The sequence below is a fragment of the Companilactobacillus tucceti DSM 20183 genome (assembly GCF_001434665.1).
Lineage (GTDB): Bacteria > Bacillota > Bacilli > Lactobacillales > Lactobacillaceae > Companilactobacillus > Companilactobacillus tucceti.
Genome location: NZ_AZDG01000020.1, coordinates 1 through 46,585 on the forward strand (window position 1 = coordinate 1; position 46,585 = coordinate 46,585).

At 33.8% G+C, this 46,585-nt stretch carries 52 protein-coding genes; 30 read left to right on the forward strand and 22 right to left on the reverse strand.

All coding sequences use genetic code 11. The features are described from left to right. Positions 1 to 103: 103 nt before the first annotated feature. Entirely contained in the window at positions 104 to 1,009 is a 906-nt protein-coding gene (locus FC72_RS08525) for a proline-specific peptidase family protein (protein ID WP_057766773.1), read from the reverse strand. Positions 1,010 to 1,394: 385 nt separating this feature from the next. Between FC72_RS08525 and FC72_RS08530 the strand changes: the two genes are divergently transcribed. The 7 genes from FC72_RS08530 to FC72_RS08560 all read left to right on the forward strand — a co-directional run bounded on the left by FC72_RS08530 (position 1,395) and on the right by FC72_RS08560 (position 7,487). After that, entirely contained in the window at positions 1,395 to 1,664 is a 270-nt protein-coding gene (locus tag FC72_RS08530; RefSeq protein WP_057766775.1) for an AbrB/MazE/SpoVT family DNA-binding domain-containing protein, read from the forward strand. Beyond that, positions 1,651 to 1,992 carry a type II toxin-antitoxin system PemK/MazF family toxin gene (locus FC72_RS08535; protein WP_057766776.1) on the forward strand — a complete coding sequence of 114 codons (342 nt, stop codon included), beginning with the start codon at positions 1,651 to 1,653 and terminating at the stop codon, positions 1,990 to 1,992. The genes FC72_RS08530 and FC72_RS08535 overlap by 14 nt, the downstream gene beginning before the upstream one ends. Before the next feature lie 164 nt (positions 1,993 to 2,156). Next, positions 2,157 to 4,055, forward strand: a complete 1,899-nt coding sequence (locus FC72_RS08540) for a heavy metal translocating P-type ATPase (RefSeq protein ID WP_057766779.1) — start codon at positions 2,157 to 2,159, stop codon at positions 4,053 to 4,055. Between the two features lie 56 nt (positions 4,056 to 4,111). Beyond that, the gene (locus tag FC72_RS08545) at positions 4,112 to 4,342 is read left to right on the forward strand and encodes a heavy-metal-associated domain-containing protein (RefSeq protein ID WP_057766781.1); all 231 of its coding nucleotides are present in this window, start codon (positions 4,112 to 4,114) and stop codon (positions 4,340 to 4,342) included. Next, entirely contained in the window at positions 4,342 to 4,890 is a 549-nt protein-coding gene (locus FC72_RS08550; RefSeq protein WP_057766783.1) for a ferritin-like domain-containing protein, read from the forward strand. Before FC72_RS08545 ends, FC72_RS08550 begins: the two co-directional genes overlap by 1 nt. A 157-nt stretch (positions 4,891 to 5,047) precedes the next feature. Next, positions 5,048 to 5,743, forward strand: a complete 696-nt coding sequence (locus FC72_RS08555; RefSeq protein WP_057766785.1) for a Crp/Fnr family transcriptional regulator — start codon at positions 5,048 to 5,050, stop codon at positions 5,741 to 5,743. A gap of 244 nt (positions 5,744 to 5,987) precedes the next feature. Continuing rightward, positions 5,988 to 7,487 carry a cytosine permease gene (locus FC72_RS08560; protein WP_057766788.1) on the forward strand — a complete coding sequence of 500 codons (1,500 nt, stop codon included), beginning with the start codon at positions 5,988 to 5,990 and terminating at the stop codon, positions 7,485 to 7,487. A 170-nt stretch (positions 7,488 to 7,657) separates the two neighbouring features. Here the strand turns inward: FC72_RS08560 and FC72_RS08565 are convergent, their stop codons facing one another. Further along, complete coding sequence (locus tag FC72_RS08565; RefSeq protein WP_057766790.1) at positions 7,658 to 8,617, reverse strand: ornithine cyclodeaminase family protein; 960 nt, start codon at positions 8,615 to 8,617, stop codon at positions 7,658 to 7,660. Between the two features lie 172 nt (positions 8,618 to 8,789). On the opposite strand from FC72_RS08565, the gene FC72_RS08570 reads away from it, so the two are divergent. Beyond that, entirely contained in the window at positions 8,790 to 9,500 is a 711-nt protein-coding gene (locus tag FC72_RS08570) for a TetR/AcrR family transcriptional regulator (protein ID WP_057766792.1), read from the forward strand. A 34-nt stretch (positions 9,501 to 9,534) separates the two neighbouring features. On the opposite strand, the gene FC72_RS08575 is transcribed toward FC72_RS08570, so the two are convergent. From FC72_RS08575 to FC72_RS08585, 3 genes are all read right to left on the reverse strand, one after another. Next, the gene (locus FC72_RS08575) at positions 9,535 to 9,966 is read right to left on the reverse strand and encodes a GNAT family N-acetyltransferase (RefSeq protein WP_057766794.1); all 432 of its coding nucleotides are present in this window, start codon (positions 9,964 to 9,966) and stop codon (positions 9,535 to 9,537) included. 2 nt (positions 9,967 to 9,968) lie between these two features. Further along, positions 9,969 to 10,412 carry a MarR family winged helix-turn-helix transcriptional regulator gene (locus tag FC72_RS08580; protein ID WP_057766796.1) on the reverse strand — a complete coding sequence of 148 codons (444 nt, stop codon included), beginning with the start codon at positions 10,410 to 10,412 and terminating at the stop codon, positions 9,969 to 9,971. Positions 10,413 to 10,644: 232 nt separating this feature from the next. Beyond that, positions 10,645 to 11,106 carry a VOC family protein gene (locus tag FC72_RS08585; protein WP_057766798.1) on the reverse strand — a complete coding sequence of 154 codons (462 nt, stop codon included), beginning with the start codon at positions 11,104 to 11,106 and terminating at the stop codon, positions 10,645 to 10,647. A 194-nt stretch (positions 11,107 to 11,300) separates the two neighbouring features. On the opposite strand from FC72_RS08585, the gene helD reads away from it, so the two are divergent. Next, on the forward strand, positions 11,301 to 13,607 hold the full coding sequence (gene helD, locus FC72_RS08590; RefSeq protein ID WP_057766800.1) for an RNA polymerase recycling motor HelD: 2,307 nt from the start codon (positions 11,301 to 11,303) through the stop codon (positions 13,605 to 13,607). Between the two features lie 13 nt (positions 13,608 to 13,620). Here helD and FC72_RS08595 read toward each other — a convergent pair whose 3' ends face one another. From FC72_RS08595 to FC72_RS08605, 3 genes are all read right to left on the reverse strand, one after another. Then, the gene (locus tag FC72_RS08595) at positions 13,621 to 14,007 is read right to left on the reverse strand and encodes a hypothetical protein (protein ID WP_057766802.1); all 387 of its coding nucleotides are present in this window, start codon (positions 14,005 to 14,007) and stop codon (positions 13,621 to 13,623) included. 87 nt (positions 14,008 to 14,094) lie between these two features. Further along, positions 14,095 to 14,730 (reverse strand): GPP34 family phosphoprotein, encoded by a 636-nt coding sequence (locus FC72_RS08600; RefSeq protein WP_057766804.1) that lies wholly within the window; start codon positions 14,728 to 14,730, stop codon positions 14,095 to 14,097. 10 nt (positions 14,731 to 14,740) lie between these two features. Next, the gene (locus tag FC72_RS08605; protein ID WP_057766806.1) at positions 14,741 to 15,325 is read right to left on the reverse strand and encodes an SGNH/GDSL hydrolase family protein; all 585 of its coding nucleotides are present in this window, start codon (positions 15,323 to 15,325) and stop codon (positions 14,741 to 14,743) included. A 94-nt stretch (positions 15,326 to 15,419) separates the two neighbouring features. Here FC72_RS08605 and coaA point away from each other — a divergent pair, with 94 nt between their 5' ends. The 5 genes from coaA (at position 15,420) to FC72_RS08630 (ending at position 21,067) form a co-directional block, all read left to right on the forward strand. Next, positions 15,420 to 16,346 (forward strand): type I pantothenate kinase, encoded by a 927-nt coding sequence (gene coaA / locus FC72_RS08610; RefSeq protein WP_057766808.1) that lies wholly within the window; start codon positions 15,420 to 15,422, stop codon positions 16,344 to 16,346. 65 nt (positions 16,347 to 16,411) lie between these two features. After that, complete coding sequence (guaA, locus tag FC72_RS08615; protein WP_057766810.1) at positions 16,412 to 17,962, forward strand: glutamine-hydrolyzing GMP synthase; 1,551 nt, start codon at positions 16,412 to 16,414, stop codon at positions 17,960 to 17,962. Between the two features lie 285 nt (positions 17,963 to 18,247). Further along, positions 18,248 to 18,769, forward strand: a complete 522-nt coding sequence (locus tag FC72_RS08620; RefSeq protein ID WP_057766812.1) for a GrpB family protein — start codon at positions 18,248 to 18,250, stop codon at positions 18,767 to 18,769. 76 nt (positions 18,770 to 18,845) lie between these two features. Continuing rightward, complete coding sequence (locus FC72_RS08625) at positions 18,846 to 19,739, forward strand: YitT family protein (RefSeq protein WP_057766814.1); 894 nt, start codon at positions 18,846 to 18,848, stop codon at positions 19,737 to 19,739. 131 nt (positions 19,740 to 19,870) lie between these two features. After that, positions 19,871 to 21,067 (forward strand): DUF6287 domain-containing protein, encoded by a 1,197-nt coding sequence (locus FC72_RS08630; protein ID WP_057766815.1) that lies wholly within the window; start codon positions 19,871 to 19,873, stop codon positions 21,065 to 21,067. A gap of 143 nt (positions 21,068 to 21,210) precedes the next feature. Here the strand turns inward: FC72_RS08630 and FC72_RS08635 are convergent, their stop codons facing one another. The 3 genes from FC72_RS08635 to FC72_RS08645 all read right to left on the reverse strand — a co-directional run bounded on the left by FC72_RS08635 (position 21,211) and on the right by FC72_RS08645 (position 23,891). Then, the gene (locus FC72_RS08635) at positions 21,211 to 21,513 is read right to left on the reverse strand and encodes a bacteriocin immunity family protein (RefSeq protein WP_057766818.1); all 303 of its coding nucleotides are present in this window, start codon (positions 21,511 to 21,513) and stop codon (positions 21,211 to 21,213) included. 150 nt (positions 21,514 to 21,663) lie between these two features. Next, on the reverse strand, positions 21,664 to 22,662 hold the full coding sequence (locus FC72_RS08640) for a lipid II:glycine glycyltransferase FemX (protein ID WP_057766820.1): 999 nt from the start codon (positions 22,660 to 22,662) through the stop codon (positions 21,664 to 21,666). Continuing rightward, on the reverse strand, positions 22,662 to 23,891 hold the full coding sequence (locus tag FC72_RS08645) for a carboxylate--amine ligase (protein ID WP_057766822.1): 1,230 nt from the start codon (positions 23,889 to 23,891) through the stop codon (positions 22,662 to 22,664). Before FC72_RS08645 ends, FC72_RS08640 begins: the two co-directional genes overlap by 1 nt. A gap of 290 nt (positions 23,892 to 24,181) precedes the next feature. On the opposite strand from FC72_RS08645, the gene FC72_RS08650 reads away from it, so the two are divergent. Further along, complete coding sequence (locus tag FC72_RS08650) at positions 24,182 to 24,787, forward strand: SLAP domain-containing protein (RefSeq protein ID WP_057766824.1); 606 nt, start codon at positions 24,182 to 24,184, stop codon at positions 24,785 to 24,787. A gap of 23 nt (positions 24,788 to 24,810) precedes the next feature. Beyond that, on the forward strand, positions 24,811 to 25,800 hold the full coding sequence (locus FC72_RS08655; RefSeq protein ID WP_057766826.1) for an Lreu_0056 family protein: 990 nt from the start codon (positions 24,811 to 24,813) through the stop codon (positions 25,798 to 25,800). A 199-nt stretch (positions 25,801 to 25,999) separates the two neighbouring features. Here FC72_RS08655 and FC72_RS08660 read toward each other — a convergent pair whose 3' ends face one another. Further along, a complete protein-coding gene (locus FC72_RS08660; RefSeq protein ID WP_057766828.1) occupies positions 26,000 to 27,082 on the reverse strand; it encodes a CAP domain-containing protein in 1,083 nt (360 codons plus the stop codon). Between the two features lie 529 nt (positions 27,083 to 27,611). On the opposite strand from FC72_RS08660, the gene FC72_RS08665 reads away from it, so the two are divergent. Continuing rightward, the gene (locus tag FC72_RS08665; protein WP_057766830.1) at positions 27,612 to 27,836 is read left to right on the forward strand and encodes a hypothetical protein; all 225 of its coding nucleotides are present in this window, start codon (positions 27,612 to 27,614) and stop codon (positions 27,834 to 27,836) included. On the opposite strand, the gene FC72_RS08670 is transcribed toward FC72_RS08665, so the two are convergent. After that, the gene (locus FC72_RS08670) at positions 27,831 to 28,142 is read right to left on the reverse strand and encodes a helix-turn-helix domain-containing protein (protein WP_057766832.1); all 312 of its coding nucleotides are present in this window, start codon (positions 28,140 to 28,142) and stop codon (positions 27,831 to 27,833) included. The two genes, FC72_RS08665 and FC72_RS08670, sit on opposite strands and share 6 nt — an antisense overlap. 281 nt (positions 28,143 to 28,423) lie before the next feature. On the opposite strand from FC72_RS08670, the gene FC72_RS08675 reads away from it, so the two are divergent. Beyond that, entirely contained in the window at positions 28,424 to 28,975 is a 552-nt protein-coding gene (locus FC72_RS08675) for an SLAP domain-containing protein (RefSeq protein ID WP_057766834.1), read from the forward strand. Between the two features lie 169 nt (positions 28,976 to 29,144). Further along, positions 29,145 to 30,038, forward strand: coding sequence for a hypothetical protein (locus FC72_RS08680; RefSeq protein ID WP_057766836.1), 894 nt, complete (start codon positions 29,145 to 29,147; stop codon positions 30,036 to 30,038). An 11-nt stretch (positions 30,039 to 30,049) separates the two neighbouring features. Here FC72_RS08680 and FC72_RS08685 read toward each other — a convergent pair whose 3' ends face one another. After that, positions 30,050 to 30,988, reverse strand: a complete 939-nt coding sequence (locus tag FC72_RS08685) for a helix-turn-helix transcriptional regulator (RefSeq protein WP_057766838.1) — start codon at positions 30,986 to 30,988, stop codon at positions 30,050 to 30,052. 154 nt (positions 30,989 to 31,142) lie between these two features. On the opposite strand from FC72_RS08685, the gene FC72_RS08690 reads away from it, so the two are divergent. The 4 genes from FC72_RS08690 (at position 31,143) to FC72_RS08705 (ending at position 33,801) form a co-directional block, all read left to right on the forward strand. Beyond that, positions 31,143 to 31,595: a LytTR family DNA-binding domain-containing protein gene (locus FC72_RS08690; RefSeq protein WP_057766840.1), complete on the forward strand. Its 453-nt coding sequence runs from the start codon at positions 31,143 to 31,145 to the stop codon at positions 31,593 to 31,595. A 2-nt stretch (positions 31,596 to 31,597) separates the two neighbouring features. Next, on the forward strand, positions 31,598 to 32,350 hold the full coding sequence (locus tag FC72_RS08695; protein WP_057766842.1) for a LiaF transmembrane domain-containing protein: 753 nt from the start codon (positions 31,598 to 31,600) through the stop codon (positions 32,348 to 32,350). 19 nt (positions 32,351 to 32,369) lie between these two features. Then, positions 32,370 to 32,900 carry a GNAT family N-acetyltransferase gene (locus tag FC72_RS08700; RefSeq protein ID WP_057766844.1) on the forward strand — a complete coding sequence of 177 codons (531 nt, stop codon included), beginning with the start codon at positions 32,370 to 32,372 and terminating at the stop codon, positions 32,898 to 32,900. A gap of 244 nt (positions 32,901 to 33,144) precedes the next feature. Beyond that, positions 33,145 to 33,801, forward strand: a complete 657-nt coding sequence (locus tag FC72_RS08705) for a GNAT family N-acetyltransferase (RefSeq protein WP_083480793.1) — start codon at positions 33,145 to 33,147, stop codon at positions 33,799 to 33,801. A gap of 53 nt (positions 33,802 to 33,854) precedes the next feature. Here the strand turns inward: FC72_RS08705 and FC72_RS08710 are convergent, their stop codons facing one another. Next, positions 33,855 to 34,313, reverse strand: a complete 459-nt coding sequence (locus FC72_RS08710; RefSeq protein ID WP_057766846.1) for a nitroreductase family protein — start codon at positions 34,311 to 34,313, stop codon at positions 33,855 to 33,857. 133 nt (positions 34,314 to 34,446) lie between these two features. Here FC72_RS08710 and FC72_RS08715 point away from each other — a divergent pair, with 133 nt between their 5' ends. The 4 genes from FC72_RS08715 to FC72_RS08730 all read left to right on the forward strand — a co-directional run bounded on the left by FC72_RS08715 (position 34,447) and on the right by FC72_RS08730 (position 38,349). Next, entirely contained in the window at positions 34,447 to 35,487 is a 1,041-nt protein-coding gene (locus FC72_RS08715; protein WP_057766847.1) for a zinc-dependent alcohol dehydrogenase family protein, read from the forward strand. 180 nt (positions 35,488 to 35,667) lie between these two features. Next, on the forward strand, positions 35,668 to 36,663 hold the full coding sequence (locus tag FC72_RS08720; protein ID WP_057766849.1) for a LytTR family transcriptional regulator DNA-binding domain-containing protein: 996 nt from the start codon (positions 35,668 to 35,670) through the stop codon (positions 36,661 to 36,663). Positions 36,664 to 36,775: 112 nt separating this feature from the next. Then, on the forward strand, positions 36,776 to 37,630 hold the full coding sequence (locus FC72_RS08725) for an ABC transporter ATP-binding protein (RefSeq protein WP_057766851.1): 855 nt from the start codon (positions 36,776 to 36,778) through the stop codon (positions 37,628 to 37,630). Next, the gene (locus FC72_RS08730) at positions 37,627 to 38,349 is read left to right on the forward strand and encodes an ABC transporter permease (RefSeq protein WP_057766852.1); all 723 of its coding nucleotides are present in this window, start codon (positions 37,627 to 37,629) and stop codon (positions 38,347 to 38,349) included. The genes FC72_RS08725 and FC72_RS08730 overlap by 4 nt, the downstream gene beginning before the upstream one ends. 141 nt (positions 38,350 to 38,490) lie before the next feature. On the opposite strand, the gene FC72_RS08735 is transcribed toward FC72_RS08730, so the two are convergent. The 3 genes from FC72_RS08735 to FC72_RS08745 all read right to left on the reverse strand — a co-directional run bounded on the left by FC72_RS08735 (position 38,491) and on the right by FC72_RS08745 (position 39,425). Continuing rightward, entirely contained in the window at positions 38,491 to 38,775 is a 285-nt protein-coding gene (locus FC72_RS08735) for a hypothetical protein (protein WP_057766855.1), read from the reverse strand. Between the two features lie 76 nt (positions 38,776 to 38,851). After that, positions 38,852 to 39,199 (reverse strand): hypothetical protein, encoded by a 348-nt coding sequence (locus FC72_RS08740; protein WP_057766857.1) that lies wholly within the window; start codon positions 39,197 to 39,199, stop codon positions 38,852 to 38,854. Next, positions 39,189 to 39,425: a helix-turn-helix transcriptional regulator gene (locus tag FC72_RS08745; RefSeq protein WP_057766858.1), complete on the reverse strand. Its 237-nt coding sequence runs from the start codon at positions 39,423 to 39,425 to the stop codon at positions 39,189 to 39,191. Before FC72_RS08745 ends, FC72_RS08740 begins: the two co-directional genes overlap by 11 nt. A gap of 137 nt (positions 39,426 to 39,562) precedes the next feature. On the opposite strand from FC72_RS08745, the gene FC72_RS08750 reads away from it, so the two are divergent. After that, positions 39,563 to 39,799 (forward strand): cytochrome b5 domain-containing protein, encoded by a 237-nt coding sequence (locus FC72_RS08750; protein WP_057766860.1) that lies wholly within the window; start codon positions 39,563 to 39,565, stop codon positions 39,797 to 39,799. 385 nt (positions 39,800 to 40,184) lie between these two features. Here FC72_RS08750 and FC72_RS08755 read toward each other — a convergent pair whose 3' ends face one another. Continuing rightward, positions 40,185 to 40,529, reverse strand: a complete 345-nt coding sequence (locus FC72_RS08755) for a hypothetical protein (protein ID WP_057766862.1) — start codon at positions 40,527 to 40,529, stop codon at positions 40,185 to 40,187. Between the two features lie 181 nt (positions 40,530 to 40,710). On the opposite strand from FC72_RS08755, the gene FC72_RS08760 reads away from it, so the two are divergent. Next, positions 40,711 to 43,248, forward strand: a complete 2,538-nt coding sequence (locus tag FC72_RS08760) for a M1 family metallopeptidase (RefSeq protein WP_057766864.1) — start codon at positions 40,711 to 40,713, stop codon at positions 43,246 to 43,248. A gap of 133 nt (positions 43,249 to 43,381) precedes the next feature. Here FC72_RS08760 and FC72_RS08765 read toward each other — a convergent pair whose 3' ends face one another. Together FC72_RS08765 and FC72_RS08770 are read right to left on the reverse strand one after the other, a co-directional pair. After that, complete coding sequence (locus tag FC72_RS08765; protein WP_057766866.1) at positions 43,382 to 44,080, reverse strand: Bax inhibitor-1 family protein; 699 nt, start codon at positions 44,078 to 44,080, stop codon at positions 43,382 to 43,384. A 101-nt stretch (positions 44,081 to 44,181) separates the two neighbouring features. Beyond that, on the reverse strand, positions 44,182 to 44,586 hold the full coding sequence (locus FC72_RS08770; RefSeq protein WP_083480794.1) for a winged helix-turn-helix transcriptional regulator: 405 nt from the start codon (positions 44,584 to 44,586) through the stop codon (positions 44,182 to 44,184). Positions 44,587 to 44,721: 135 nt separating this feature from the next. Between FC72_RS08770 and FC72_RS08775 the strand changes: the two genes are divergently transcribed. Next, the gene (locus tag FC72_RS08775; RefSeq protein WP_057766868.1) at positions 44,722 to 45,891 is read left to right on the forward strand and encodes an NADH-dependent flavin oxidoreductase; all 1,170 of its coding nucleotides are present in this window, start codon (positions 44,722 to 44,724) and stop codon (positions 45,889 to 45,891) included. Positions 45,892 to 45,988: 97 nt separating this feature from the next. Here FC72_RS08775 and FC72_RS08780 read toward each other — a convergent pair whose 3' ends face one another. Next, positions 45,989 to 46,405 (reverse strand): hypothetical protein, encoded by a 417-nt coding sequence (locus tag FC72_RS08780; protein ID WP_162253529.1) that lies wholly within the window; start codon positions 46,403 to 46,405, stop codon positions 45,989 to 45,991. Positions 46,406 to 46,585: the final 180 nt, after the last annotated feature.

Consider the following 46,585-nt stretch of genomic DNA (forward strand, 5'->3'; position numbering starts at 1 on the left):
TATTTTCCCAGAAGTGCTCTTATTTATCTGTATCAAATTATATACTCAGTACCGATTGTCTACTTTTTTTATGATTTAAAGCTAAACCTGCTTTGTTGCAGTTTTAGTCATTAAAATTATTTGATTCAACATCTTTGATAAATTGTTCCAAATGATCGAAGTAAACTGGAGCATTATCGATCATATGGTGATGTCCACCATTTGGAGTTGTTACAAGTCTTGCATGTGGAATTTCCTTTTGCATGATTTTAGCAGTTTCAATAGGCATTGTTTCGTGTTCACCAAAAGTCAAAAGTGTTGGTACAGTAATTTCCTTAAGATGTTCTCTAAAATGCCAATCCTTTAATTTACCAGTAATAACAAATTCATTGTCACCTTGGAATACATTATATACACCAGTAGACATAGTACTAATTAAGTGAGAAATAGCTACAGGTTGTTTGCGGTCAACATATTCAGCGTTTAGAATATCGACATAACTTTGATAAGTGGCATCACCAAGGTCGTTTTCAGCCTCTTTTTTCTCCATATACTTAACCTTTTCAGGACCTAATGCATCCATACGGCATTGATTGATATGTTTAACGTAGTCGCCAATTTCATCAACCATACTTGAAATGATAGCTCCTTTCAAATGTTGACCGTATTTAGCAGCGTACATTTGAACTAAAGCTCCACCCCATGATTGTCCAATAAGATAGAAGTTGTCTAAACCAAGTTTTTGTCTAACTTCTTCAACTTCTTCTAAGAAATAATCATAAGTTAAGTATTTTTTAGCAATTTCGGGGTCACTATAATCGGGTTGGTCTGAGTACCATGAACCTAATTGGTCATACATAGTAACTTGGACACCAAGATCAGCTAGTTTTTCACCAAAGTTTTCCCAATATTCGTGAGTACCACCAGGTCCACCGTGTAAGCAGAGTAATTTAATATCCCCGTGGCCTTGGGTATTTGTCCATAAGTGGTAGCCATTATCTAAAGTGATAATAGTAGTTCCTTGTTTCATATAAGTTCACCTTCCTGCAAGTATATGAATAACAGTATATCGCTAGTCCAGTTTTCATATCAAATTTTTTATAATATATTTTTAATGTCTTTAATCAATAATTCATTTAGGATAATACTTTGTTAAAACAAGAATTACCAATATGTTGCTTGTTCCTTGGTAATAAAGAAAAATAGTCTAATTGCAAAATTACAATTAAATATAAAAATTTGAAAACATTTAAATTTTATGATTAAAAGTCATAATTAGTATTTTGATGTTATCTGAAAAGGTCTCGTTTTTAATGAAAGAGCGTAATTTAATATGTAAATCAATTAATTGTATTGATTATGGTTTTGAGTATATACTTGTATATACATAAAATTGATAGCTTAGGAGCTAAATCATGGAAATGAAAAAAATACCCATTAGCTATAGAACAAAAATTTCAAAATGGGGTAATTCTAATGGTGTCCGTATACCACAAGAAATTTTAGATAATATAAATATTAAGCAGAATGATGAGGTAGATTTAATCGTTGAAAAAGGGGAACTTATTATAAAAAAGCGTGATACTCCGTCAACTCTTAAAGAACTTTTTAAAGATTATAATCAAGAACCATTCAATGAAGGTGAATTTAATTGGGGAGAAAATAAAGGTAATGAATACTGGTAGTTTAAAACAAGGAGACATAATCAAAGTTAGTCTCGATCCAACCCATGGTCATGAGCAAGCAGGATATCGTCCAGCAATAATAGTTAGTAACCATTTGGTTCAGGATAATTCACATATTTGGCTATGTTGTCCCATTAGTCATACAAATAGAAAATTCCCTCTATATATAGACCTTCCAAGATATCTATCAATAGATGGTAAAGTCCTAATCGATCAAGTTAGACCCTTAGACCTTTCTAAAAGAGAGTTCAAGTATGTGGAATCATTGAAAGAAAATGATTTAGATAGGGTATTAACTTATTTAAAATTAATGTTTGATACTGATTAACTAGAAGAGTGCAACTTGTTATTAGCAAGCCGCACTTTTTTTCTACCTATATTAACTAACTAGTGAAATATAAATTTTCAACTTAATTCCAAAACTTGACCGTAATCAAGTTGAACCTTGTTAAAACCTAATACAATGTATTTGTGCTTAGGAGGAAAGAAAATATGAAATTCAATATATGGGTTCAGAAACATCAAAATCAAATGACTGCGGCAATCGCAATCTTAATTGTAATCAGTTTAATCTCAGATTACTTGTTAAAATTACCGATGGTCGCAACACCGGCCATGATCATAGCAAGTATTATTGGTGCCATTCCAGTATTCTTGCATGCATGGACAGCCTTAATGAATAAAGTAATTAGTATTGAACTACTTGTAACTATCGCCGTTGTAGGAGCTTTTGTTATCGGTGAATATGAAGAATCAGCTGTTGTTACATTCTTATTCTTATTCGGAAGTTATTTGGAACAAAGAACTTTACAAAAGACCCGTTCCTCAGTTAAGAATTTAACAAAAATGGCTCCAACAACTGCAGAAGTTGTTGATGAAGATGGAAATATAGAAACTGTTGACGTTGATGACGTTGACGAAGGTGATCACGTTATTGTTAAACCAGGTGGTCAAATTCCAGTTGATGGAAAAATTATTGAAGGTAAAGGATATATGAATGAGGCTTCCATTACTGGTGAATCAACACCAGTCGAGAAGACTATCGGTGATAAAGTATTTGCCGGTTCACTAACAGATAACGGTACTATAACGATAGAAACAACTTCAGTTGGTGAAGATACTACCTTTGGTAAAATCATTGAACTTGTTGAAGAAGCACAAGATAGTGCATCTCCAGCAGCTAGATTTATTGATAAATTTGCTACATACTACACACCCGCAGTTTTAATAATTGGTATCTTAGTTTGGATCTTTACAAGAGATTTCCCATTAGCTATCACTGTTTTAGTTCTAGGATGCCCAGGTGCATTAGTAATTGGTGCCCCAGTTTCAAACGTTGCCGGAATTGGTAACGGTGCTAAAAATGGTATTTTGATGAAAGGTGGAAACGCCGTAAATACCTTCTCAAAAGTTGATACATTAGTACTTGATAAGACTGGTACTTTAACAACTGGTCAAATGAGCGTTACAAAGTTATCTCATTTTGGAAATGATAAAGAATCTGACATGGCATTACTTTCAGCCGTTGAAGGAACATCAGATCACCCATTGGGTCGTGCCATCGTTAAATATATCGAATCAGAAAATGTTTCAGCAACAAAAGATCTCCCAGAACTTGATACTGTTAAAGGTCAAGGATTACAAAGTAATGACGGCGACATTTTAGTTGGTAATGAACGCTTGATGAAAGCTAATAATGTCAAAATCTCTGATGATGCTAAACAAGCCATGAATGATCGTGTTAACCAAGGTGACTCAATTGTTCTTATGGCTATAAATAAAGAATTGAAATTAGTTGTTGGTGTTAATGATCAATTAAGACCAGATGCTTTTGAAGGATTAACAGCTTTAAAGAAAGCCGGTATCAAACGTGTCGTTATGCTAACTGGTGATAATAAAGTCGCCGCTCAACACGTTGCCGACAGATTACCTGTTGACGAAGTTCACGCTGAATTACTACCAGAACAAAAAGTTGATTTTGTTAAGAAATTTACAGAACAAGGACATCACGTAGCCTTTGTTGGTGATGGTATCAATGATTCACCATCGCTTGCTACAGCCGATATCGGAATTGGTATGGGTACAGGAACAGATGTAGCTATTGAAACAGCTGATGTTGTTTTAGTTAAATCAAGCTTTGATGCGTTAGCACATGCTTATGTCTTGGCTAAAAAGACAGTTGCTAATACACAAGAAAATATCATTATCGCTGTAGGTACTGTTGCACTCTTACTTTTAGGCTTATTAGTTGGAGTTATCCATATGGCAAGTGGGATGTTTGTTCATGAATTCAGTATTTTGATTGTTATCTTTAATGCCATGAGATTACTAAGAATCAAAACTTTAAATAAATCTCCAAAACTTGATGTAAATCAAGTCGAGACTGCATAAAACAGACTAATATAGAATTTGTAAGATAGATAAAGATATTTAGGAGGAACTTGAATATGGCAAAAGTAGTATTACAATTAGGCGAATTAACATGCCCATCATGTATGACAAAAATTCAAAAAGCAGTTCAAAATCAAGACGGAGTTTCAGATGTAAAAGTTATGTTCAATGCAGGTAAAGTAAAGGCCAACATTGATGAAGCAAAAGTAACTGGTGAAGATCTAGGTAAAGTTATTACTGAATTAGGTTACGAAGTTAAGAAAATCAAGACAAAGGAAGTTGCATAATGACAGAGCTAACAATTTACGAAAAATTTGCAGCAGAACAAAAACAAGCTGATGCAGATCACCACAAACCAACAGCCGGTGCTATGACAGGACATATCGTTTCAAATCACGAATATATCAATATCAAGTTGCATCAACTAAAATGGTTTATTAAGGGACCAAATGCTGAAAATTATAAGTCAGTATTAAACGACACCATCGACGAAAATAATGCTTGGTTTGACAAAGTAGCCGATCAATTATTAGATGAGAGTGAATTACCACCATCAACAATGAAAGAATATTCAGATTACACAATGATCGAAGAAAATGGTGCAAATAAATACTTGGATGCAGAAGCAATGATCCAAACAGTTGTAAATGACTTCGCAACTGATAATATGTTTGTAACACGTGCCATCAAACTAGCAGAAAAAGAAGATCGTCCATACATGGCCCAAGTTCTAGTAGAACTACTAGGCTGGAATAACCACCAAATCCGCATCTATCAAGCCTTACTTGGTAATAGTGCTAAAGAAGGATTTGAAGATGAGGATGACGACGATTAGAGAGCGTAACGAGACGTTCAGCTTCTGAGCATTACCTAGAATAACGAGTATGGCGTCTTATGCCATACTCGTTATTCGTAGTAAGCGCAGGAAGTTGTCTCGTGTAGCTCGTTTAAGAAGCACTAAATAAAAAACCAACAGAAAGTAGGAGAGACAAATGACAGAAGTTCACGGACATCACGAGCATGAAGAAACAGATGACTGTTTGGATCTAGTAACGATTTTTCAATCACTACCAGAAGATGATTTGGCAAAAATTTCTACATTAGTATCAGATCGCCACTTTAAAGCTGGAGAGTATATCTTTTCAGCCGGTGACCCAGCAGATACTTTAACTATTGTCGCTCACGGTCAGGCAAAAGTATTTCAAATTGCCGCTAATGGACGTGAACAGATGTTAAGAGTCCTGCAAACTGGTGATTTTGATGGAGAAGCAGCCTTGTTTACTTCTAAAGATAGAACAAGCTTTGCTCAAGCTCTAATGGATACTAATGTTTGCCAGATACATCGTTCTGATTTCCAGAATATGATGAAATCCTCACCAGATTTAGCACTGAATATGATGAATGCTTTTGGTAAACGTTTAGTAAAAATGGAACAGCAAACAACCGAGTCAGCCGTTTCAAGCGTTGAAGGCAGACTCGCTAACTATCTTCTTGAAACAGGAGCTGGTTTGAAACAAGATCAATTCGAGTTACCTTTGAAGAAAAAAGATATCGCGACATATCTTGGAACTACTCCAGAGACCATCAGTCGTAAGTTAAAATCGTTAGATAACCAAGGCCTGATCGAGAAAAAATCCAATACTGAAATTAAGATATTGGACGCTGATGGATTGGCAATGGTTGAGTAATAAGGCATTATTCGTAAATATGCGAATAATGCTTTATTTTTTTATAAACTTAAAATTCTCCTAAGTTAAGTGATGAAGAGATCCGTGGTTAATATAATTAATTAAATATAAATCCGCTTTCATTTTATGTATAACAAAGTATCTTTTTGTGTTAATCTATATCTAATCGCTTGTCATAAAAAATAATCATATGATTATAAAGTAACTTTGCAGAGTTTGCTTAATATGATTAAGGAGAATATTTATGTCAAAGATGTCTAAACAGAGTGATGTATACCATATTTCCGACGAAAAATATAAAGAATATGCGAATGCACAATCTAATGAAGAAATGCTCCCTCTACGTGAAGATAAAAGAACTATGGGATTTGGAAACTATTTTACTTTATGGATGGGTGGAATTCATAATATAGCAACGTATGCCACGGTTGCTGGATTCTTGCTTTTGGGAGCCCCTATGAAGCATATAATTTTAGCCATTTTTTTGAGCTTCATTTTTTCTGCTTTTATGAATACCTTAAATGGACGAGCTGGATCAAAATATGGTATCCCGGGATCCATGCATTTAAAATCCGTTTATGGTGATCGAGGTGCTAAATTACCAGGAATATTACGTGGTATTTTTTCTGGTTTAGCTTGGTTTAGTTTACAAATATATACTGGGTCTCGAGCATTATATATATTAATTGCCGTTATTTGGCCTTCATTTGAAACATTAGGAGGCAATTTTAGTTTTATTGGTATTGATTTACCTAATCTAATAAGTTTTATATTGTATTGGCTGTTTACCTTATTGATTGGATTAGGTGGTAGTAAATTAATAAATAAGTTTAATGTCATTTTGAACCCTTTAATTTATATCTTCTTTATTGGTGCAGCAATTTGGGCCTTAAATGCAGCTGGAGGATTTAGTAATATTTTGGCTTTCACGCCTCCAAAGAGTTTGTCATACAATTACCCTACGATTTTGGTATACTTTATGATTTTTAACTCTCTATTAGGATTTTGGTCATCACCAGCTGTGAATGTCGCCGATTATACGAAAAATGCAAAATCTAACAAGGATCAATCTGCAGGAATGACTCTTGGATTTGGAGTGGGTTATCTCATTTTTGCATTCTCCAGTGTTATTATTTTAGCTGGTGGCGCTTTACGATATGGTGTTACAGATTGGGCTGATTTTCAACAGTTTGGTATTTTATCTATTATGAGACATTGGAACCAACCGTTCGCTATTATTGGTGGAATTATTGTTTTGCTAATGGCAACGGTATCTGCCAACGTTTTGAGTAATGGATTGTCAGCTACCTATCAGCTAATAGCGTTGTTCCCTAAACGTTTCTCTTATAAAACGGGTATGATAACTTCTGCAGTTGTTGCATTTATACTGATTCCGTGGAAAACAATGACTGGTAATGGTGGCGTTATGGCATTCATGAACATGATAGGTGTAATGTTAGGACCAGTTGTCGGGGTTATGTTAGCTTATTATTTTGTAATAGATAAAAGAAAGTTAGATTTAGACAGTTTATATCTAGATAAAGTAAATCCTAAGAAATATAATCGTTACGGTGGAATTAATAAGAGCGCCTATATAGCCACAATAGTAGCTATCATTATTACGATGTTGGGTTATATCCACGGTTTTGAAATTATTAATCAATTGAGTGTTTTCGTTGGTGCAGGATTAGGATTTATTATTTCAATTATTTTGCCAAGATCAAAGAATAGAAATATTCAATGATAAATTGGTAGTGTTATAAAATATGGTCAGCTTTTAGTTATTAAGATAAATAAGGCGAGCACTCTAGTCGAGAGTGTTCGCTATATTTTTTTTAGAGTGTAGAAATCTATATTTGGGCATAATAAAGGCCCCATGTGTTGGTCTATTAACACATGGGGTCTTTAAGTATTTTATTGTTTTTCCTTTTCATAAATCATAATTGCTAAAGCAATATCTAGGACTCCTGAACCTACACTTTCATTTAAAGTGATTTCATCGTTACTTTCTCGTTTCTTAATATTTCCAACTAAAGCTTCTCCGATAGTACCCGTTACGTCGCTTTTAGATATTTCGCCATTTTTAAGTGGAATTAGTATATCACCTGCGGCATCCCATAGGCCTGACATATGTTCGGTTACAATTTTACTTGCTCTTTTTACAGTCGTAGAATCTATTTCTTGCATAAATGATGTAAATGAACCAATTGCGTTTATATGTGTTCCTGGTTTTAATTTTTTTCCGTCAAATACTGGTTTATGGGATGTTGTACAAGTACAAATTATGTCTGAATTTTGAACTAGTTCGTCATTGGATTCAGCTGCAACTATTTCGTAGTCACTATTTTTTACCTTTTCTATCATACTAATGAATTCTTTAACGCGTTTTTTATCAATATCACTTACGATAAGTTTTTTAATCTTGCGAACCTCTTGAATAGCCAGAACTTGTGAGTAAGCTTGAAGTCCAGTTCCAATTATTCCCAATGTATGTGCATCTTCTCTTGCATATAGTTTTGTTGCCACACCAGCGTTAGCACCAGTTTTAATGGCAGTTAAATAATTGGCATCGATTAGGGCTTCCAGAACCCCGGTTTCACGAGAGTATAAACTAATTGTGGAAATTACACTTGGTAATCCTTTAGAACGATTACCTGGAAAAACGGCTGAAAATTTAGAACCAAAGTGTGGTTGAGTTTCTGTATTTGCTACCAACCACTGACCTACATTCTCTTTACCATTTATAGGCATAAAAATACGATCACCCGAATAAAATGTACCTGCTATATTGTCTCGATAGGCATCTTCGATTGTTGAAATAGCCTTTTTCATTGATAGTGTTTCTTTTACTTGATCTTCTGAAATACGTAACATATTTATTCTCCTTAGAAATATTAATTTGCAGAGTTTACTTTAATTAGTGAATAAAATATAATCGCTTGATTAGATTATATCAACGTGATTAAATATAATCAATAGGATGTGTGGAAACGATTTCAATTCATTGAGATATGGTAGTATATTCTAAATAGAAAGGTATTTAACTATGAATAATAAAGAAATTCAGCGTCAGAGAATGTACGGTTATTTTATTACCGCATGTCAGGATTTAATTAAAGAAGAGGGAATCGATCAATTAACGATTCGCAAAATTTCTGATAAGGCCGGTTATAATAGTGCTACATTGTACAACTACTTTGAAAATTTAGATCAGTTAAAGGCATTGTCTCTACTGGATAATGTAAAACCTTACTTTTATGCTATAAGATCTTTGTACGGTATGGATTTAGATTTGGTAGACAGGTTTCTTCTAATCTGGAGGGAGTATGCTAAATATTCTTTTGGTAATCCTCAAGTTTATATAGAAGTTTTTGAATCCAGTAATTCTGATGATATTTTGAGTTATATTGATAAATATTTCGACTATTTTCCTAGTGAAGAGTTTTCCAAAGATCATGATGTATATGATCTTGTATACAATAGGGATATGAAAAGAAGAGACAGAGTTTTGCTAGAGCCTGAAATTGATGCGGGCTATCTTAGTGAGGAACAAGCCAGATATTTTATTGATGGTATTTATGCTCTTCATATAGGGATGTGCAATCAAGTATTGAATGATTATTATAGCAATTCAGAAGAAGCCTTAAAGTTATTTATGAGTTACTTGATAGATTTTCTTTTGTTGAATTCCAGTATTAAAAAAAATAAGACAGAATTGTTGAATAGAATTTTGTCTATGAAAACAGTAAAGATATAAAAATAAGACAATCCTCTAAGGATTGCCTTATTTTTTACATCTGTAAAACCATCTTTACATGAGGCGTAGTGTTAAACAAAAATTCCTCACCAATACGTTCAAATTTAAATTTTTCGTAGAATTTTTGTACATAAGTTTGAGCTTCGATTTCAATTCTGGAACCAGGGAAGTTACGCTTGATAAAACCAAGTACTTCATGCATCAGAGACTTTCCTAAACCAGTTCCTCGTTGTGAGTGTTCAGTAACCACACGACCAAAACTAATGTGGTCACCTTCTTTGAAGACTCTAGCATAAGCTACTAATTCATCATCTATATATTTGAAAATGTGAAATGCCTCAAGGTCAATGTCATCGACTTCTTTATATAGTCTAGTTTGTTCAAGGACAAAAACTTTTTGGCGTAATTTATAAATATCAAATAATTCTTTAGTTGATAATTCTTTAAATTCTTTAATTTCCCACATGATTAGTTCTCACTTTCATTATTAAATAAAATATCGTAGGCAGTGGTGAGCGATTTGTATAATTCCTCTTGTTTTTGGGGGGATATGTTGGTTACAAGTTGTTTTATCTGTTTGTTAGAGTCATCATCGATTTTGTTGAATAGTTCTTGCCCAGATTTTGTAAGTATTAAAATCTTAGATCTAGCGTCTTTCTTTGATTCATGTTTGGTAACCAATTTTAATTTCACTAGTTTTTTGATGATTCGACTAGTATAACTGGCATCCATATCTAAATTTTTAGCGACTTCCATAGGGGAGAGCTCTGTATGACTACCAATTTCTAATAAAACTCTGGATTCTTGAAAACTAAAGCCGGTATTAAAAACTTGTTTATTCAATAAACCTAGTTGATCAGTGTACTTTCGGTTGAAAGCACGTATTTCGTTAATTTCTTTTTGGGAAAGCATTGTTAATCTCCTTTACTGGACAATGTCCATTATAATCATTTATTGGACTTTGTCCAGTAAAATTTTAAAAAATAGGAATTGTGGCTTATGTCACAGCTCCTATTCTTTATAGACTAAACATGCAAAAAAAAGGCTGCAACCTCCGCATAGCTACGAACCACGAATGATTGATGGTGCCAATCATTCGTGGTCCTAGGCTATGTTCCGGTGGCAAACCGCTTTTTTGCACTCTCTAATTGTGATCTACACTTTTTGACCAAGGGGATGTATGTAGCATCCAGTTAATGCCATATTTATCAGTAAAACTACCCATTTTTCCGCCCCAAAATTGTTCTTCAAAAGGCATAGTGATTTTTACTTCACCAGAATTCTTTAATTTCTCATAGAAATCATCGGCAGCTTTTGCACTTTCAGCATCTTCACTATTAATATCAAGTAAAAGAGAAATCTGACCAGAAGGTTCAGAATCTCCAGTAAATGCATCGGCGCATTCAACTTTCATTCCTAGGATAGTAAATCCAGCGTGCATAGTCATACTATCTAAATCAGCGTTTTCAGGAAGACCGAATTGTTTTGCCTGTTCAGCCTTAGGGCTTAGACGATATACATCGGTCGCTCCGAAGACTTCTTGGTAATATTCAATAGCTTCTTTAGCATTTTTAAAAGAAAAATATGGATAGATTTGTGATTGCATACGACTCATCTCCGTATTAATTTGATGGCTAAATTGTAACAGATTTTTAGTGAAAAATTACCAAAAAAGTTAATAAAATCTGAAGTGGATTTTTAGGCTAAATTATTGTTATATCAACGGATTAGCAAGTCTCTATTTTTGAATTCTCTTTATAAAAATGGTAATATTATATAACTAAAAATTTCGAGGTTAATATGACAGAAAAATCTGAAATTAAGCAATTAGATGAAAAACAAATAGAACAAGCACATTTAGACGATGTGGTTGAAAAAATAAAAACTTCTGAAAAGAAGTTAGAAGAACATATTAACGTGGCTGAAGAAGATCTAAAAGTTATTAATAATGCTTTTGATGACATTCACGTTGGTATGGATGGTGACGCAATTTCAATGGATGCGGCTTTGTCCATTCATGCACAACAGCAGATGCTGGATGAACGTAATAATAGTTGGCATCAATCTCAACAACGTTTAGGCGTTTTAAAGCGACTTGAAAAGACACCTTTCTTTGCTAGATTAGATTTTCAAGAAAAAGGTGAACCTAAGAAAGAAAAAATCTATATTGGTTTGACTTCATTTACTGATAAAGATGATCACTTCTTGGTTTATGACTGGCGTGCACCGATTTCTTCTATTTACTATGATGGAAAACTTGGTGATGTTGAATATCAAACACCAGATGGTCTTCAACATGTTGAGCTATTTTTGAAACGTCAATTCTTAGTTGAAAATGGTAAGATCCAAGCTTATTTTGATACTCAAGAAACAATTGGCGATCAGATGCTTTTGGAAGTTTTGGACGGTAAATCTTCAACTCATATGAAGGGGATCGTTAAGACCATTCAATCTGAACAAAATAAAATCATTCGTGATACTAAGTCACGTCTCTTATTTGTTCAAGGGGCTGCAGGCTCTGGTAAAACTTCAGCTATTTTACAAAGAATCGCCTTCTTGTTGTACAGATATCGTGGAACTTTAACTTCCAGCCAAGTAGTTATGTTCTCACCAAATATGTTATTTAATGACTATATCCAAAACGTTTTGCCTGAAATGGGTGAGCAAAATATGGTTCAAATGACATATGGACAATATTTATCACGTCGTTTGCCTAATATTTCTATGGAGAGTCTCTCACAGAGATTTGAAAAACAAGATAATCCGGTCAACAAGAACATTTCTAAATTTGTATCTGATATTGAGTTTTTCAAGATTTTAACTAATTATAGTAAATTACTGAATGAAAGTGGTGTTAGTTTTAAGAACATCAACTTTAAAGGTAATGTCTTTATTCCAAAAGAAAAAATTGCCGAAATTTATTATAGTTTTGGTCCACAATACAATTTAGGTAATCGACTAGATGCGACTGTAGAGCGTCTGCAAAAGATGTTGCGCCGTAAAGTCGGAGCTGAAATGCGTTCTAAATGGGTCGAAGAACAAATTGAAGACTTGAGTCAAGAACAATTGAAAATGCTTTATAACACGGCTGATCAAGAGTTTAAAAATGGTGACGAAGAACATAGATTCTTAGCTCGTAAGATCGTTATGGCGGCTATGCAAAAGGTCTATAGTCAAATTGCTCACTTGAGATTCTTAAGTGTTTCAACGAACTATTTGAACTTTTTAAGAGCTGTTCCTAAGATCACTGACTTATCGAAATATGATATTACTAATGAGCAATGGGAAACTTATATAAATGACTTTATTGTGATGTTTAATAGTAAACAAATTTCAATGGATAATCTAAGTCCATATTTATATTTATATGATCTAGTTACAGGTAAACATGGCGAACTTGATATGAAATTTGTCTTTATTGATGAAATTCAAGATTACACACCATTCCAACTATCTTATCTAAAATATAAATTCCCTAGAGCGCGTTACACTATGTTGGGAGATTTGAATCAGTCTATTTTCACCAAGAAGAATAGTCAGACTTTATTGTCAGAAGTTCAAGGTCTGTTTAATCCTGAAGATACTAGAGTAGTCCAATTGACACATTCATATCGTTCTACTAAACAAATTACGGATTATACAAAAGCTATTTTGACTAATGGACAAAAAATCGAGCCATTTAATCGTGATGGTGATCTTCCTAATGTGATGATTTCATCAAACGAAAAAGAAGCTTTAGAAAATGTTGTCGAACAACTTCAAGAAAATGATCAACGTAAGTTTACAACGGCTATAATCACTAAGAGTTTGGAAGAATCAGAGCATGTTCAGAAGATGTTACAAGAAAAAGGAATAGAAGCTACTTGGATCCGTTCTGAGAATCAGCGCCTAGCTACAGGAACAATTGTCTTGCCATCTTATTTAGCCAAAGGATTGGAATTTGATGCTGTTATTATGTGGGATGCTTCTGAAAAGAAATTTGATGAAGATGAACAACAATTAGTTTATACAATTGCTTCACGTGCTATGCATAAGTTGACGATCACTGCTATTGGTAACTTGTCAGAGTTATTACAACGAGTTCCAGAAGAATACTATACGAAATAAAAAAACGCATCTGTCAGACGACAGATGCGTTTTGTATTACTTTGATCTTGTTTATTCTCAATACGGGATTGTAATCGTCCATACGATTATTTGGCGAGGTGAATTTAATATAGATTCTTATCAGTTTATTGTCTTTAGTTTGACCAATGAAATACTCTCCTTGATCATCAACACCTTGATCATAAGTGATTCTCTTTAATGACAAATAAGGGTGTGATTTCAAAAACTGTTTGCTTTTATTATCATAGCCATACTTTTCAGAATTGGTTTGTTTCAAAACAGAAGATGTTTCATTTAGGACCCGATTCCTAATAGCGAAGTCTGAGGATAGTAATGATGCCATAGGGATAAAAGCAATTAAAAAAACTGTGGCAATTGTTGATAGAATTATTTTGTTCAATTCAATCCTCCATAGTTAGTGCTTCCAGCTAGATAATACCACCAAAAGAGGATTGAAAATTATTTAAGTTTTTCTGAAAAATATAGATTAACTCAATAAAGTCAAAATAACTCTACTTAATCTTTTTGATAATTCTAATAATTTTTCATAAGTTGGATCGTCTTTAGATTTTTCAAGTTTAGTCTTGATTTGTTTTTGTTCAAAGGCTGAGAAATAAGTCTTTAGGTCATGATTCCCATAAAGCACGACTAACAAGGCAAAAGTTTCCGGAGAAATTTTGTCAGCTGTCAGGATCTCTTTTCTAACTTCAGAAACGAGTTCTTGTTTAACACGAATATCAGGAATATAGTTGTTAGTTTTGAAAACTAGACCAGTTGTAGCCTTTGTTACATCAACTTTAGTAACTAGTGAGTCACCGATTTCGTTGTAAATTTGTTTAGTGATTTTTTCTTTAGTAGCCATAGCTCTAAGTACATGAGTCACACTTTTACCTTGGTTACGATTGATTATTTGGAAAAATTCATTCAAATATGCTTTATCATCAGGCAGAACTTTATTGATTATGACACTGTTATCAGTTAGATCGATTATGTCATTTAAAGCCAAGTCAAAAAAGGAACTCGCAGCCAAATAAGCACGTCTTCTAGTGTTTTTAAAAATACGGATGCTGCCTTTTTCATTGCACGATAAAATAAAATATTTTTGAGGAATATTTAAATTCATACAGTGCTCCTTAATTTGATACTAGCTCAGACTGTTTAGCTAGTGTCAGTTTGATTTTTGGTACTAATAATTCTTCTAAGAGATTGTAACCTTTGCTGGTGAAGTGCAAACCATCAGTCTGTAAAAGTTTCTGAACGGAGTTAGAATTAGACATTTCATGTAGTAGATCAATATATGATAAGTCAAATTCTTTACCAAGATGTTCAGTAACAAGGTCAAATTGTAATTGTCTTGTCCAAGGACGACTAGGTACTTTATGCCAATCCGTATAGGGTGGTGAAAGTAAAACGATTTTATCTTTTCCGACAGCATCAATGATCATTGATAGATTTGAAGCAAACTTACCAGGTTTGATCTCATCGATCGTTGAAATGTCATTGGCGCCAAATCCGAGTATCAATAAATCCGGTTGCAAATTCAAAATATTTTGTTCGATATTTGAAACAGCATTACTAGTCTTATAACCTGGAATCGATAAATTAATTACTTTGTCATCGGGAAAGTGTCTACTAATGCGGTCGGTAAGAGCATCAGTGATTTTTCCGTCTGAGTAACCAGCAAAAATCGAATCTCCAAATAATACTATTTTTTTCATATGTGTTCCTTCTAAAAAATGTTCTATACTATACTAGAATACCAGAAAAATGGTAAAAGTTAATTAACTATTAGGATAAGTAGGTTCATAAATTATGAAAGAGTTATCGAACTATAACGAATTCTCCCGTGAAGAATGGAAGCACTTCCATGGTGAATATAATAAACAGGCTATCACTAACAGTGAATTACGCAAGATCAAGTCTTTAGATGATGAGATCTCAATTGAAGACGTTAGGTCAGTTTATGCTCCAGTTCGCCACTTGCTTCATATATATTTGAAGAATTATCGTAAATTAACTAAGCTAAAGAATGACTTTTTGGATCATCCAAATAAAAAAGTTCCCTTCATTATAGGTGTATCTGGTTCTGTTGCGGTCGGTAAGAGTACCACAGCAAGATTATTGAAGATCATGCTTGAAAGAGCCTATCCTCAATACACCGTTGCTCAGATGACGACTGACGGCTTTTTATATCCAAGTAAAGTGTTGAAAGAAAAAGGTTTAATGGATAAAAAGGGATTTCCACAAACATATGACATGCCTAAGCTCTTAAAATTCTTGAGTGATGTCAAAACACAAACCGGTCCCATTCGTTATCCACTTTATTCTCACAACATTTATGATATTATCCCTAACAAATTTGAAGAGATAAATAATCCAGATATTTTGATCGTTGAAGGTATTAATGCCTTACAATTGACAGAGAATACTAGAATTTTCATGAGTGACTTTTTTGACTTCTCTATTTATATAGATGCTGATGTTAAAAATATTGAGAAGTGGTTCTTGGATCGTTTTGAAACTTTGCTCAGTTTAGCCAGAAATGATCCTAATAGTTACTATTATCAATTTACACAACTTCCTGAAAAAGAGTCGTTACAAATGGCAAAAGATGTTTGGCAAAATATTAATTATCCAAACCTTTTAAACTATATTCGACCCACTAAAACGCGTGCTGACTTGATATTGCATAAATCAGATGATCACCAGATCGATAAAATTTATTTACGTAAATATTAGGAAAAAGTGACATGGTGTAGTATTTTAGTTACAATAATATAAATCAAACTAGGGGGAAATTGGATTTGAACAAACAATGGCCAGATGCAGATAGCATCATTGTTTTGGATTACGGTAGTCAATACAACCAATTGATTACTCGTCGAATCAGAGATATTGGCATATATTCTGAATTGCTTCCAAACACAATTACTGCTGCTGAAATTAAAGAAATTAATCCAAAAGGTATTATTTTATCAGGTGGACCAAACTCCGTTTATGATAAAGAAGCCTTTTCTATTGACCAAGATATCTACAAACTAGGCATTCCTATGCTTGGTATTTGTTATGGTATGCAATTAATGGCTTACAACTTAGGTGGTAAGGTAGAATCTGCTGACAACCGTGAATACGGAAAAGCTGATATTGAAGTAACTGAAAAGGATGCAGCTCTTTTCAAAGATTTACCAAGCAAACAATCTGTTTGGATGAGTCATGGTGACTTAGTTCGTGAAGCACCAACAGGCTTCAAAGTTACTGCTACAAGTAAAAATGCACCTATTTCATCAATTGCTGATGACGAACGTAAAATGTACGGTGTGCAATTCCATACAGAAGTTAGAAATACTGAATACGGTATGGATATCTTAAAGCACTTTGCTTTTGATATTTGTGGCGCCGAAGCTAACTGGACAATGGATGACTTCATTAACCAACAAATCGAAAAGATTCGTGCTGAAGTTGGTGACAAGAAGGTTCTTTTAGGACTTTCTGGTGGTGTTGATTCATCTGTTGTTGGTGTTTTGTTGCATAAAGCAATCGGTACACAACTAACAAGTATCTTCGTTGACCACGGTCTATTGCGTAAAGGCGAAGCTGACCAAGTTATGGAAAGTCTAGAAGGTAAGTTTGGATTGAACATCATTAAAGTTGATGCTCAAAAACGCTTCTTGGACAAATTGGCCGGAGTATCTGACCCTGAAAAGAAACGCAAGATCATTGGTAACGAATTTATCCAAGTGTTTGATGAAGAAGCTACCAAGTTGCACGGCATTGACTTCCTAGCTCAAGGTACATTGTATACTGACGTTATCGAAAGTGGTACAGGTACTGCTCAAACAATCAAGTCTCATCATAATGTTGGTGGACTTCCAGAAGACATGCAATTTAAGTTGATCGAGCCATTAAGAACATTGTTCAAAGATGAAACTCGTGAATTAGGCGAAAAACTAGGTATGCCTCATGATCTAGTTTGGCGCCAACCATTCCCAGGCCCAGGTCTTGGAATTCGTGTTATCGGTGAAGTTACCGAAGAAAAACTTAAAATTGTTCGTGACTCAGATTATATCTTGCGTGACGAAATCAAAAAAGCCGGCCTAGATAAAGAAATCTGGCAATACTTTACAGTATTACCAGGCTTTAGAAGTGTTGGTGTTATGGGTGACGGTAGAACATACGATTATACGATCGGAATTCGTGCCGTTACATCAATTGATGGTATGACAGCTGACTTCGCTAAGATCGATTGGGATGTACTTCAAAAGATCTCAGTAAGAATCGTAAACGAAGTAGATCATGTCAATCGTGTAGTGTATGACACTACTTCTAAGCCACCAGCAACTATTGAGTGGGAATAAGTATCAAAAAATTTAAAATGGGAATGCCGATTTAACGGTGTTTTAGGGCACCTAAACTAGTCTAAAGTGATATGTTTGTCTACTTTTAGTCTACTTAATTGGAATAGTTCCCAGCCAAAACCCAGCCAAATTTGACTAAAAAAATAAAGCTCTGACAGTTGATGTCAGAGCTTTATTAATCTAATCAAATATTTTAACAACTTATAGGTATTAACAAACATAAAAAACAATTTTGAATTACTACCTTGCGATATACTTTACTATCCAAATAAAGGAGTGAGAGAAATGCAACACATTAAGGTAGTCCCTTATGATTCCACTTGGCCTAAAAAATTCCAACAAGAGGCTCAAAAAGTTTCCGATATTGTTCAAACTAATCAAATAGCAATCATCCATATTGGTAGCACTTCTGTGCCCAATTTGTCGGCTAAACCAATTATTGATATTTTGTTAATTGTTAATGATATTGCTTTACTAGATCAACAACAAACGCAATTTGAACAACTAGGGTATGAATATTTAGGCGAATTTGGATTACCCGGTAGACGTTATTTGCGCAAGGGTGGGGATAATCGGACTCATCAAATACATGCCTATCAATACGACAATATTAGTGAAATCCAAAGACATATTTGTTTTCGAAACTATTTGAGAAAACATAGAGATGTCGCATTGCAATATGGCGAATTGAAAACTAAGTTAGCTTCTAAATATCCAGAAAGTATTGATGATTACGGTGATGGCAAAGAATCATTTGTAAAAAAATATGAGGCGTTAGCTCTTAAAGAACATTGGCAAAACCAGTAACTCTTGCTCTTTATTGTAATTAAAATATACTGGTATTAGCTGCAATATTAATTAGACTTGGAGGGGGACAAAAAATATGAATCTAAAATGGTGGACCAAATCAAACACAGTAGAACTACTAATGATCACCATAGGCTGTGCTATCTACGCCTTTAGTTTGGACATGATTTCTGTCCCTAACGGTCTAGCTGATGGTGGTCTAAGTGGGGTCACTTTGATTATCCGTTACTTCTTTAATATCAATCTTGGTGTGAGTACTCTAGTACTGAATATTCCTCTGATATTGATTGGTTTTCGTTATTTAGGCAAACGCATTATGCTCTACACGCTTTATGGGGCTGTTTGCTTGTCATTATTCTTAATGTTTTGGTCTCATCAAAACATCATTGGTCCGTTGCCATTCAAGCATGACTTATTATTATCCTCACTTGCTGCTGGTGTATTGTCTGGGTTTGGTATTGGACTTGTCTTCCGTTATAACGGTACGACTGGTGGTAGTGATATTATCGCACGTGTTGGTCAAATGAAATTTGGTATGTCCTCTGGTAAGGGAATCTTGATAATAGATTATTTAGTATTGTTCTTATCACTTTCATATTTGGACTTTTACCACATAATGTATTCGTTGATTGTAAGCTATGTTCTGGCAAAGATGATCGACTTAGTTCAAGAGGGTCCTAACCGCGCCAAAGCTTTGTTTATCATCTCTGATAAACATCAAGAAATTGCTAAATTAATTGATGTGAAACTCGAACGTGGGCTGACTTTTCTAAATGCTGAAGGTGGATATAAAAATGATGAGAAGAAAATCATTTATCTTATGATTCAGCCTCGTGAAGTTCCTCAAGTAAAGAAATTGATAAAATCTGTTGATTCCAAGGCTTTTGTTACGGTACTTGATGCTCATGAAGTATTTGGCGAAGGTTTTAGCTATCAACGAAAGAGATATCATGTCGGCTCCAATAAATAATAAAGATCACCTAGTCCAATTTTGGATTAGGTGATTTTTTGTAATACGGATACAAAGAGTTTACATAAAATTTACTGTAAATATATATAAAATCGTTACCCTAAAGTTATTCAGTATAAAGGGGTACAGATATGAAAAGGAGCTTTAGTGTTGTAACGGTTATTTTAACTTTTATTATTTTGTTATCTGGTTGTAAGTCACAATCTCAATCAAAAACAAATCCTTATGATTCCAAAGTAACGTCAGTAAATAAAACCGCAGAAAAAATCAAATCTGAACATGACATATCAAAAAAGGTATCATCTTTGAAAGATTTTGAGGATGATTATCAAAAATATCAACATACTAAAAAGCCTTATAAACAAGTAAATTCAGCATATCATCACCAAATAAAGACTATTAAAAGTTCCATTCAAGATAGTAATAAATCAACTATAAAGTCAGCCTCTGTTTCCAAGTCAAAAGAAGAAACTCAAGCCTCTTTGGAAAAGAAAATCTCAAATTTAAATGATCTTAAAAAAGAAGTGGAAGCTGAAAAAGAGATAGTTTATACATCCCCAGATTTTGAAAATTTAAATAAAGATATCGATAAGCAGATAGAAAAAAATAAGGCAGGAATAACATCTGCCATCTTATCAACCACTTCTTCTAAAAAATACATCGATGCATACAATCAGTTCTCCATGCAAAATAATCCTAAAGGAGAATCGAGAGGTAGCACACCTCGAGCCAAAGGATTCTATGAAACAGTTGGTTTGAGTGAGAAAGATTACTTCGCAATCTATACAGGTATATTTGATTATTATGGAAATGCAGTTGAACAAGGATTGATCACTAAAGTACAGTCTGACGATGCATTCCAAGAAGCACAAAGTAAACTTTTAGCAGGGAAATACGCTACTAAATCAACCGTTATTCATAATATGAATTTTTATCAAATTGAGAACGGCGATTATTCTGGTCTTATAGGATCTTGGAAAGAAGTTTCTGAAGGTGGAAGTATGCATGATGGTCAAGGTGTTCGCGAGTTGCCATTGACTGGTCAAAAGTTAAATATTACCAAATATAAAATCAATGATAGTCAAGTTTCAATGACTCAAAAAGATGGTGGAATAACATACTTTACTGACCAAAATGGATCAGAACCAGCTACCTTTGATGAGTCAGATTCTTTGAGTGTAGAGGCAACAATTGGGTCACAAATTTATATGATCGAATTTTATCCTAAGGGAGTACCAATGGCTGAAGAGAAGGATAATTCTAATAAAGAGCGTATTATGATTCATTCTAGTAATGATAGTTATTATGAAATATTTGAGAGAGCGTAACAAAGCACGTTCAGCTTTCGAGCATTAAGGCAAACGACTCCACCAATCCGATTTTGGATTGATGGAGTCGTTTGTTTTAAGTGGAAAAAGCTGTGGGTTGTTTCGCGTTTAAGCTGCAAGTTTGAGGGATAATAATAGGCTCCCTACATCTCACTCAAATCCAACAAATTATTCTTAGGATCATGATACATAATAGCAGCTGAACCCATATCCCTTAATTCACGCCAAGATTTCTCTTGTTGTGGTGTAAAAGTAAGTTTATAGGTAATACGAAGGTAGTTCATCGCACTAGCAGCACGTGCTGTTAAATCACTAACATCAGCACCTTCTTCAAGACGTTTATAGGCTTTCAACAAAGGCTTTTTCAAACGATTATCATTAGCAGAATTATATAAGTCTTTGATCAAAGATTTTGCTTTTTCTAGTTGGTCCATTGTGTCAGTCATTTCATTACACCCTTCTAAAATTTATTCATTAATAAAATCCCTTACAAATATATTATAACCCTCGATATTTTTGCCAACTTGGCGAAACGACAAGTTTAAAACCACAAAAAAAGACCATTTGAGTAAAATCTCAAATGATCTTTTTAAATACTATTTGTTAAGGAATTTATCGTAGCCTGCCTTATCTAAAACATAGTCGATTTCACCGATATATTCTAGATATTTACTATCTTTGAAGAATCCATGCTTGAACTTGTATAGTCCATCGCTGACATCGAATCCAAAGATTCCACCAAAGTCATAACGCTTCTTACCATCAGCAATAGCATGTTCGATCATAGCCCATTGTAGAAGATGAGGTGCCATGTAGTTACGATGAGTATTTAAACTACCACCGTACATATACCAAGCTTTGTCACCATATTCAAAACAAATTGATCCGGCAATTACTTCACCATCAACATAGGCAAGGTAGATACGCATCATATTTTTACCAGTGAATGCTTCAACCATACGATCAAAATATGCTTTAGGACGATATGTAATGTCATGACGGTCACTCATTACTTTATAAGTTTCATAGAACTTGTCCATAAAGTCTTGTGTGTCACCACTTTCGATAGTAACACCCTTACGTTTAGCCAAACGAATGTTATAACGTGTCTTTGAATGGAATGTCATGATGACATCTTCAGGTTTGGCATTTTCAATGTTCAAGACAAAGTTAAAACGAGGTTGAATAGTACTATGTGCTTCACTTAATGGAAGATTTCTATTTCTCATAGTATATCCATGTTCGATCAACTTCTTGTTTAGTTCTTCGTTGAATGGAACTTCAGGGTCAACTCGTAATAAGAAGCAGTTTCTTTCTTCTAAAGCGGGGATTGCTTCTTTAACTAATGCATCTAAAGTGTCAACGTCAAAGTCATCGCCAACATATCCTTTAGAACAATATGCTAATCCGTTGATAGTTAAAACTGACATAGCAGCTGTAGGGTTGTCGATATCGCCTAGATAAACGTAAAATCCGTCCCAGTTATTTTTAACATGTCCCCATTCAAGAGTTTGAGTAACTGAAGTAAAATCAGCATTTTTGATGTAATCTTGGTATTTCGTTATTTCTGGATCATTCTTTGTAAGTACAGGCATTATAGGTTCTCCTTATTTGTAAAATATGTTTGATATCTTTGCCAATATTGGTGGTAATACTTGTATAGTCGCCAATTACGTTTGATCGATTTATCTTGAGAATTGTAGAGAGTATAAGAATATTTCTTTTCTTTGATCAGCTTTTGAACTTTAGCTTTGATCTTCTCATCTTCGATATATTTCACAGCCAATTTCTTAGGAACACCCAGCCATAAGTGATCAGCTTTAGCATCGACTGTCTTTGTAAATGGTTCTTTCAAAGCTAAGTCTTTAACGACTTCGGCAAAAATATTGTAACCACTAGCAGTTGTGAAGTAACTGGAACGTCCTGGACGAACGTTAACGTCAAAAGCTTTAAATTCTTCGTCTCTAGCGTCATATTTCAAATCAAAATTAACAAAACCATGGAATTTGATAGTTTCTAGGAAATTCTTTATTTGCTTGTAAAGTTTTTCGTTGTAATCATTTATGATAGCAACATAGTTTCCTATTAAATTAGGAGTAACATCTTCCAAAACGGGGTGGCCTAAAACCATCATACGCACTTGTCCATTGTGGTCAACGTAGGCGTTAACTGTACGCATATGACTGTCATCACCAGGAATAAATTCTTGTAAGATCATTGTGTCCGAATATCCGGATTGATAAATCTTATCGATCGTTGAGGCAAGTTCTTCGGCATCATCAATAATAAAGGCCTTTTTCTTACCATCGAAATGTATTCCTAAATATTCAGTTGTATTAGCTGGTTTCAAAGCAACTGGGAAATCGAATTTAGAAATGAAGTCCTTGTGATTTTCAACAGTAATACGTTGTGTTCCTGGAATAGGAAGGCCAGTATCTTCAGCTAATTTATAGAACTTATCTTTATGAGTTAGTGAAGTTAGTAGTTCTTGGTCAATGAAAGGAACGTCAAAAAGACCCTCAAGTTTAGACTTGTTACGAATAACTTGTTCAGCGTATTGATCGCTGGCAGCAATTATAATCAAGTGTTGATAGGCTTTCTTTAGTTCTTGACCAATTTTAGTAATTTCTTTAACGAATTCTTCATCGTCTGAAAAATCCCTAACAATTACGTTTACGATTTTTGAGTCGCGAGTCATGATTAAATTTCCACGGCCAAAACAAGTTGGTTTAATGTGAAAAGCTTCATGCAACGAACGTGCAATACCGTATGCGTTGTTGTCGGTCCCCAAAATTATCGGCATAAAAGTTTCCGTTTTTACCATCGTGCATCCCCTAATTATTATTTCATCAATTTGTAGTTTGAATAAATGAACTCAAATGAATCCTCATTTTTAAATGGTATCACAGAAACCATTAATGGAGGTAATAAAATTCCGACTTTCCGAATCATGTCCTTTTAAAATCATAGAAAAGATGTTGACTACTAAATATTAAATAAAATCTTAGATTAAATAAACTAATTGTAATTCAAAAAATGATGTTTAACCGGTTTATTAAAAGATGTATACTTGACTCGTTATTTAATGTAGGAAAAAATAGGGAGATTAGTATAATGAAATTTAGATCAAAATCAGTAGTATTTTTAGCTGCTTTATCTATGGCCACAACCGGGGTATTGGCAACTAATCAAACAAAGGCAAGTGCTGCAAGTGTTGCAACAGTTAACTCTGGAGTAATTGCTAGACTATATAATTCAGATGGTGCATTGATAACTAATCGTGCATTGTCAGCAAACACACCTTGGATCGTTGGTTCAATAGTTACTATTAATGGAGAAACAATGTATCAAGTTTCAACAGACGAATATCTTCGCTCCGCAGATTCATCATTGTCAGGTCAAGATACTTCAAATCAAACAACTCCAACTCAAACAACAGATAGTAACAGAGTAGCTACAGCTAACTTTCCAATAAGACTTTATCGTGATGATACAAATAGCTTGTCAGATCGTTCACTAGCTAAAGGTTCATCATGGCAAATTGGCAAGTTTATCAGAAATAAGAATAATCAAGAATTCATTCAAGTTTCAACTCATGAATACGCTGATGCATCAAAGTTTTCATATAAAGAAGTTATTAGAAACCCAACGTATATTCCAGACTTTGGTACAAACTCAAACTTTATGATTATTAAAAAAGGTAACGGGGATATTGGATAAAAGACTATTTTAAGGGGAAAATCATGCAAAATAGGAAATTAAAATTAACGACTGTGCTATTGATGGGTACGCTTATTTTGGCGGGATGTACTAGTGAAACGCCTAATATAAGTAAAAGTAATGGTCATAAAACAACTACTTCAAAGGTAAGTAATAATCATCATAAATCGACTACAAATGATAATAAGTCGGATTCTCTTTGGAACAATGACAAGGATAATAAATTGGAGTCCTTCATTAACCAATGGGCACCAACAATGAAGCAGTCATATAAAAAATACGACGGCCATCATTCATTAAAAACTTCAGTAGGAACGATTTATCCTGATGATTTATCAAAAGTAACAGTCGCTGATTCTAATGCTTCAATTGGTTGGAGTAAAGATGGTGAAGGTAGTGACTCATATAATGTTGTCGCTATTTACAACTACGACGGCACGGAGCCCCCATTGCCAAACCACATCACATACTTCTTTGCCTTTCATGATGGACAACCAATTGTCCTAGTTGATCAAAGTCGTGATGGAACACCTAATTTATCTGAAACGCAAAATAATGATGTAAGATCTGCCTTTTCTAATATTGTTGCCGGTAAGAGTGCTGGTACTACAAATAATAGTAGTAATCAGGCAACGACAAGTAAAAAAGCTAGTTCAAGTCAAATGACTACTGATCCTAATATGATTGGACTCATGCTTCGTGAGATGCGTGGATCCTATGATGGCAATGGTGGACAGGCTAAAATGGAAGAATATCTAAGTGTATCCTTAGAGGACGGAATGTATCGAATTGGTACAGGAACTTTAGCATCTGAAACTCCATACAAGATTAATGGAAATACAGTTACTTACTATACTAAAGACTTCAGTCATGGTGATACGGATGCTGATGCGCCATTAGTCCCACATGATATAAGTTTGAAAGATTTGGAAAGTAAGTATTATTCTACTGATGCTCAAAGACAAAATATTCAAGATGTAGCAAGTCAAATGCCAGCTGTTTCAGGAGAATAAAAAAGCTTATAAGTTTTTGTTTTGATTTTAAATTAAATAATAATCAAAGTGGTATTAAAGAGATCTTAAATATGCAGCGTAAACATGCGACAAAGCATAACTTTTTCCGCTTAAAATAGAATACCCCAACAATCCTTTCAGATTGCTGGGGTATTCTACTTTAATGCTCGAAAGTTGACCATGCTTTGTTGCACTCTCTTTAAATTGAATCTTTAGAAACAAACTTAGTATTAGGATTTGAGCCTGTGTAATTATACAAAGCGTCAAATTGACTATATGAATCGTAATCCCAATCAGCATCAAAAGCCGCAGCGTTACCACTGATACCTAAACCAACACTAGGACCGGAGTAAATTAAAGCAGCACGGTGGCCGTAATGTCCGGCTTGTCCGCTACCAGTTAGGTTGTTGCCTTCATCATACCATTGTGATAGTAGGTAATAGGCAGCGTCTTTATCGGATTTAACGTCAGCCCACTTTAGCATGAAGTCAAATCCAGCAGTAGATAGGTTTTCAGAAGTCGATCTGGAAGCAGATGAATGGTCAAGTGTGCTACCAACTTGTTGTTCAGCACGTTGTTGAGCATAGTTCATCATATCTGATGTTACGTGAACAGGTGCTGTGCCATTTGCTTTATGTAATGCATTTAGATATTTTTCAAAGTAATTATTGATATTGGCGAGATTTGGTTTGTATGTATTAACTTCTTCACCAGTATCAGGATCAATATTTTTATTAACATCAGTAAGGTGGCGTACTTCTACTCTAGGAAGAAGTCCCGCATCACCATGAGTTTGGTAATTGTACAAAGTCATGAATTGGTGGGGTGAGATTTGATAGTATGTTCTACCGGTACTGAATTCAAAAACTACCCTTGAAACTAACCAGTCAGAATATTGTTCAAGATGTCCGTTAACGGATCCATCACGATCGTCAATTGTCTCTGCATCAGGTTGCTCAACTAAGATGTCAACTTTTCCTCGATCGTTATTGTTACCAGTTAAGCTAGCCACATCAGTTGATAGTAAAAATTCATTTGTTGAGACTTGATAGTATGTACGCCCATCTACTTGATTGGTTCTACCAACGCGCCAAGGTGTATTAGCAGCAAGTCCTCTATTTTTTACCAAAATACCCTCTTTTGTGTATAGACGTGTAGTGGGTACGTCCTTTGTTGTAGCGACCATTGCCGCTTCAGCATCCTTACTTAAAACGGAACTAGTAGCAAAAGCTGCTAGAGCAAGTCCTGAGACAGTTAGTGACTTCAGAAATAATGATTTCATAAAATAATCTCCTCAAAATCTTTCTAAGTTTTTATAAAATAACATATACGATTAATATGATATTACATTAATGCCTTTAATCAACACTTTTTATTGTGTAATTATATTTATCCTAAATAGATGAATTGTTTTTATAAAAACTTCGATGGAGCTATTTCTTGTCACTATTTTAACCTGATAATATACTGACAGTTGAGAGAAGAATTCTCTTGCGATTACTTAGAAACTTGATTTCAGAACGTCAACTCACCTTTCCCTTACCATGAGTTGGCGTTTTAATTTATATTTTTTATAATAAATTCAATATATATATTCTTTGTACAATATTGAGCAAGAACATATACTCATGGTGAGAGAGGTGTGTACTCTCTCACAGATATACATACGTTTCTTTGATGTTTCCCTGATTGCCGACCCCAACTTCCCGAGGGTCGGTATTTTTTCATCAAAAACTGATACGACATATTATGTCTCTCATTTATGCTAAAGTATCTCCGTAAATAATGCTGTGTATGAGGGAGGATACTTAATGGGAGTAACGGATGATTTTCCTGATAATTTAAAAAAATTACAGGATCTTAAATTTTTAATTTATGAATCAAGTAAAAATAGAATTGATTTTCATGATTTTGGGATTTTGACTATGGAGCTTCAAGATCAATCAATTAAATTGGATGAAGAATTTAAGAAATTAAAAAACGACCATACAATTGAGGAAATTGCACAGTCGATCGTTCAAAAATATAATCTATAAATCTTTGATTCTCATAATTAGTTTTGACAGTTCGCGACGTTTATCTTCAGAAATGGAAGATAGGTAATTGATTAATTCTAAAGTGTCTGGATCTTGTAAATTTTTGTTTAGGAAGAAATCTCCTAGTTGTAAACCGAGAGCTTGAGCAATGTCATTTAGCTTTTGCATCTTGATGTTGTCCAGCTTTCCGCGTTCAATTATGGAAATCAAACTAGGGGATGATCCAGATTTTTCGGCTAACTGTTCGATAGTCAAATTTAGAGCTTTTCTTCGTTTTCGAATGGTTTTGCCGATTTCTTCAAGCATGAATTTTCTCCGATCTTGTAATATTTGAGGTACTAATATATATCTACTATTTTGACTATTTTTTTATTCTAAGCAAGTGATTTACTGATAAAATGTCAAAAAAACTTTAAAAAGAATAATTTCCAAATATCTTAATAATAAAGTAAAAACGGAGCCAATTAACGGTTTATTAGATTCGAGTATTTTTATTGAAATAAGAAAATTGCAGTTGATAATATGCTATTGCATATATATAATTAAAATGATTTATACATATAATTACACTATAAGGGGATATAGTAATGAATAAGAAAACATTGGGAAGTTTGTTTGTAGCTGGGATGGCAGCTATTACGGTAGGGATTTTTAGTAATTCAACAGACGTATCAGCATCAGGTGTGGCAACAACATTTGATCACATTACACGTATGTATAACAGAGATGGTGATTTGATCACTAACCGTGCTTTAGGTGCTAACACTCCATGGCAAGTAGGAATTTTCGCTACTATTAACGGAGAAAAGATGTATCAAGTTTCAACTAATGAATTTGTTAAGGCTTCAGAAACAACTTATGAGGGTCCAGTTGTTAAGAGTGTTACAGAAGATGATATACGAAACACTAATTGGATAAATGCTGATACTAAGTATCATTTCTATAGTGATTATATGAGTATTTCCGGTAAAAATATTAGTCAAGTTGGGCTTTACAGTATTTCATCCATAAAGGGAAATCAAATTACAATTGTATTTAATAGTAGTGATTCAAATGGATGGATTCAAACATTTACTTATGACGGTAATTCATTAACATCCAATTCTACAAACATGGTTCTATATAAAGCTGATTATTAAAAATAAATAATATCTTCCAATTGTTATTATTAAGAACAAATACAACCAACAATAGAACTGTTTTGTAAGTTTTGGATGCGGTTTAGTTTGATTGTTTTTTCAAACTTTATCAAAAGTCGTACTGTGTTAAACAGTGCGATTTTTTAGTTAAAAAATAGAGGGGATTTTTATGAAGAAAAAAGGGATATTTCTAGTTGCCATTATGGCATTTTTATTAGTAGTTACGGGGTGCGCCAATCAAAGTAAGCAAAGTTCTCCAACAAATAAAGTGGAAACAGAGTTGTATAACAAGCTTTCAAAAAGTAGTCGTGATGATGTTCAATTTACTTTTAAACGTCAAGAAGGAACTATCAAGGGACAAGGTAGTATTGATCTAACTATTAACAATCAATCAAACAAAAATGTGAAATTTGATTTAGGAGATTTTGTATATCTCGGTGCAGATAGCTTGGAATCGAGTAAATCAGGTATAAAAACTGTCAAAGCAGATAAGGAAATTACAATTAAAAGTATTTTCAAAAATATAGATGAGACAATTTTTAGTGATCCGGGATTATTCTGTTATAAAAATGATTCATTTAAGTTGGCTTACTTAGACAGAAAAACTTCCAAATCAAATAATTTAAGTGATTCAGAATTTAAGAAAAAATACCGTCATTTCATGGCTCATAAAGATGACGTGACAACTAATTCTGACAGTTCTAGTGTCGATGATAATTCTGATAATGCGTCAAATGATAATGATAATTCAACTACGACAAATGACGATGATAAAGCAGATGCTTCAGTAGATTCTAGTAATGATGATAAATCTAATAGTGGAAATGCTATTAATAGTGGAGAAGAGGCTAAGGCTCTCGTTGAATCTCAACAAGGTCCGGCTGATGAAAGTCAGTATTATACATATATGGAAGGAATGTGGGATACAAGTAATGGAAAGGCTTATTGGGTAGTCTTATTCCAACATAATCCTGATTCTGAACTACCAATGCGTATGGGAGCTTGGACAGTATATCCAGATGGAACTGTATTGTCAGGACAACCTACAGATATAGATAAGTAGGTTTAATACAATTAATAATATTCCAGAGTTTTTCGTAACTCACTTTTAACTGCTTCAATCAAAGAAACAGGAGATTTAACTCTAACCCTAGTTCCTTGTCCCATGATCCACATAATCAATCCTTGAGTATAGGCGGTCCCTTCGATAAGGACCTCGTTGTCAAATTCCTTTATGACTTTAGAATTGGGGAAATGGTCAAGAGCAGTTTGAGGGAATCCAGAATAATAGATTTGGAAATTATCTTGTTTACCATCACTGATTAAGTAAGTATTATTTATTTCATTACCATCGTCTTTTTTCACGTTCCATGGTAAAGGAATCTTCTTATTATGCAGCGGGACAATCGACTGAAACCTATCCATTCGGTGAATCTGGATTTGATTTAATTGTTCATTATAAGTGGTGACGTAAAAATAAAAATTGTCGAAATAAATACTTAATGGTAACTCAATACCAGTTTTGATTTTTTGAGAACTGTTAAGATAAGTAAATTCGATTGCAGTATGAGTATCAATATATTCAGAAAATTTTTTGATCCTTGGTAAGAGATCATAATTTGATTTAACTGGTACATATTTAGATGCAGTACTGTTAATAAGTCTTTTTGCTAGATGAGAATCTTCTTTAGACAGTTTGCCAAGTAATTGTTTGGTCAGTTGATTCAATTCAGTTTTGCCAAAAGCACGAATACCGATAATAACTTTGAGAAGTGCTAAAACTTCTTCAAGGGGAATATCGGTTTCTTTTTTTATATAGTAAGTTTTAGTTTTAAGGTCGTGAATATATGTCAGTTTGAGATCAATTTCAGCGATGGATTCTCTGATATCTCGTAAATATCGTTGAATAGTCTTGGCAGAACAATTATATCGTTGCATTTCATCATCCATAGACAATTTATCGCCGTTCAGCATACGGGTAAACATTTCAACTACATTTTTACTTGCGTTCATACGATCTTCCTTAATTTAAGTTCTATTATGATATTAGTATAGGATATATTATATTTTTTGACCGCTTATTCTTCAAAAATGACCACTTAGACAAATAGTCTATGCAGAAAAATTTTTATGTGGTGTAATACTTTTAGCGAAAGGGTTGTTGGATGTGAAAATAAGGGTAGATGTTTCGTCTGATTATACGGATAAAGAAATTATCATAAAAGCTCCAAAAGAAGACGAAGAATTAGAGGAGTTAGTTAAAGAGATTGAAAAAATTAAAAATGAATTCAGTCAAATCAACGGTTATATTGATGAGACCGTTTATTCATTGAACCTGAAAGAAATTTTATTCTTTGAAACTAATGATCGTAACGTCTATGCCCACACAGTTAAACAATCTTTTTTGATCCATTATCGATTATATGAACTTGAAGATAAATTACCGGATAATTTTTTGAGGGTATCTAAGTCATCTATCTTAAATTTAGATGAAATATTATCTTTATCAAGATCGGTAACGGGAAATTTAGTTCAATTCAAAGATACCTATAAGACGATTTATGTATCGAGAAGATTTTTGAAGGAATTAAAAAATAGATTAAATCAAAGGAAGTTTTAAAGATGAGAAATAGAAATGGAATATTTTGGGGCATATTTATGCTTTTGAGTGCAGGTATTTTAATTGCTAGTCAGATGCACTTAATAACTTATGCTTTTAGCTTTTGGACAGTAGTAATGACGATTTTCTTAGTTGCTATTTTGATCAAGAGTTTGGTCAATTATGTAATTCCCGGGACAGTTTTTTCTTTAGCATTTTTGGCAATTTTATACGCTAAACCTTTAGGAATAATGGCAATTGTTCCTTGGACTGTACTTGGTGCAGCATTATTGATCTCAATCGGCTTGTCGTTTATATTTCATCCATTCATAGCTAAGCATCGTTTTCGTAGTATGAGATATTATCATCACGGTAATAATTGGCATAATCCTAGAATGCACGCACGTTTTGACCATAATATCGATGTGGAAACAGTAGATCAACCAGATGTAAATGTCAGTGTTCGTATGGGTAGTAGCGTTAGATATGTAACTTCAGATGATTTTAAAGAAGCTAATATTGATGTTTCCATGGGTAATGCTAAAGTTTATTTTGAAAATGTCACGGTTCAAGATACCGCAACGATCAATGTCAACATTTCACTTGGTGGAGTAGATTTATATGTACCTAAGAATTGGAATATCGTCAAGGCAATCGACGACAATAGTATGAGTGGTTGGTCAGAAGAGGGTAATCCTGAAATTACCGAAGACAGTCCGACCGTTACGATCCATGGATATACTTCACTATCGGGATTGAAGATAGCATACATTTAATATTAATTAGGGATGCAAAATGGAAATTAGACAAGCTACAATTAAAGACACTAAAGCAATTTTAAAAATTTATACTCCGTATGTTTTGAATACAGCTATAACTTTTGATGATAAAGTTCCTTCTGAAAAGGATTTTCAAAATCAAATAGTGGATATTTTGAAAGACTATCCGTATTTAGTTGCTGAAAAAGATGGAAAGATAATTGGATATACCTACGCTCATTATTATTCACAACGAGCAGCATATAAATGGACGGCAGAGGTCAGTATTTATGTAGATGAAAATGCTAGAGGACTTGGTGTCGGTCATAAATTATATTCAGCTTTAGAGAAAATCTTGATTCAACAAAATGTAGTCAACTTAGGTGCCTGTGTTACGGCTGATAATAGTGGCAGTGTGTCTTTTCATGAGAAACTAGGTTATAAAACAAGTGGAATTCTAAAGCATTTTGGTTACAAATTAGGAAAGTGGCATGACATTATCTGGATGCAAAAGAAGATCGGCGATACTTTTGAACCAGGTGAATTTATTCCATATGAAAAACTGTAGTTGACGATAAATATTTAGCATGATAAATTTAAAGTAACGAAAGAAGGAATGACTTGATGACAGTATCTATGTAAGGACAAAGTTTAGAGCGTAAGCAGGATCACCTGCTTATTTAACTAGCTCAAACTGCCTTGCAGAAGATATTGGCGGAATAGTTCCTTCGATATACTCCTTGGTGCAGTTTGATACTGCACTTTTTTTGTATTCTAAAAGGCGTTTGGCAAAAATATAGGAGAATACAACATTGAAAAAAATTAATTTAAAAAATATTGAATTTAGACAAGAACAACCTAAAGATTATCGTGAAACTGAGACATTGGTACGAGATGCATTTTGGAATCAATTTCAGCCAGGTTGCGTTGAACATTATTTAATGCATATCATGCGTGATGCGGACGTATTTATACCAGAATTAGATATCGTCGCAGTTTATGAAGGTAAAATTATCGGACAGATAGCATATTTGGAAAATAATATCGTAGATGATAATGATGTTAAGCATCCAGTAGTTGGGATCGGACCAATTTGTGTGGCAACAGAATATGAAGGTAACGGTATTGGTGGCGCATTGATCAACTACACTAAAAAAATCGCCACAAAAATGGGATATCCTGCCGTATTGCTACAAGGAGATCCTGATTATTACTCATTAAAGGGATTTGAACCTTCAAAGAAATACGGAATTCGTACTTTTGATAATAAGTTCGCCGCAGCACAACAGATTTCCGTACTTTCAGAATTCGACTTTACAGGAAGATATGTTGAATCAGAAGTTTATCAAGTGGATATGAATGCAGTAGAAGAGTTTGATAAAACTTTCCCAACAAAAGAAAAAATGACTGGTATTAGATCTCAAAATAAAATATTAAAGATAATAAAAATGGTGGAAGATTATAAATAAGTAGAAAAGTCGTTACGAGAGAAATTCTCGTAACGGCTTTTTTGGTCTTTAGACTATTTAACTATATTAGTTTTAATGCGGTCATCTGAAATATTTTTAGGGGTAAACTCTTCACTAGTTTGACCAACTGTTAATGCAAATATTGCACTAAATCCATCCGGTAAGACGCTGGCTGGAATCAAGTTGATGCTACCCATATTGTAATTAGCACCAAGTCCTTGATCTTCAGCTGCTAATTCCATATTGTGCACAATGGCGCCAGCTGAAACATATTCAGATTTAGTTGGATTTTGAGTTGAGACAACGATTAATGTTGGTGCATTATAAATACCATTTATTTGTGAGAGTATTTGTTGATCCTGAATAACGGTTAACCGATAATCGTCGTAACTTCCTAATGAAACAGGTGCAGCATTTGCGGCTAATAAAATTTGATGCAATTGCTTGTCCGTCAATTGACCAGAATATTTACGAATCGCTTTACGTGAATGAATCATCTTTAAAGTTTCCATACTTAAACACTCCTTTTTGGTACACCTCTATTTTAGACTAATTTATAATAAAATAAATCATAAGACCAATACATGAATATTTTTGTGATTTATTGGTATTATTAATACGTTTACAAAGAGGGAGTTAGTTTATATGAAAGCAACAGTATTTATTGAACCTGGAAAAGTTGAAGTTCAAAATGTAGAAAAACCTAAAATTGAGAAACCAACTGATGCAATAATTCACGTTTTGCGTGCTTGTGTTTGTGGTTCAGATTTATGGTGGTTTAGAGGGATTTCAGATCGTGCTAAAAACTCTTTAGTTGGTCATGAGGCCATTGGTATAGTTGATGAAGTTGGTTCAGAAGTTACTGATGTTAAAAAAGGTGATTTTGTAATTGCACCATTTACACATGGTTGTGGTCATTGTGCTGCTTGTTTAGCAGGTTTTGATGGTGATTGTATGAATAAAGAAGAGGGCGGAAACATCGGTTATCAAGGTGAATACCTAAGATTCACTAATGCTAACTGGGCTTTGGTAAAAATACCTGGTTCGCCTAAAGATTATTCCGATGAAACAATCAATTCACTTTTAACGTTATCTGATGTTATGGCAACTGGCTATCACGCCGCAGCAACCGCTGAAGTAAAAGATGGTGATACAGTTGTTGTCATGGGGGATGGTGCAGTTGGATTATGCGGTGTTATTGCTGCAAAACTTCGTGGTGCTAAACGTATCATTGCTATGAGTCGTCATGAAGATAGACAAAAATTAGCGTTGGAATTTGGTGCTACTGATATCATTGCTGAACGTGGTGATGAAGCCGTTGAAAAAGTTATGAGTTTAACAAATGGTAATGGAGCTGATGCTGTTCTTGAATGTGTCGGAACTGAACAATCAGTTGATACAGCTGTTAAAGTTGGTCGCCCCGGTGCGGTAGTTGGCCGTGTGGGAATTCCTCAAAAGCCAGAAATGAACACTAATAATTTGTTCTTTAAGAATATTGGATTACGTGGTGGTATTGCTTCTGTAACTACATATGATAGAGAAGTTTTATTAGATGCTGTTTTAAAAGGTAAAATAAATCCTGGAAAAGTATTTACTAAACGTTTTGATTTAGATGATATTCAAAAAGGCTATGAAGCAATGGATAAACGTGAAGCTATTAAGTCACTGATTATTGTTAGTGAGTAGAGTTTAATGACATATTGCTAGAGATTGTTACTTGAAGTTATTTCTTGTAACAATCTTTTTTTGTTTAAACCGCTAAAATGCTTTTTTGAAGGATATGTTATTATTGAATATAATTTTTAATTAAAAATATAAGTTAGTCCAAGGAAGAATCTCATACTTCAGAAAGTGAGTAACTATATAATGTCAATAATTTCATTGGATAAAGTAACAAAAAAGAATAACGGTGATTACGACTTAAAAAATATCACTCTGAATATTGATACTGGATCAAAGATTGGAATTAAAATGCCTCCTACTATTACAAAAACGCTTTTTGGCATAATAAAGGGAACGCTTCCCATCTCGAGTGGAATCATAAATAGAGAAGTCAATTCTATAGTGTATGAACTTAATGACGATGGACTATATGGTTCGTATTCCGTTAAAAAATATCTAAAACTATTTCAAAAAATTTTTAACTCTAGTGTAAATATTCCTGATAATCTTCAAGAATTTTCACTAGAAGATGTTGAAAATACAAAAATAAAAGAATTATCCAATGACCAGAAAAAACGGGTAAGCTTGTTTCGTATGTTTATTTCGTCTTCAGATTTAATACTTATCGAAAGTCCCTTAACTAATTTAACAGATGAAGGAATTGAGCTATATTTAAAAGCTGTTGATTTTGTTAGAAAATCGGGTACAACTATTCTGTTCACTTCATATTACATGGAAGAATTATTATTATTAAGCGATGAAGTTTATCGTTATAATGATCATACTGGACTTGAGAAAACCGACATTATTAATGAACCTAGTACAGTTTCTAATGATAATAAAATGGATAAATTTCAACCACAAAAAAATCTTAAAATTGCCTGTAAACTGGCAGATAAAACAATTTTTTTCAATCCAGATGAAATTGACTTCATAGAAAGTATAAATTCTGTAAGTAATATACGTATCGGTGATGAATATTATCCCTCATTGTTAACTATGAATGAATTGGAACAAAAGTTAGAAAATTTTGGTTTCTATCGCTGTCATCGTTCTTATTTGGTAAATTTACAGCGTATTTCTGAACTTATAAGCTATTCGAGAAATAGCTATACTCTAATTCTAAAAGGACCTACAAAGGAAAAATTACCGTTATCCAGAGCAAAAATGGAAACTTTACGAAAATTAATTGGAGCATAACGATTGAATAACGCACAACTCAGACATTGTCTGATACAGTTGGGCGTTTTTTTAATACATTTATTTAATTATCTTATAACATAAATCTCGCAACAACGAAAAGGAGAAAATGATGACTCAATTGGATACGATCAGCGTTAAGCATCTATCGAAGCAATTTAAAAATCAAACTGCTTTAAAAGATATAAGTTTTAATATTCAGCCTGGAGAGATTTTTGGCTTTTTAGGACCATCTGGTGCAGGAAAAACTACCACTATAAAAATTCTCACGGGGCAAATGCATCCTAGTGATGGAGTTGCCTCTGTACTGGGGGTTCCTACTGAAAAAATAAATGAGCATATTTATGAACAAGTGGGTATTGTTACTCATAACAGTGGGCTGTACGACAAATTATCCGTATATAAAAACTTGGAAATATTTACTAAAATATTAAACGTTAAAAAATCTAAGATCGAAGAAATACTTAAACGAGTCGGATTATTTAAGGATAGAAAAAAGATTGCCGGAAAATTATCACAAGGTATGCGCCAAAGATTGATTTTGGCACGAGCTGTAATACATAATCCAAAAGTACTTTTTTTGGACGAACCAACAAGTGGCCTAGATCCAAGTACTCAAGTAGAAATTCACAGACTAATTAAGTCTTTAAGGGATAACGGTACTGCAGTGTTTTTAACAACCCATAACATGGAAGAAGCGGAAAAATTGTGCGACCATTTAGCTTTATTAAACAATGGAAAGATTGTTGAGGCTGGTACTCCTAGAGAAATACGATTAAATCACAATAAGAAAAAACGTTACAAAATTCTACTTAAAGACGGCAAAGAATTTATCTTGTCACAATCTGAAGAAACAACTCAAAAAATAAATTGGTGGATGACTGATAATGAGCTAGTAACCATTCATTCATGTGAACCGACACTAGAAACAGTATTCTTAGAAGTTACTGGGAGGAAATTAATTTGAACTTGTCAATAAGAAAAATAAATGCTATTTTACAACTAAAACTACAATCAATTATCACAAACCTATCAATTATGGTTGCTCCACTACTTGCTATCGGTTTTGTGCTAATAATGAAAATGTCCATGCCTAAAGCCGTTATGACGGGGGCATTTTTACTAAGTTTTGGGGCTTTGTTTAATTCAATCATGGGCGGTATCATGATGGGAAGTTATCCTCTTGCTGAAGAGAAGGAAAAGAATACGTTAAGAGTACTAATGACATCATCTGTTAATGGTGCTGAATTCATAATTGGTAGTATTATTCCGTCAATATTAATGATAATTTTAGTTAATATTATTTTAGTTCCTATAGCTGGAATAGCTATGAATAAGGTTAATTGGCCTATTTATATTATTTATACTACTTTAAGTGGGTTTATTAGTATAATGATCGGATATATTGTTGGTATATATTCGAAAAATCAGATGCAAGCTGGAAATATTAGTATGCCCATACTTCTAATATTCACTATGACTCCTATGTTCCAAATGATTAATAAAACCATAGCCAACATTGCATCGTTTACATATTCTGGAACAATTATAAACTTTATAAATGATATGATTACAAAAAAATATTCGCCTAGTTTTAAAGATATAACAGTACTTACAATATGGACTGTTTTAAGCGTCTTAATATTTATTTACGCCTATACTAAACACGGCCTAGACTCTGAATAAGTATTATTAGAGAACGTTTATAAAATGTTTTTCATCAATTGAAGAATATACTAATTAGTGACAATACATTCAATCAAATTGCTAATACATATTAAAAAAGAAGACGAGTTCAGTTTTTTTACTGAATTTGTCTTCTTTTATTTATGATTTCATATTAATTGAATCGGCGCTTTCTAACATTTGATAAGTTGCTTCAAATGTCGGACAAACGTCACCTGGGATTGCGTAATTTTGTGTGGTTTCACGAAGTTGATCAAAATCATCGTCTAAGTTTTGACCATTTTTAGCTGCTTCTTTGATGTTAAGATATTCTTCTCTAACAGCGAATACTTCAGGATGATTTTTACCATGCGCAATTGTAATTGCTTTAGTAAATAAATCTAATTTCTCTTCGTGTTCATTTAAATAATCTTTAACTGCAGTCATCTATAAAACCTCTTTTCATTTGATAACTTCAGTTTAAAGTAAGCGCTTATTTTTTAACTTGATCTGAATCAATTTTTTAATTTAAATCTCTGTAATGTTTGAAAAGTAAATATATCCCTCCAACTAGAAATACTAACGAGTACTTTAATAATAAGAAAATTTGCCACATAAAGTCATGTGGTAAAACTATATCTAAAATTACGAATGCAATGAACATGTAAGCAGTCGCATACATAGTAATTTTTGAAGTGCGTTCATCACCGGTGCTAAAAAGATTCCAACCGTTAAAAAGGTAGTATCCTCTGAAAATAACTATGCAACTGATAACGAATAATACAAAGCTTCCTCCAACTAACTGGTTCCAATTTCCAGTAGATTCACCAGCCCAAAGATGTAGTCCTGTGAATAGATTATTACTGATCATTATTTTTTCCTTCCTCGTATTGAAAAATTTCGGTCAGTGGAACTTTAAAAAAATCTGAAATTCTAAATGCTAATAAAAGAGTAGGGACATAATTTCCTTTTTCCATAACAAATATTGTTTGTTTTGAGACACCAACTTTGTCTGCCAATTCTTGTTGTGACATTCTAGCCAGCACACGATGCTCGTAAACAGTATTTGAGATGTTATCACCAAAGTCTTTTTTCATATATCTCACCTCGAAAATATAGTAACGTATGATTTTAAAAAAGTAAAGTAAACTTATACACAGCAAATAACTGTTTATAGACTGATAAATATGTAATAATGAAATTAAGAAAGACTATTGTATGGGAGGAAAGCATTATGGCAGATAAAGAATTTACATTGGAAGAGTTGAAAAAGTATGATGGACAAAATGGCAATAAAGCATATGTTGCAATTGATGGTGTTGTTTACGACATGACGGATGTAAAACCTTGGGCAGGTGGTAAACATCATGGAAATACTGCAGGTAATGATTTATCTGACATTATCATTCATGCTCCACATAAAAAATCAGTGTTACCTAAATTGCCAGTTGTTGGGAAGTTAGTTAAATAATCTAAAGATATGCTTTGAAAGTTGTAATATAGATGCCTCTAGGATCAAGAAAATTAGACCGCTATGGGACCGACCCGAGCCTTGGTCTCGGGGTCTCGATTTTGAACTTCGCAAAGTACGCGAATTTCAAAAGTCGCCCTGTGCTGTAAGGCCGTAAGTTCACGACCTAACATCACTCTTATTTGTTATTTCATGAAAAAGTAACCAGACTTGAGGAAGAACTTCAGAAGATTGCTACGGTTTTCTTTATTTATCTTTAAATTTGCAGCATAAACGTGCAACCAATCATAGCTTTTTCCGCTTAAAATAAACAAGACCAGCAATCCTTTGGATTACTGGCCTTGTTTATTTTAATGCTCGAAAGCTGACCATGATTGGCTGCACTCTAAGGATGGAAAAAGGCCATGGCATTGAACACGGCTCCAAGGGAATCGGCATACGATTCTGAATAAGCGTTGCCATATTCGTGTATGATCTTATCCTGTTCAGGGCTAAAATGATATTTTTTACTTACTGCGATTTTCATTAAGAAGTTATTTAAAGTACTTAACGCTTCAGGTATTTCTTTGTATTGATCTTTAACGTTTTCTGGGTCGTTGATTGAAATATATGCTTTGATTATTTCTTTTTTGATATCAATCTCAATATCTGAGTGGCCTAAAGTCCTGTTAAAATCTTTTAGTAATGAATTTATATTACTAATTATCTCTTCTTTTTTTGATTGGTTCATTTAAACACTCCATTTTTCGTGTTGTTTTCATAACAATTATGAAAGTATGTTCTTAAAAATTCAAACAAGAGTCATGATTATAACAAATAAAATAAGTAATAAACAGCTATATGATATTGTGAGTGAATTGATAATGAAAGTCGTATAATAGAAGTATTCTAGATGATTTAGGGAGGAACTTATGACTGAACTAACGCATTTTTATCAAAAATTCCAGCCAACACACTATGATCTTTATATAGATATTGATCGAGGTACAAAGGTTATCACTGGTAAAACTACAATTACTGGTGACGCCAAGGTTAAAGATATTTCGATCCATCAAAAGGATTTAACTATTAAATCAGTCCAAGCTGATGGAAAAGATGTTTCATTTACAACTGAAAATCAAAATGATGCTCTTAATGTTGCTTTAACAAAAACTGGTGAAGTAACTTTAACAATTGAATATTCCGCACCACTTACAGATTCTATGATGGGAATTTATCCTTCATATTACGAAGTAGACGGTGTTAAGAAACAAATCATTGGTACACAATTTGAAACTAACTTCGCTCGTCAAGCATTTCCATGTGTTGATGAACCAGAAGCTAAAGCTAAATTTGATATTGCCCTTAAATTCGATGAACAAGACGGCGAAACAGTATTAAGTAACATGCCTGAAGTAAAGACTGAAAATGGTGTTCATTACTTTGATACTACCGTTCGTATGTCTACTTACTTGATTGCCTTTGCTTTTGGTGACCTTCAAAGTAAAATAACGACTACAAAGAGTGGTGTAAAAGTTGGTGTCTTCGCTACTAAAGCACATAAAGCTAACGAATTGGATTTTGCTTTAGACATTGCCAAACGTGCAATTGAGTTCTATGAAGATTTCTACCAAACACCATATCCACTTCCACATTCATGGCAATTGGCTTTACCAGACTTTTCAGCCGGAGCTATGGAAAATTGGGGACTTGTAACATATCGTGAGGCTTATTTAACACTAGATCCAGATAATACTTCACTTGATACTAAACAATTAGTTGCCACAGTTATTACTCATGAACTTGCTCACCAATGGTTCGGTGATCTTGTAACTATGAAGTGGTGGGATGACCTATGGTTAAACGAAAGTTTTGCTAATATGATGGAATATGTTTCAGTTGATGCAATTGAACCTGACTGGCATATTTGGGAAATGTTCCAAACATCAGACGTTCCAGCCGCTTTACAACGTGATGCTACTGATGGAGTTCAATCTGTTCACGTTGATGTTGAAGATCCAGCCGAAATCGATGCATTGTTTGACAGTGCTATCGTTTATGCTAAAGGTGCCAGAATGCTTGTTATGATGCGTGCTTTAGTGGGTGACGATGCATTACGCAAAGGTTTGAAGAACTATTTTGCTGCACATCAATATAACAATGCCAAAGGTGCTGATCTTTGGAATGCTATTGGTGAAGCTGCCGGTATGGATGTTGCTAAAATTATGAATACTTGGTTGGAACAACCTGGTTATCCTGTTGTTAAAGCCTCAATCATTGATGGTGAATTAACGTTGTCACAAGAACAATTCTTCATTGGGGATGGTGTTGGTAAAGAACGTCAATGGCAGATTCCTTTGAACAGTAATTATGACGCTGCACCTAAAATTATGGCTGATAAAACTATAGTTATTGGGACATATGACAAATTACGTAAAGAAAATGACAAACCTTTCCGTGTTAACGTCGGTAATAATTCACACTTTATTGTTAAATATGATGATGAATTATTGAAAGATATTTTAGATAATATTGATTCATTAGATTCGATTTCTCAATTGCAAATTTTGCAAGACTTAAGACTATTGGCAGAAGGTAATCAAATTTCTTACTCTGAAATTGTTCCATTATTGCCAAAATTTGCTGGAAGTCATTCAAATGTTGTTATTGCCACATTATATCGTGTCGCAAATGATTTGAAGAAATTCGTCACACCAAATTCAAATGAAGCTAAGTCTTTAGAAAAATTATTTGATAAATTGAGTTCTGACCAAGTTAAAAGACTAGGTTGGCAACCAAAATCTGGCGAATCAAATGATGACCAATTGACTCGTCCATATGTTTTGAATGCATCGTTGTATGCTAAGAATCCTATTTCAATTGAATCAGCACATGCAATTTATGTAGATAATGAACAACAAGATCTATCTGCTATTTCGGCTGATATTAGATTATTTATTCTTCGTAACGAAGTTAAAAATTATGGTACAGAAGAAGTCTTTGACAACTTATTAGATGAATATCGTAAATCATCAGATGCTAGTTATAAAGAAGATATCTGTGCAGCATTGACTGCTACACCAGATCCTAAGTTGATTAAGAAATTAGTTGGATTCTTTGAAGACGCTGATACGATCAAACCTCAAGATCTACGTGCTTGGTATCGTGGATTGTTAGCTAATGACGCTGGACAAGAAGCTGCTTGGGATTGGATCAGAAATGACTGGCAATGGTTGGATGACACTGTTGGTGGAGATATGGAATTTACAACATATATCACCGTTACAGCAATGATTTTCCATACACCAGAACGTTTGGCTGAATTTAAGGCCTTCTTTGAGCCTAAATTGAATACACCAGGTATGACACGTGAAATAAGCATGGATATTAAAATCGTTGAAACACGTGTGAAGTTGATTGAAGCCGAAAAAGATGCTGTTAATGAGGCTGTTTCTGGTCTTGTTGATTAGATAGATATACGAATATTGAAACGTGCCAAAAAGCATAACTTTCGAGCATTAAAGTAAAATACCCCGGCAATCTTCCGATTGCTGGGGTATTTTATTTTAATGCTCGAAAGTTGACCATGCTTTTTTGCACTCTCTAATTACTATCACCAAAGATAGAAAGAATGCTCAAGAAAATGTTAATGAAATCTAGTACTAAACTGATTGATGCTACTAAAGCAATGGCGCCGAGTGTTTCTGAGTTTTGAGCGCTGTTATAAATGCGTTTGATATTTTGTGAATCAAAGGCAATGTAGAATAAGAAAACTACGATAACGGCAATGTTGATTAACAATGCGGCTACAGAACTATGGAAAATCAAGATATTGATAACTGAAACTATGATGATTGAAATCAAACCGATTAATAAAGTTCTGCTCCAAGTTGTTAAATCTTTCTTAGTGAAAAATCCAAAGGCTGCTGAAACGATAAATATTACTGAAGTTACAGCTAACGATTGAATAATACTTTGAGCTGAATATAAGTAGAATACTGGAACACCAAAAACTGATAGTGCTATTAGAAATGCTACGTAACTGACGAACGTCATTAAGTACGAAGTAGTTGCGAATCGGTTAGCCATACTAATAAATCCAAAGGCAACCGCAATTACTACTAATGAGAAAATCAAACTATGTGATCCCATCATGTTCATAATTGAATATGAAAGTGAAGTGTTTCTAGCTATAGCATTAGCTGCGATTGTCCAAAAGGCAACACCTAATCCAGTATATAAATATACTAGTGAAGTGAATCGAGCTAAACCAGCTGATTTTGCTTTATCTATTGATTGCATTTATTGTCCTCCCTCTTGTGTAAATCATTATAACAATTTCTTAATATAATGATAGCATAATTGGCATTTTTGGACTTGATATGGGTCATGTGACGACATAATTATTGTTCTAATAACTTCAAAGTAGGATTTTCTTCAGGAATAATTTCAGAACTGTCATGCGTTATATGAATGTGATCACCGTTATCATTCAAATGAGAAGCTTTTTTCTCACCCCAAATAGATAGATCAACTAGCATTTGACGTAATTCCATACCGTCATCAGTTAATGAATAAACAACTTTAGGTGGCACAGTGCCATAACTGGTTCTTTGAATGATGCCATCACTTTCAAGTTCACGTAATTGTTGTGTTAAAACTTTTTGAGAAACGCCTGGCATGAGATTTAATAATTCACCGTTGCGGCGATCTTTTTGACCAATCCAGCAAATAAGTGAAGTCTTCCATTTACCTTCGATGATATCTAGTGTTAAATCGATGCCTAAATTATAAATAATATTTTTCATAAAGCCTGATCCCTCACATTTCTTACCACGTGGTTACTACCTAACTTGTAAGTGCGTACTTACAAATAATTTACTCCCAAATTATACTGTACTTGTAAACAAAATCACAATATAAGGTATAAGGAGATTTATGAAATGGGAAAATATAAATTTTTGGAACCATATACTTTTAAGAATGGTGTAACTGTAAAAAATAGAATCGTTATTCCTCCAATGACTGAACAATCAAGTTTGGAAGATGGATCGGTTTCACGCGATGAAACATATTATGCTAGTTTAAGATCTGGCGGAGTAGGGATGTTCATTAGTCCAGTTGCTTATGTAATTCGTAATGGTAAAGGATTTGAGGGCCAATTATCAGCTAGTGATGACAAATTTATTCCTAGTTTAGCCAAGATGGCTACGGCAATGAAAGGTAATGGCGGTGGTACAAAAGCCATTTTGCAAATATTCCATGCTGGAAGAATGTCAAACAGTGCAATTCTTCGTGGTAACCAAACTGAAAGTGCTAGTGCGATTGCGGCACCTCGTGAGGGTATGGAAACACCAAGAGAATTAACCAATGATGAGATTGAAGAAATCATTAAGGCTTTTGGTGATGCTACAAGACGTGCAATTTTAGCTGGATTTGATGGAGTTGAAATTCATGGTGCTAATACATATTTGATTCAACAATTCTTCTCACCAAACTCAAATCGTCGTACTGACAAGTGGGGCGGTTCAGTTGAAAAGAGAATGAGATTCGGTTTAGAAATAATCAATATTGTTAAAAAGACAATTGATGAATATGCTAAGAAGCCGTTTATCTTGGGATACCGTATTTCACCAGAGGAAATTGAAGAACCAGGTATTCGTATGGAAGATACACTTCAATTTATTGATAAATTAGCTGATCAACCATTAGATTATCTACATATTTCAATGGGTAACGCATGGCGTAAATCATTGAATGACAAGAGTGAGGATAGACCAACTATTCTACGTATTAAAGATCAAGTAAAAGGCAGATTACCACTCATCTCTGTTGGTTCGATTCAAACACCAGCAGACGCTGAAAAGATTATGGATGCCGGTATTGATTTCGCTGCCTTAGGACGTGAATACTTGCGTGAGCCACGTTGGATCGAAAAGGTAGAAAATGGTTTGGAAGATACCATCAGATATAGTGTTAACCGTACCGAACTAGATAATTTGGGATTGAATCCTGCTTTGATGGATTTCTTGGGCATCTTAGGATTAGATCTTGGATTTGAAGGTGAGAATAAGAAGACAGAAAATGGCGTTGATGCCGTGTTTAAGGATTAGAAAAGTTCCAGACAATCTACAAAGTAGATTTGTCTGGAACTTTTCTATCTGACTTTATAATTAAAAAAATAATTAGTTGTCATCTATAGCTATGATGTTAAATGTTATTTATCCAAAAGTTTTTTATATATTGCACTAAAAATTTTAAATTAGAATAGTTATATGTCTTATCAAAATTTTTCGGAAAACTCTTTTTTAGAGAAGATTTGGAATTGATTTTTCCATTGCCAGATGAATTGATTCTAATGTAATTTTTTGATTCATCTAGATCTAGAAAGCATTCAATAGTTAGTGCAAATCCATTTATATTTCTTGTACTAAGTTTATTCCTATATACCACAGGAAAATTTTCTGCAAATTTCAGATTAGGAAGGAGCATTAGTTTTATATTAGGCAGTTTATCTATTTTGTTTAAACTTTCTAAGGCATTAGTTCCAGCTGTATCGTTATCAAAGATAAAGAGAATATTTTGTGTTACTTCTAATTTCACAATTCCCTTGTAGAAGTTGCTCATATTAGGTACTCCCGTGAACGGATAGTCATTTTGCATATCTAGTGGCTCAAAAAAATCTGATATGTTAGGCATAAACATATTTATTGATTTTGATATTATTTTAGTATCTGATAATCCTTCTGTTGCACTAGTCCCTGTCAAGTTGACAGATGAAATATTATAAAGTTGAATCTGTCTCTA

Excerpts from the sequence above, each read along its gene's own strand:
- FC72_RS08525 (WP_057766773.1), bottom strand. The coding sequence starts at position 1,009 with ATGAAACAAGGAACTACTATTATCACTTTAGATAATGGCTACCACTTA.
- FC72_RS08530 (WP_057766775.1), top strand. The coding sequence starts at position 1,395 with ATGGAAATGAAAAAAATACCCATTAGCTATAGAACAAAAATTTCAAAA.
- FC72_RS08535 (WP_057766776.1), top strand. The coding sequence starts at position 1,651 with ATGAATACTGGTAGTTTAAAACAAGGAGACATAATCAAAGTTAGTCTC.
- FC72_RS08540 (WP_057766779.1), top strand. The coding sequence starts at position 2,157 with ATGAAATTCAATATATGGGTTCAGAAACATCAAAATCAAATGACTGCG.
- FC72_RS08545 (WP_057766781.1), top strand. The coding sequence starts at position 4,112 with ATGGCAAAAGTAGTATTACAATTAGGCGAATTAACATGCCCATCATGT.
- FC72_RS08550 (WP_057766783.1), top strand. The coding sequence starts at position 4,342 with ATGACAGAGCTAACAATTTACGAAAAATTTGCAGCAGAACAAAAACAA.
- FC72_RS08555 (WP_057766785.1), top strand. The coding sequence starts at position 5,048 with ATGACAGAAGTTCACGGACATCACGAGCATGAAGAAACAGATGACTGT.
- FC72_RS08560 (WP_057766788.1), top strand. The coding sequence starts at position 5,988 with ATGTCAAAGATGTCTAAACAGAGTGATGTATACCATATTTCCGACGAA.
- FC72_RS08565 (WP_057766790.1), bottom strand. The coding sequence starts at position 8,617 with ATGTTACGTATTTCAGAAGATCAAGTAAAAGAAACACTATCAATGAAA.
- FC72_RS08570 (WP_057766792.1), top strand. The coding sequence starts at position 8,790 with ATGAATAATAAAGAAATTCAGCGTCAGAGAATGTACGGTTATTTTATT.
- FC72_RS08575 (WP_057766794.1), bottom strand. The coding sequence starts at position 9,966 with ATGTGGGAAATTAAAGAATTTAAAGAATTATCAACTAAAGAATTATTT.
- FC72_RS08580 (WP_057766796.1), bottom strand. The coding sequence starts at position 10,412 with ATGCTTTCCCAAAAAGAAATTAACGAAATACGTGCTTTCAACCGAAAG.
- FC72_RS08585 (WP_057766798.1), bottom strand. The coding sequence starts at position 11,106 with ATGCAATCACAAATCTATCCATATTTTTCTTTTAAAAATGCTAAAGAA.
- helD (WP_057766800.1), top strand. The coding sequence starts at position 11,301 with ATGACAGAAAAATCTGAAATTAAGCAATTAGATGAAAAACAAATAGAA.
- FC72_RS08600 (WP_057766804.1), bottom strand. The coding sequence starts at position 14,730 with ATGAATTTAAATATTCCTCAAAAATATTTTATTTTATCGTGCAATGAA.
- FC72_RS08605 (WP_057766806.1), bottom strand. The coding sequence starts at position 15,325 with ATGAAAAAAATAGTATTATTTGGAGATTCGATTTTTGCTGGTTACTCA.
- coaA (WP_057766808.1), top strand. The coding sequence starts at position 15,420 with ATGAAAGAGTTATCGAACTATAACGAATTCTCCCGTGAAGAATGGAAG.
- FC72_RS08620 (WP_057766812.1), top strand. The coding sequence starts at position 18,248 with ATGCAACACATTAAGGTAGTCCCTTATGATTCCACTTGGCCTAAAAAA.
- FC72_RS08625 (WP_057766814.1), top strand. The coding sequence starts at position 18,846 with ATGAATCTAAAATGGTGGACCAAATCAAACACAGTAGAACTACTAATG.
- FC72_RS08630 (WP_057766815.1), top strand. The coding sequence starts at position 19,871 with ATGAAAAGGAGCTTTAGTGTTGTAACGGTTATTTTAACTTTTATTATT.
- FC72_RS08635 (WP_057766818.1), bottom strand. The coding sequence starts at position 21,513 with ATGACTGACACAATGGACCAACTAGAAAAAGCAAAATCTTTGATCAAA.
- FC72_RS08640 (WP_057766820.1), bottom strand. The coding sequence starts at position 22,662 with ATGCCTGTACTTACAAAGAATGATCCAGAAATAACGAAATACCAAGAT.
- FC72_RS08645 (WP_057766822.1), bottom strand. The coding sequence starts at position 23,891 with ATGGTAAAAACGGAAACTTTTATGCCGATAATTTTGGGGACCGACAAC.
- FC72_RS08650 (WP_057766824.1), top strand. The coding sequence starts at position 24,182 with ATGAAATTTAGATCAAAATCAGTAGTATTTTTAGCTGCTTTATCTATG.
- FC72_RS08655 (WP_057766826.1), top strand. The coding sequence starts at position 24,811 with ATGCAAAATAGGAAATTAAAATTAACGACTGTGCTATTGATGGGTACG.
- FC72_RS08660 (WP_057766828.1), bottom strand. The coding sequence starts at position 27,082 with ATGAAATCATTATTTCTGAAGTCACTAACTGTCTCAGGACTTGCTCTA.
- FC72_RS08665 (WP_057766830.1), top strand. The coding sequence starts at position 27,612 with ATGGGAGTAACGGATGATTTTCCTGATAATTTAAAAAAATTACAGGAT.
- FC72_RS08670 (WP_057766832.1), bottom strand. The coding sequence starts at position 28,142 with ATGCTTGAAGAAATCGGCAAAACCATTCGAAAACGAAGAAAAGCTCTA.
- FC72_RS08675 (WP_057766834.1), top strand. The coding sequence starts at position 28,424 with ATGAATAAGAAAACATTGGGAAGTTTGTTTGTAGCTGGGATGGCAGCT.
- FC72_RS08680 (WP_057766836.1), top strand. The coding sequence starts at position 29,145 with ATGAAGAAAAAAGGGATATTTCTAGTTGCCATTATGGCATTTTTATTA.
- FC72_RS08685 (WP_057766838.1), bottom strand. The coding sequence starts at position 30,988 with ATGAACGCAAGTAAAAATGTAGTTGAAATGTTTACCCGTATGCTGAAC.
- FC72_RS08695 (WP_057766842.1), top strand. The coding sequence starts at position 31,598 with ATGAGAAATAGAAATGGAATATTTTGGGGCATATTTATGCTTTTGAGT.
- FC72_RS08700 (WP_057766844.1), top strand. The coding sequence starts at position 32,370 with ATGGAAATTAGACAAGCTACAATTAAAGACACTAAAGCAATTTTAAAA.
- FC72_RS08710 (WP_057766846.1), bottom strand. The coding sequence starts at position 34,313 with ATGGAAACTTTAAAGATGATTCATTCACGTAAAGCGATTCGTAAATAT.
- FC72_RS08715 (WP_057766847.1), top strand. The coding sequence starts at position 34,447 with ATGAAAGCAACAGTATTTATTGAACCTGGAAAAGTTGAAGTTCAAAAT.
- FC72_RS08720 (WP_057766849.1), top strand. The coding sequence starts at position 35,668 with ATGTCAATAATTTCATTGGATAAAGTAACAAAAAAGAATAACGGTGAT.
- FC72_RS08725 (WP_057766851.1), top strand. The coding sequence starts at position 36,776 with ATGACTCAATTGGATACGATCAGCGTTAAGCATCTATCGAAGCAATTT.
- FC72_RS08735 (WP_057766855.1), bottom strand. The coding sequence starts at position 38,775 with ATGACTGCAGTTAAAGATTATTTAAATGAACACGAAGAGAAATTAGAT.
- FC72_RS08740 (WP_057766857.1), bottom strand. The coding sequence starts at position 39,199 with ATGATCAGTAATAATCTATTCACAGGACTACATCTTTGGGCTGGTGAA.
- FC72_RS08745 (WP_057766858.1), bottom strand. The coding sequence starts at position 39,425 with ATGAAAAAAGACTTTGGTGATAACATCTCAAATACTGTTTACGAGCAT.
- FC72_RS08750 (WP_057766860.1), top strand. The coding sequence starts at position 39,563 with ATGGCAGATAAAGAATTTACATTGGAAGAGTTGAAAAAGTATGATGGA.
- FC72_RS08755 (WP_057766862.1), bottom strand. The coding sequence starts at position 40,529 with ATGAACCAATCAAAAAAAGAAGAGATAATTAGTAATATAAATTCATTA.
- FC72_RS08760 (WP_057766864.1), top strand. The coding sequence starts at position 40,711 with ATGACTGAACTAACGCATTTTTATCAAAAATTCCAGCCAACACACTAT.
- FC72_RS08765 (WP_057766866.1), bottom strand. The coding sequence starts at position 44,080 with ATGCAATCAATAGATAAAGCAAAATCAGCTGGTTTAGCTCGATTCACT.
- FC72_RS08770 (WP_083480794.1), bottom strand. The coding sequence starts at position 44,586 with ATGAAAAATATTATTTATAATTTAGGCATCGATTTAACACTAGATATC.
- FC72_RS08775 (WP_057766868.1), top strand. The coding sequence starts at position 44,722 with ATGGGAAAATATAAATTTTTGGAACCATATACTTTTAAGAATGGTGTA.
- FC72_RS08780 (WP_162253529.1), bottom strand. The coding sequence starts at position 46,405 with ATGAGCAACTTCTACAAGGGAATTGTGAAATTAGAAGTAACACAAAAT.